This is a genomic window from Yinghuangia aomiensis, assembly GCF_039542225.1.
Lineage (GTDB): Bacteria > Actinomycetota > Actinomycetes > Streptomycetales > Streptomycetaceae > Yinghuangia > Yinghuangia aomiensis.
This window is the reverse complement of record NZ_BAABHS010000005.1, coordinates 286,181-340,968: the sequence shown is the minus strand read 5'-3', so window position 1 is coordinate 340,968 and position 54,788 is coordinate 286,181. Positions and strand designations below refer to the sequence as shown.

Annotated in this window: 56 protein-coding genes and 1 pseudogene (2 of these 57 running past the window's edge); 24 read left to right on the top strand and 33 right to left on the bottom strand. The window is 71.7% G+C overall.

Going from position 1 to position 54,788, the window contains the following annotated elements; translation table 11 throughout:
- Nucleotides 1-172, bottom strand: partial view of a PadR family transcriptional regulator gene (locus ABEA93_RS09440; RefSeq protein ID WP_345674911.1) — the 5' portion only. 365 nt of this gene lie to the left of the window's left edge; 172 of the gene's 537 nt are visible here — the first part of the coding sequence; its start codon is at nt 170-172; the stop codon falls past the left edge of the window.
- A 141-nt stretch (nt 173-313) separates the two neighbouring features.
- Between ABEA93_RS09440 and ABEA93_RS09435 the strand changes: the two genes are divergently transcribed.
- The 4 genes from ABEA93_RS09435 to ABEA93_RS09420 all read left to right on the top strand — a co-directional run bounded on the left by ABEA93_RS09435 (nt 314) and on the right by ABEA93_RS09420 (nt 4,338).
- Nucleotides 314-859 (top strand): VOC family protein, encoded by a 546-nt coding sequence (locus ABEA93_RS09435; RefSeq protein ID WP_345674910.1) that lies wholly within the window; start codon nt 314-316, stop codon nt 857-859.
- 51 nt (nt 860-910) lie between these two features.
- Entirely contained in the window at nt 911-1,858 is a 948-nt protein-coding gene (locus ABEA93_RS09430) for a zinc-dependent alcohol dehydrogenase (protein ID WP_345674909.1), read from the top strand.
- Nucleotides 1,859-1,942: 84 nt separating this feature from the next.
- Nucleotides 1,943-3,187, top strand: coding sequence for a metal-dependent hydrolase family protein (locus ABEA93_RS09425; RefSeq protein ID WP_345674908.1), 1,245 nt, complete (start codon nt 1,943-1,945; stop codon nt 3,185-3,187).
- 380 nt (nt 3,188-3,567) lie between these two features.
- Nucleotides 3,568-4,338: an SDR family NAD(P)-dependent oxidoreductase gene (locus ABEA93_RS09420; RefSeq protein WP_345674907.1), complete on the top strand. Its 771-nt coding sequence runs from the start codon at nt 3,568-3,570 to the stop codon at nt 4,336-4,338.
- Between the two features lie 178 nt (nt 4,339-4,516).
- Here ABEA93_RS09420 and ABEA93_RS09415 read toward each other — a convergent pair.
- Nucleotides 4,517-4,792: pseudogene (locus ABEA93_RS09415) on the bottom strand (aldehyde dehydrogenase family protein); the annotation flags it as partial.
- Here ABEA93_RS09415 and ABEA93_RS09410 point away from each other — a divergent pair.
- Entirely contained in the window at nt 4,791-5,039 is a 249-nt protein-coding gene (locus ABEA93_RS09410; protein WP_345674905.1) for a hypothetical protein, read from the top strand. The pseudogene ABEA93_RS09415 and the gene ABEA93_RS09410 overlap by 2 nt on opposite strands.
- A 53-nt stretch (nt 5,040-5,092) precedes the next feature.
- Here the strand turns inward: ABEA93_RS09410 and ABEA93_RS09405 are convergent, their stop codons facing one another.
- From ABEA93_RS09405 to ABEA93_RS09395, 3 genes are read right to left on the bottom strand one after another with little or no spacing between them, the layout of a single operon-like run.
- Complete coding sequence (locus ABEA93_RS09405; protein WP_345674904.1) at nt 5,093-6,031, bottom strand: metallophosphoesterase family protein; 939 nt, start codon at nt 6,029-6,031, stop codon at nt 5,093-5,095.
- Entirely contained in the window at nt 6,028-6,717 is a 690-nt protein-coding gene (locus ABEA93_RS09400; RefSeq protein WP_345674903.1) for an HAD family hydrolase, read from the bottom strand. Before ABEA93_RS09400 ends, ABEA93_RS09405 begins: the two co-directional genes overlap by 4 nt.
- A gap of 8 nt (nt 6,718-6,725) precedes the next feature.
- Entirely contained in the window at nt 6,726-7,601 is an 876-nt protein-coding gene (locus ABEA93_RS09395) for a MurR/RpiR family transcriptional regulator (RefSeq protein WP_345674902.1), read from the bottom strand.
- A 59-nt stretch (nt 7,602-7,660) separates the two neighbouring features.
- Between ABEA93_RS09395 and ABEA93_RS09390 the strand changes: the two genes are divergently transcribed.
- Complete coding sequence (locus tag ABEA93_RS09390) at nt 7,661-8,530, top strand: MgtC/SapB family protein (protein WP_345674901.1); 870 nt, start codon at nt 7,661-7,663, stop codon at nt 8,528-8,530.
- 45 nt (nt 8,531-8,575) lie between these two features.
- Here ABEA93_RS09390 and ABEA93_RS09385 read toward each other — a convergent pair whose 3' ends face one another.
- Genes ABEA93_RS09385 through ABEA93_RS09365 form a run of 5 tightly spaced genes read right to left on the bottom strand, consistent with a single transcriptional unit; the run spans nt 8,576 to nt 13,940 of the window.
- Nucleotides 8,576-9,532: an ABC transporter ATP-binding protein gene (locus ABEA93_RS09385; RefSeq protein ID WP_345674900.1), complete on the bottom strand. Its 957-nt coding sequence runs from the start codon at nt 9,530-9,532 to the stop codon at nt 8,576-8,578.
- Nucleotides 9,529-10,560, bottom strand: a complete 1,032-nt coding sequence (locus ABEA93_RS09380; protein WP_345674899.1) for an ABC transporter ATP-binding protein — start codon at nt 10,558-10,560, stop codon at nt 9,529-9,531. Before ABEA93_RS09380 ends, ABEA93_RS09385 begins: the two co-directional genes overlap by 4 nt.
- Nucleotides 10,557-11,435, bottom strand: a complete 879-nt coding sequence (locus tag ABEA93_RS09375; RefSeq protein WP_345674898.1) for an ABC transporter permease — start codon at nt 11,433-11,435, stop codon at nt 10,557-10,559. Before ABEA93_RS09375 ends, ABEA93_RS09380 begins: the two co-directional genes overlap by 4 nt.
- The gene (locus tag ABEA93_RS09370; protein ID WP_345674897.1) at nt 11,422-12,390 is read right to left on the bottom strand and encodes an ABC transporter permease; all 969 of its coding nucleotides are present in this window, start codon (nt 12,388-12,390) and stop codon (nt 11,422-11,424) included. Before ABEA93_RS09370 ends, ABEA93_RS09375 begins: the two co-directional genes overlap by 14 nt.
- The gene (locus ABEA93_RS09365) at nt 12,387-13,940 is read right to left on the bottom strand and encodes an ABC transporter substrate-binding protein (protein WP_345674896.1); all 1,554 of its coding nucleotides are present in this window, start codon (nt 13,938-13,940) and stop codon (nt 12,387-12,389) included. Before ABEA93_RS09365 ends, ABEA93_RS09370 begins: the two co-directional genes overlap by 4 nt.
- Before the next feature lie 233 nt (nt 13,941-14,173).
- Between ABEA93_RS09365 and ABEA93_RS09360 the strand changes: the two genes are divergently transcribed.
- Nucleotides 14,174-14,776, top strand: coding sequence for a TetR family transcriptional regulator (locus tag ABEA93_RS09360; RefSeq protein ID WP_345674895.1), 603 nt, complete (start codon nt 14,174-14,176; stop codon nt 14,774-14,776).
- 138 nt (nt 14,777-14,914) lie between these two features.
- Complete coding sequence (locus ABEA93_RS09355; RefSeq protein WP_345674894.1) at nt 14,915-15,679, top strand: tyrosine-protein phosphatase; 765 nt, start codon at nt 14,915-14,917, stop codon at nt 15,677-15,679.
- A 178-nt stretch (nt 15,680-15,857) separates the two neighbouring features.
- Here the strand turns inward: ABEA93_RS09355 and ABEA93_RS09350 are convergent, their stop codons facing one another.
- Nucleotides 15,858-16,313, bottom strand: a complete 456-nt coding sequence (locus ABEA93_RS09350) for a MarR family transcriptional regulator (RefSeq protein WP_345674893.1) — start codon at nt 16,311-16,313, stop codon at nt 15,858-15,860.
- A 115-nt stretch (nt 16,314-16,428) separates the two neighbouring features.
- Between ABEA93_RS09350 and ABEA93_RS09345 the strand changes: the two genes are divergently transcribed.
- Both ABEA93_RS09345 and ABEA93_RS09340 read left to right on the top strand, forming a co-directional pair.
- Nucleotides 16,429-17,295 (top strand): alpha/beta fold hydrolase, encoded by an 867-nt coding sequence (locus ABEA93_RS09345; RefSeq protein ID WP_345674892.1) that lies wholly within the window; start codon nt 16,429-16,431, stop codon nt 17,293-17,295.
- Between the two features lie 337 nt (nt 17,296-17,632).
- A complete protein-coding gene (locus tag ABEA93_RS09340; RefSeq protein ID WP_345674891.1) occupies nt 17,633-18,091 on the top strand; it encodes a CYTH domain-containing protein in 459 nt (152 codons plus the stop codon).
- Between the two features lie 23 nt (nt 18,092-18,114).
- Here the strand turns inward: ABEA93_RS09340 and ABEA93_RS09335 are convergent, their stop codons facing one another.
- Genes ABEA93_RS09335 through ABEA93_RS09320 form a run of 4 tightly spaced genes read right to left on the bottom strand, consistent with a single transcriptional unit; the run spans nt 18,115 to nt 23,246 of the window.
- Nucleotides 18,115-18,954: an ABC transporter ATP-binding protein gene (locus tag ABEA93_RS09335; RefSeq protein ID WP_345674890.1), complete on the bottom strand. Its 840-nt coding sequence runs from the start codon at nt 18,952-18,954 to the stop codon at nt 18,115-18,117.
- Nucleotides 18,951-20,747: an ATP-binding cassette domain-containing protein gene (locus ABEA93_RS09330; protein WP_345674889.1), complete on the bottom strand. Its 1,797-nt coding sequence runs from the start codon at nt 20,745-20,747 to the stop codon at nt 18,951-18,953. Before ABEA93_RS09330 ends, ABEA93_RS09335 begins: the two co-directional genes overlap by 4 nt.
- Nucleotides 20,744-21,691: an ABC transporter permease gene (locus ABEA93_RS09325; RefSeq protein WP_345674888.1), complete on the bottom strand. Its 948-nt coding sequence runs from the start codon at nt 21,689-21,691 to the stop codon at nt 20,744-20,746. Before ABEA93_RS09325 ends, ABEA93_RS09330 begins: the two co-directional genes overlap by 4 nt.
- Before the next feature lie 31 nt (nt 21,692-21,722).
- On the bottom strand, nt 21,723-23,246 hold the full coding sequence (locus ABEA93_RS09320; protein ID WP_345674887.1) for an ABC transporter substrate-binding protein: 1,524 nt from the start codon (nt 23,244-23,246) through the stop codon (nt 21,723-21,725).
- A gap of 497 nt (nt 23,247-23,743) precedes the next feature.
- Here ABEA93_RS09320 and ABEA93_RS09315 point away from each other — a divergent pair, with 497 nt between their 5' ends.
- From ABEA93_RS09315 to ABEA93_RS09285, 7 genes are all read left to right on the top strand, one after another.
- Entirely contained in the window at nt 23,744-24,970 is a 1,227-nt protein-coding gene (locus ABEA93_RS09315; protein ID WP_345674886.1) for a family 1 glycosylhydrolase, read from the top strand.
- 186 nt (nt 24,971-25,156) lie between these two features.
- Entirely contained in the window at nt 25,157-25,810 is a 654-nt protein-coding gene (locus ABEA93_RS09310) for a TetR/AcrR family transcriptional regulator C-terminal domain-containing protein (RefSeq protein ID WP_345674885.1), read from the top strand.
- Between the two features lie 173 nt (nt 25,811-25,983).
- On the top strand, nt 25,984-26,595 hold the full coding sequence (locus ABEA93_RS09305) for an RNA polymerase sigma factor (protein WP_345674884.1): 612 nt from the start codon (nt 25,984-25,986) through the stop codon (nt 26,593-26,595).
- Nucleotides 26,586-27,266: a hypothetical protein gene (locus tag ABEA93_RS09300; protein ID WP_345674883.1), complete on the top strand. Its 681-nt coding sequence runs from the start codon at nt 26,586-26,588 to the stop codon at nt 27,264-27,266. Before ABEA93_RS09305 ends, ABEA93_RS09300 begins: the two co-directional genes overlap by 10 nt.
- Entirely contained in the window at nt 27,263-27,676 is a 414-nt protein-coding gene (locus tag ABEA93_RS09295) for a hypothetical protein (protein WP_345674882.1), read from the top strand. Before ABEA93_RS09300 ends, ABEA93_RS09295 begins: the two co-directional genes overlap by 4 nt.
- A 150-nt stretch (nt 27,677-27,826) precedes the next feature.
- Complete coding sequence (locus ABEA93_RS09290) at nt 27,827-28,333, top strand: Asp23/Gls24 family envelope stress response protein (protein WP_345674881.1); 507 nt, start codon at nt 27,827-27,829, stop codon at nt 28,331-28,333.
- Between the two features lie 302 nt (nt 28,334-28,635).
- Entirely contained in the window at nt 28,636-28,938 is a 303-nt protein-coding gene (locus ABEA93_RS09285) for a chaplin (protein WP_345674880.1), read from the top strand.
- Between the two features lie 125 nt (nt 28,939-29,063).
- On the opposite strand, the gene ABEA93_RS09280 is transcribed toward ABEA93_RS09285, so the two are convergent.
- From ABEA93_RS09280 to ABEA93_RS09270, 3 genes are all read right to left on the bottom strand, one after another.
- Nucleotides 29,064-30,872, bottom strand: coding sequence for a hypothetical protein (locus tag ABEA93_RS09280; RefSeq protein WP_345674879.1), 1,809 nt, complete (start codon nt 30,870-30,872; stop codon nt 29,064-29,066).
- A gap of 357 nt (nt 30,873-31,229) precedes the next feature.
- Nucleotides 31,230-32,312, bottom strand: coding sequence for a helix-turn-helix domain-containing protein (locus ABEA93_RS09275; protein ID WP_345674878.1), 1,083 nt, complete (start codon nt 32,310-32,312; stop codon nt 31,230-31,232).
- A 130-nt stretch (nt 32,313-32,442) separates the two neighbouring features.
- On the bottom strand, nt 32,443-32,910 hold the full coding sequence (locus tag ABEA93_RS09270) for a MarR family winged helix-turn-helix transcriptional regulator (protein ID WP_345674877.1): 468 nt from the start codon (nt 32,908-32,910) through the stop codon (nt 32,443-32,445).
- A 30-nt stretch (nt 32,911-32,940) separates the two neighbouring features.
- Here ABEA93_RS09270 and ABEA93_RS09265 point away from each other — a divergent pair, with 30 nt between their 5' ends.
- The gene (locus ABEA93_RS09265; protein WP_345674876.1) at nt 32,941-34,035 is read left to right on the top strand and encodes a GNAT family N-acetyltransferase; all 1,095 of its coding nucleotides are present in this window, start codon (nt 32,941-32,943) and stop codon (nt 34,033-34,035) included.
- Between the two features lie 165 nt (nt 34,036-34,200).
- Here ABEA93_RS09265 and ABEA93_RS09260 read toward each other — a convergent pair whose 3' ends face one another.
- The 4 genes from ABEA93_RS09260 to ABEA93_RS09245 are packed head-to-tail and all read right to left on the bottom strand — an operon-like array spanning nt 34,201 to nt 37,521.
- Entirely contained in the window at nt 34,201-34,872 is a 672-nt protein-coding gene (locus ABEA93_RS09260) for a response regulator (protein ID WP_345674875.1), read from the bottom strand.
- Nucleotides 34,869-36,062 carry a sensor histidine kinase gene (locus tag ABEA93_RS09255; RefSeq protein WP_345674874.1) on the bottom strand — a complete coding sequence of 398 codons (1,194 nt, stop codon included), beginning with the start codon at nt 36,060-36,062 and terminating at the stop codon, nt 34,869-34,871. The genes ABEA93_RS09260 and ABEA93_RS09255 overlap by 4 nt, the downstream gene beginning before the upstream one ends.
- On the bottom strand, nt 36,059-36,778 hold the full coding sequence (locus ABEA93_RS09250) for an ABC transporter permease (RefSeq protein WP_345674873.1): 720 nt from the start codon (nt 36,776-36,778) through the stop codon (nt 36,059-36,061). The genes ABEA93_RS09255 and ABEA93_RS09250 overlap by 4 nt, the downstream gene beginning before the upstream one ends.
- The gene (locus tag ABEA93_RS09245) at nt 36,775-37,521 is read right to left on the bottom strand and encodes an ABC transporter ATP-binding protein (protein ID WP_345674872.1); all 747 of its coding nucleotides are present in this window, start codon (nt 37,519-37,521) and stop codon (nt 36,775-36,777) included. Before ABEA93_RS09245 ends, ABEA93_RS09250 begins: the two co-directional genes overlap by 4 nt.
- A gap of 468 nt (nt 37,522-37,989) precedes the next feature.
- On the opposite strand from ABEA93_RS09245, the gene ABEA93_RS09240 reads away from it, so the two are divergent.
- Complete coding sequence (locus ABEA93_RS09240; RefSeq protein WP_345674871.1) at nt 37,990-38,265, top strand: DUF6510 family protein; 276 nt, start codon at nt 37,990-37,992, stop codon at nt 38,263-38,265.
- A gap of 38 nt (nt 38,266-38,303) precedes the next feature.
- On the opposite strand, the gene ABEA93_RS09235 is transcribed toward ABEA93_RS09240, so the two are convergent.
- The 3 genes from ABEA93_RS09235 to ABEA93_RS09225 form a co-directional block, all read right to left on the bottom strand.
- Complete coding sequence (locus ABEA93_RS09235; protein WP_345674946.1) at nt 38,304-39,032, bottom strand: ferredoxin reductase; 729 nt, start codon at nt 39,030-39,032, stop codon at nt 38,304-38,306.
- Nucleotides 39,029-39,628, bottom strand: a complete 600-nt coding sequence (locus ABEA93_RS09230; protein ID WP_345674870.1) for a sulfite oxidase-like oxidoreductase — start codon at nt 39,626-39,628, stop codon at nt 39,029-39,031. Before ABEA93_RS09230 ends, ABEA93_RS09235 begins: the two co-directional genes overlap by 4 nt.
- Nucleotides 39,629-39,782: 154 nt before the next feature.
- Complete coding sequence (locus ABEA93_RS09225) at nt 39,783-40,271, bottom strand: hypothetical protein (protein ID WP_345674869.1); 489 nt, start codon at nt 40,269-40,271, stop codon at nt 39,783-39,785.
- Nucleotides 40,272-40,614: 343 nt separating this feature from the next.
- Between ABEA93_RS09225 and ABEA93_RS09220 the strand changes: the two genes are divergently transcribed.
- From ABEA93_RS09220 to ABEA93_RS09205, 4 genes are all read left to right on the top strand, one after another.
- A complete protein-coding gene (locus tag ABEA93_RS09220) occupies nt 40,615-40,968 on the top strand; it encodes a hypothetical protein (protein WP_345674868.1) in 354 nt (117 codons plus the stop codon).
- Between the two features lie 43 nt (nt 40,969-41,011).
- Complete coding sequence (locus ABEA93_RS09215; RefSeq protein WP_345674867.1) at nt 41,012-41,344, top strand: DUF6355 family natural product biosynthesis protein; 333 nt, start codon at nt 41,012-41,014, stop codon at nt 41,342-41,344.
- Nucleotides 41,345-41,453: 109 nt separating this feature from the next.
- Complete coding sequence (locus ABEA93_RS09210) at nt 41,454-41,918, top strand: phospholipase A2 (RefSeq protein WP_345674866.1); 465 nt, start codon at nt 41,454-41,456, stop codon at nt 41,916-41,918.
- 140 nt (nt 41,919-42,058) lie between these two features.
- A complete protein-coding gene (locus ABEA93_RS09205) occupies nt 42,059-44,899 on the top strand; it encodes an AfsR/SARP family transcriptional regulator (protein ID WP_345674865.1) in 2,841 nt (946 codons plus the stop codon).
- Nucleotides 44,900-45,022: 123 nt separating this feature from the next.
- Here ABEA93_RS09205 and ABEA93_RS09200 read toward each other — a convergent pair whose 3' ends face one another.
- The 8 genes from ABEA93_RS09200 to ABEA93_RS09165 form a co-directional block, all read right to left on the bottom strand.
- The gene (locus ABEA93_RS09200) at nt 45,023-45,682 is read right to left on the bottom strand and encodes a response regulator (RefSeq protein WP_345674864.1); all 660 of its coding nucleotides are present in this window, start codon (nt 45,680-45,682) and stop codon (nt 45,023-45,025) included.
- A 1-nt stretch (nt 45,683) separates the two neighbouring features.
- On the bottom strand, nt 45,684-46,910 hold the full coding sequence (locus tag ABEA93_RS09195; protein ID WP_425584880.1) for a sensor histidine kinase: 1,227 nt from the start codon (nt 46,908-46,910) through the stop codon (nt 45,684-45,686).
- A gap of 5 nt (nt 46,911-46,915) precedes the next feature.
- Complete coding sequence (locus ABEA93_RS09190; RefSeq protein ID WP_345674863.1) at nt 46,916-49,168, bottom strand: MMPL family transporter; 2,253 nt, start codon at nt 49,166-49,168, stop codon at nt 46,916-46,918.
- A 336-nt stretch (nt 49,169-49,504) separates the two neighbouring features.
- The gene (locus ABEA93_RS09185) at nt 49,505-49,939 is read right to left on the bottom strand and encodes a hypothetical protein (RefSeq protein ID WP_345674862.1); all 435 of its coding nucleotides are present in this window, start codon (nt 49,937-49,939) and stop codon (nt 49,505-49,507) included.
- Complete coding sequence (locus ABEA93_RS09180) at nt 49,929-50,618, bottom strand: RHS repeat-associated core domain-containing protein (RefSeq protein WP_345674861.1); 690 nt, start codon at nt 50,616-50,618, stop codon at nt 49,929-49,931. The genes ABEA93_RS09185 and ABEA93_RS09180 overlap by 11 nt, the downstream gene beginning before the upstream one ends.
- Nucleotides 50,619-51,016: 398 nt before the next feature.
- Nucleotides 51,017-51,529: a hypothetical protein gene (locus tag ABEA93_RS09175; protein ID WP_345674860.1), complete on the bottom strand. Its 513-nt coding sequence runs from the start codon at nt 51,527-51,529 to the stop codon at nt 51,017-51,019.
- Nucleotides 51,526-52,128, bottom strand: coding sequence for a thioredoxin family protein (locus tag ABEA93_RS09170; protein ID WP_345674859.1), 603 nt, complete (start codon nt 52,126-52,128; stop codon nt 51,526-51,528). Before ABEA93_RS09170 ends, ABEA93_RS09175 begins: the two co-directional genes overlap by 4 nt.
- Before the next feature lie 464 nt (nt 52,129-52,592).
- The gene (locus tag ABEA93_RS09165; RefSeq protein ID WP_345674858.1) at nt 52,593-53,141 is read right to left on the bottom strand and encodes a MarR family winged helix-turn-helix transcriptional regulator; all 549 of its coding nucleotides are present in this window, start codon (nt 53,139-53,141) and stop codon (nt 52,593-52,595) included.
- A 153-nt stretch (nt 53,142-53,294) separates the two neighbouring features.
- On the opposite strand from ABEA93_RS09165, the gene ABEA93_RS09160 reads away from it, so the two are divergent.
- Nucleotides 53,295-54,788 carry the 5' portion of an N-acyl-D-amino-acid deacylase family protein gene (locus ABEA93_RS09160; protein ID WP_345674857.1) on the top strand. The gene runs 201 nt beyond the window's last position, so only the first 1,494 of its 1,695 coding nucleotides appear in the window; the start codon lies at nt 53,295-53,297; its stop codon lies off the right edge, out of view.

The following is a 54,788-nucleotide window of genomic DNA, read 5'->3' as shown; positions in this document are numbered from 1 at the left end:
GGAGGTTCTTCAGCTGCGGGTAGAGCTGGGCGTAACTCACACCCCAGAACGCGTCCGCGATCTGCTCGGTCGTCTGCTTGATGTCATAGCCGGTGCGCGGCTTGCCGGCGACGAAGCCCAGCACGGTCCATGCGGTGGCGGTGAGCCGCGGCGGCTCGGCGGGCTTCGGCATCAGGTCTTGCCCCTTCGACGTATCTTGCATATATGTATGGAAGATATATGAGACGCGGGTCGTCGGCCACCGTGCATGCGCGGGCCGACGCCGGGGTGAGGCGCCCACGCGATCTCCCATCCTCGAAACCTTGGAGGACGTGTGGCCCCCTCGCTCGGCACCGTCGACCAGCTCGGCTACGTCGTGACCGATCTGCCGGCCGCGATGCGGCACTGGACGGAGAACCTCGGCGTCGGGCCGTTCTTCCACTTTGCCGAGGCACCGATTGTGAACACCTACTACCTGGGTGAACGCACCGCGGCGAGGATCGGCGTCGCGATGGCCTTCTCGGGGGACTTGCAGATCGAGCTGATCCAGCAGCTCAACCCCGAGGCGCCCAGCGCGTACGCGGACTTCTTGCGGCAGCACGGGGAAGGCCTGCATCACCTGGGGCACTTCGTCGAGGACGGCGAGGCCGAGTACGACGCGCATGTGCGGCGGTTCGCGGATGCCGGAGTCGTGCCGTATTACAACGGCGATTCAGGAGGCCCCGGCACGCGGTTCGCGTACTTTCCGACCGAGGCGCACGGCGGCACCGTCGCCGAGGTGATCGAAACCGCCTTGTACCGCGACTTCTTCGCGATGATGCGGGACGCCGCCCGGGACTGGGACGGCAGTGGTCCGGTGCGCGCGATCGACGGAATCTGAGCCCGGGCGACGTCGACACACCCGCGCGACCACACGAGGAAAGGTCCAGCAATGCGCGCAGTACGCAACACCGACTCGGGCGTCCGGGTGCTTCATGTCCCCGAACCGGAGACGCTCGCCGACACGGCCGGCAAGGTCGTCGTCGACGTGGTCTCCACCGCAATCTGCGGCAGCGACCTGCACATGGTCGCCGCCGGCATGCAAGGAGCGACGCTCGGCCATGAGTTCGCCGGTACCCTCGCCGACGGCACCGCGGTCGCGGTCCGTCCGCAGGCCCCGTGCGGCGCGTGCGACCTGTGCGCGGCGGGGCACCGCCAGCTGTGCCGGACCGGTGGCGAGCGCATGTACGGCGTGAACCTCGACGGCGGCATGGCCGACCGCGTTCTGGTCGATTCCGCGATGGTCTTCCCGCTGCCGGACGGCGTCGACGTGCGCGACGCGGCGGTGGTCGAGCCGTTGGCCGTCGCGCTGCACGGTGTCAATCGGGTCGGGCCGGTCACGGGACGGCGGGTCCTGGTCGTCGGCGGCGGCCCGATCGGGTTGTGCGCGGTCGCCTGCGCCCGCCACGCGGGCGCGGACGTGACCTTGGCCGAGCCCCAGCGCAACCGCGCCGAAGCCGGCGAGGCGCTGGGCGCACGGGTCGGGGCGAGCGGCGAGTACGACGTCGTCATCGACGCGGCAGGCGTGCAGTCCTCATTCGACCTCGCCGTCGAACACACCTGCCCCGGTGGCACGTTGGGCCTCCTCGGCTCCTTCTGGACACCGGTGTCGATGAACGTCCTGGTGCAGATGAAGGAGATCGGCATCGTTCCCGCATTCACCTACGGACACCACCACGGAGTCGAGGAGTTCGCCGCAGCCGCCGAGATCCTGCGCGATGTTCCAGGCCTGGTGCAGGCGTTGGTCACCCACCGGGTCGGACTCGACGACGCGGCCGAAGCGTTCGCCCGCGCCGCGGATCCGTCCGCCGGGGCCATCAAGATCGTGCTGATGCCGTGATGCCGTGATGCCGTGATGCCGTGATGCCGTGATGCGGCAACCCTGTCCTGTCATGTCCGCGACACCGAAAACCGAGGATGCACCATGAGTCGACTTCTCCTGACCCGCGCGACCGTGCTGGACGGAATCCACGGCCCGGCGTCCGGACACACCGTCGTGGTCGAGGACGGCCGTATCACCCACGTCGGCCCCGACACCGAAGCGCCGCAGGGGGCCGACGGCGACCGCGTGGTCGACCTGGCCGGCCGCACGCTCATGCCGGGCATGTGGACCTGCCACTTCCATGCCACGTACCACGAGCTCGGGGCCAAGCCGAACGTTCCGTACGGCAACGACTTTCCGCCCTCCTACCAGGCACTCGTCGCAGCGAAGAACCTGCACACCGCCCTGGAGCACGGCTACACCGGCGTAGTCAGCGCCGGCGGCTCGAACGAGGTCGAACCCGGGATCAAGCGGGCCATCGAGGACGGCCTGGTCCCCGGCCCTCGCTTCCGGCCCTCCGGCCGCGAACTGTCCACGACCGGACACGCCAACGACGCCGTGCCGTGGCACTGGCACATGCCCGCCCCCGGCGCGGTCCGCGTGTGCGACGGTGCCGACGGCTTCCGCTTGGGCGTACGCGAGCAGATCAAGCGCGGCGCCGAGGTCGTCAAACTGTTCGTCACCGGCGGCCACGGCACACCGGGCCCGAAGGACAGCGTCGAGATGACCCGCGATGAACTCGCCGCGGCCATCGACACCGCCCACGCCCGAGGCGCGTTGATCCGCGGCCACTTGGTCAACAAGCCGGCCATCATGCTGGCGCTGGAACTCGGGATCGACATCGTGGACCACTGCGACGCGATGGACGACGAGGTCATCGAGGCCCTCGTCGAGACCGGTGCCTTCGTCGTGCCATCCCTGCACTTCCCCAAGCACTTCCTGGAACTCATGGGCGACGGGCTCGGGTTCAACGCCGACGCGATCCGCGCCGACCTCGCGCACATGTACGAGACCATCCCCAAGGCCCAGGCAGCCGGAGTGCGCTTCGTCCTGGGTGACGACTACGGTGCCGTCGGCTTCCCCCACGGCCTCTACGGACGCGAACTGCGCCTCTACACCGAGCACGCCGGCATCACCCCGCTGGAGATCATCGGCTGGGCCACCCGCAACGGCGCCGACCTCGCCCGCCGCGGCGCCGACCTCGGCACGATCGAGAGCGGCAAGATCGCCGACATGATCGTCGTCGACGGGGACCCGCTGGCCGACATCGGGCTCCTGGCCGACCACAAGCCGACGGCCGTGCTCAAGGGCGGCACCGTGGTGGCGGGCGTGCTGCCGCACAGCTGAATCCGGCTCGGACACAGCGGCAAGTGGACGGCGAAGCGGTGGTCGGCCGCACCGAAGCGGACCTCACGAAGTTCCGCCGCACCCGATTCGGTCCCGTGTTCCGGCGGGCTCGGCTCGGGAAGCCGGCGACTCCGCGGGCCGGGTTCGCGCGGCGCCTCCGGATCCGGCCGGATCCGATGACGGCGCGGGGGAGTGCGGGGTCGACGAGGAACAACGACAGCCGGGGACTCATACGGCGGACCTGTACCGGTGCGCCGGCCCACCCGGGTGGGTCAGCGGTCGTGTGCGGCGCGGGTGCCGGGGGCAGTCGCCGAGGAGCAGGGCCGACGGTGCCTCCCGGGCGCCGGACGGCCGCATCGGTACCCGAATGGAGCACAGCCATGAGCACCAGCCCGGCCGCGGACGGCGAGTTCGCGGGGAAGACCGCGTTTGTCACGGGTGGCGCGTCCGGGATCGGCCTGGCCATCGCCCGCGGGCTCGCCGCCGCGGGCGCGTCCGTCGTCGTCGCCGACTACCACGAGGACGCCGCCGCGCAGGCCGTGCAGGAGATCATCGCGGCCGGCGGGGTGGCCCGCAGCGGACGCGTCGACGTCACCGACGCGGAGTCGGTGCGTGCCGCGGTCGATGCCGCCGTCGAGGCGTTCGGTGCGCTGCATCTCGCGGTCAACAACGCCGGGATCGGCGGCCCGTCCGCCCCGACGGGCGAATACCCGGTTCCGGAGTGGGACCGGGTCATCGCCACGAACCTGTCCGGGGTGTTCCACGGCCTGCGCTACGAGATCCCCCGGCTCCTGGACGCCGGGGGCGGTGCGATCGTCAACGTCTCGTCGATCCTCGGCACGAACGGCTTCGCCGGGTCGCCGGCGTACGTCGCGGCCAAGCACGGCGTGGTCGGCCTCACCAAGACGGCCGCGGTGGAATACGCCGCGCAGGGCGTCCGGGTGAACGCCGTCGGACCCGGCTTCATCGAGACACCGCTCCTGGCCGACATGGACGCCGAAGCGCACGCGGGTCTGGTCGCCCTCCACCCGGTCGGCCGCCTCGGTACCGCGCAGGAAGTCGCCGACCTCGTCCTCTTCCTCCTCTCCGACAAGGCCGCGTTCATCCACGGCAGTTACCACTTGGTCGACGGGGCGTACAGCGCGCGGTAGGGCCCGGGCTGCGGCGGCGCGTGCGACCGCGGTCGACACCGGCGAGTCGGTCGGCCTGGTTGCCGGGTCCGCGAGCGGATGCGCCGCGACGGGGGCTTCGGCGGATCCGCGGGTCAACGCGTCGCGGATACGAACGCGTCTGGGCGAATCCGGACCGGCACGGCGGCGGAACGCACCGTCAACGGCTCATCGTGCGGACCAGCTTCTTGTTGACGAATTCCTCGATCCTGAGGCGGCCCGGCTCCCGGCCGAAGCCCGAGCGCTTGATCCCGCCGAACGGCAGTTCGGCGCCGTCGGCTTGGACGCCGTTCACGAAGACCATGCCGGCCTCGATCCGGTCCGCCACCCGCCGGGCTTGCTCGGGGTCGGTGGTGAAGACGTAGGAACCCAGGCCGTACGGTGTGTCGTTCGCGATCCGGACGGCTTCGTCCTCGTCGGCCGCGGAGAAGACCATGCCGCCCGAGGGCACCCGGGTCGGATTCGACGTCCTGGACCTGTGCTACGGCGGCAAGACCCTGATCGCGTCCAACTACGGAGGCTGCGTCCCGGCCCGCGACTTCCCCCGGTACGCGGCGCTGTACCTGGCCGGGCGCCTCCCGGTGGACCGCCTGATCACCGAGCGGATCAAGCTCGACGAGGTCAACGCCGCCTTCGGGCGGATGCGCGGCGGCGAGGGCGCCCGCGACGTCGTCCTCCTCTGAACCGTCCCGCCCGGGAATGCCCGGGCGGGACGTCTCCCTGCCGCCGCGGCCGGCTAGGCGAGGGGGCGGCCGTGGTGGTCGCGGAGGCCTTCGAGGGTGACGTTGGCGATGCGGGGGCCGTCGGCTTCCATGGTGACGAGGGTGATGTGGTCGAAGTTGCCTTCGTCGCCTTCGGGTTTGACCCACAGGCCGCCGGTGGGGCCCAGGCGGATGTGGTCGCGGCCGCCGATGACGGCGTTCTTGTAGTTGTGGACGTGTCCGGCGAACATCGTGTACGGCCGGTCGCCGAGGGCGGCGCGGATGCGGTGGATGGCCGGGTGGCCTTCGCCCTGCCAGATCGGCTGGTGCATGAGGACGAACGTCCAACGGGCGTCGGCGTTCTCGCCGATGACGTTCTCGGCCCAGGCGATCTGTTCCTCGGAGACGCGGGCCATGGTCTGGTCGCCCTCCCAGTCGATCGACTTCTCGATGACGCGGCGCAGGCCCTCGGGGTCGCGCTCGGCGTAGGCGTGCATCTTGGCGAGTGCGTCGAGAGCTTGGGGCGACTGCTCGATCGGCGGGTCCTGGGTGTCGAGGACGAGGAAGAGGATGTCCTTGTAGCGGAAATGGTGGTGGAGCCGGCCGTACCTGGCGAGCCAGTGGCGGCGGCCGAGGTCGTCGAACACGTCGTGGTTGCCGGGCACCAGGAAGAGCGGCATCTCCAAGGGCTCGACGATTCGGTCGAGTTCGGCCCACGCTTGGGTGAGGACGTCCTCGTCGTCGGTGTAGCCCTCGATGAGGTCGCCGAGTTGCACGGCGAACGCCGGGCGGAGCAGGTTCAGGGCGGCGATGCCGCGTTCGAAGATGCCGGGTCGGGCGATGCCGGTGCGGTCGGAGATGAGCGCGAAGGTGAACTGCCCGGGGTCGTCGCCTATGCCGAGGTGCGTCCACGGTCCGGTGGCGGGTGCGTTGCCACCGTCCGATGCGTCTCCGACGGTCAGGTGAGGATTCATGCGGGTCCTCCGGTGGGTGCGGGTTCGGTGGTGTTGCGCAGGTAGGCGAGGACGCCGGGGAGTTCGTCGAGGCGGTCGACGACCGCGTCGGGCCGGACCGCGGCCAGGGCGTCTGCGGGGCGGTATCCGCCGGTGATGGCGACGGCGAGGTAGCCGGCGGTGTGGGCGCTGCGGATGTCGTACTCGGTGTCGCCTATGTAGCAGGCGCGGGACCGCGTGGACCGCTGCTCGCGCAGCGCCGTGGTCTTGTCCCGGCATCCGGCGATGACGACGTCGAACCGGTCGTGCAGGCCGGTCGTGTGCAGGTCGGCTTCGACGGCCTGCGCGCCTGCGGCGGAGATCACGCCGAGGCGGGCTCCGTGCGCGCGCAGGATGTCGAGTGTGGGGTGGGCGTGCGGACGCAGCGGTGCCGGTTCGGCGGCGAGGGCGCGGTTCCAGCGTTGTTCGGCCGCGTCGGTGTCGTCCGCTCCCAGCCCGTGGAGGAAGGCCCGCATCGGGAGCACCCAGCGGGAGCGGAATTCCTCGTCGGTGAGGGCGGGCAGGCCGCGGTCGGCGAGGACGGCGTTGGTGGCGCGGACGGCGCGGTCGGTGTCGGCGACCAACGTGCCGTTCCAGTCGAACAGCACGAGCGTGTCGGTGAGATCGAAGTGCGGCGGCGGCGCCGGATGGTGCCCGGTGGGCGGCATGAGGGTCCTCAGTAGCGGTGTTCGGTCAGGAGGTCTTCGGTCGCGGCGAGTGCGTCGCGGGCAGGTCCGTGGCGGAGCGCGACGGTGACATAGAGGGCGTCGAGCAGGGCGAGGTGCACCAGGCGGCTGCTCATCGCCTCGACGCGGTACGTCGTCTCGCTGCTGCCCGCGACCAGGACCAGGTCCGCGGTGTCCGCGATCGGCGCGCCGGCGAAGCTGGTCAGCACCGCGGTGGTCGCCCCGGCGGTGCGCGCGGTGCGCAGCGCGGCGATGGTCTCGCGGGTGGCGCCCGTGTGGCTGACGGCGAAGCACACGTCGCCCGGCCGCAGCGTGCGGGCGGTGACGTGCTGGAGATGGGTGTCACCGGGGAAGACGGCGTCGAGGCCGAGCGTGGTCAGCCGGTACGCGGCGTCGGCGGCCAGGGGCGCGGACGTGCCTACCGCGGCGAACAGGATCCGGCGCGCCTCCAGCAGGGCGTCCGCCGCGGCTGCGACCGCGGCCGGGTCGACGGCGTGGGCCGCGTCGTCGAGGGCGCGCGCCGAGCCGGAGAGCACCTTGCGGGCGATCTGCCCCGCGTCGTCGCCCGGCGCGACGTCGTCGGCCAAGCGCCGGTGGGTTGGCGCGGTCTCCCGGGCGAGGGCGAGTTTGAGGTCGTGGAAGCCCCGCAGCCCCAGCTTCTGGCAGAACCGGGTGACTGTCCCCACCGACGTGTGCGACGCGGTGGCGAGGTCGCTCACGGACATCTGCACCACTTCGGCCGGCGCGTCGGCGACCGCTCGGGCGACCCGCTGCTCGGCGGGGGACAGACCGGACGTCCGGCGTGCCAGCTCGCGCAGCGGCGGCGCGTCTGCGACGGCCCGAACACTTGTGGAGTGATCTTCCATGCCGACATGAATATCTGGAATATTCCTCCAGGGCAAGAGTCGAGCGAGGGCGGGTGCGCATGAGCGGGACGATCACCGCGGTGTCCGGGATATCCGGGCCGAGCCTGGCGGCGGGCTTCCAGCGCGGCGCCGGGTGGGCGCAGTTGGGGGAAATCCTGTTGGCGTTCGTGCTGTCCAGCGCGATCGGCGTCGAGCGTGAGATCCGCAACAAGAGCGCCGGACTGCGCACCCACGCACTGGTCGGCGTCGGAACCGCACTGTTCGTCGAGGTCTCCAAGTACGGCTTCGCCGACGTCATGCCGCCCGGCGCGGCCGGCTACGACCCGTCGCGCATCGCCGCGCAGATCGTCTCCGGCATCGGCTTCCTCGGCGGCGGCCTGATCTTCGTCCGCCGCGACAGCGTCAGCGGCCTGACCACCGCGGCCGTCGTCTGGGTCACCTGCGCCGTCGGCATGGCCTGCGCCGCCGGACTGCCGGTGCTCGCGCTCGGCGTGACCGCCCTGCACTTCGTCGTCGTGTTCGGCTACACCCCGCTCATCCTGCGTTTCGGCAGGGCCGAGCGGCAGGTGGCCGAACTACGCCTGACCTACCTGCCTGCCCACGCGGTCCTGCCCCGGACGCTGGTCGCTGCCGTCGCCCACGGATTCCGCGTCACCGACGTGACCGTCCACCACCGCGACCACGACCCCGCCGCGGCGGCCGCGCCCAACCCCGTCGACCGCATCCGCGGACGCGTCACCCACGTCGTCCTCCACCTGGAACCGGATCCCCGGCGGCGGGCGGAACGGCGCACCACGGCGCGCACGGGACGGGCCGCCGAGCCGCAAGCACTGATCGCCGAACTCGCCGAACTCGACGGCATCCTGGCGGTCGGTGGAGGCTCCGCCGCCGCACCCGACGCACAGGAATCCCCGCACGCGGCGGCTTAGGACACGTTCTGGAACCCGGCGCCGGTGCCGACGCGCCGTGCGGCTTCAGGCGAGCGCCAACGGGTGGTGGCAGGCGACGGTGCGGTCCGCCGATACCGGTTTCGCCGCGGGCTGTTCGTCGGCGCAGCGCTCGGTGGCCAGTGGGCAGCGCGTGCGGAAGCGGCAGCCGGATGGCGGGTCGAGCGGCGACGGCGGGTCGGCGGCGGCCGGCCGGGTATCGCCCAACGCCCGCCCCGGCTCGGGTACTGCGGCCAGCAGCGCCGCCGTGTACGGGTGCGCGGGCGCCGCGAGGACCTCCTCCGTCGGACCTTCCTCGCACAGCCGACCGAGGTACAGCACGGCGAGGTCGTCGCCGACCGCGCGGACCGCGCCCAGGTCGTGGGAGATGAACAGTCCGGCGAGGCCCAGCTCGTCGGTGAGCGTGCGCAGCAGGTTCAGGACGGTTGCCTGCGCCGACACGTCGAGTGCGGAGACGGCCTCGTCGGCGATCAGCACCTGCGGATCGGCGGCCAAGGCGCGTGCGATCGCGACGCGCTGGGCTTGGCCGCCGGACAGCTGCGCGGGCTTGCGGTCGGCGAACTGCCGCGCGGGCAGGCCGACCGCGTCGAGGAGTTCGGCGACCCGTGCGTCCCGGTCGGGTGCCGCCGCGGTGCGGGAGTGCGCGTCGAGGGGTTCGGCGACGATGTCGCGGACGCGCCGGCGCGGGTTGAGCGACGAGACGGGGTCTTGGAAGACCATCTGGATCCGCGGCCGCAAGCGGCGCAGCTCGCGCGCGGACAGCTCGGCGAGGTCGGTGCCGTCCAGGGACACGGTTCCGGCGGTGGGCGGCGGCAGGTGGAGGATCGCCCTGGCGATGCTGCTCTTTCCCGAACCCGACTCCCCGACCAGGGCGAGTGTCCGTCCCGGGTGCAGGCTGAGACTGACGTCGGTGACCGCGTGGAGCGGACCGGAACGGGTGCGGTGGACGACCGAGATGCCTTCGGCGCGCAGGATGGCGGTCACGGTGCCTCCAGGTGCACGGCTTCGGACGCGGTCGCGGCCGGCGCGGGCCGTCCGACGGGGTGGTGGCAGTCGGCGCTGTGTCCGTCGTCGGTCTCGACGCGCGGCGGCGCGGCGGTCGTGCACAGCGACGACGCCCGCTCGCAGCGCGGCGCGAACGGGCAGCCCGCGATGGCTCGGGTGAGGTCGGGCGCCGAGCCGGGGATGGCGGGCAGCGTGCGGCGCAGCGGACCGGTGACCCGGGGGATGGAGCGCAGCAGGGCCGCGGTGTAGGGGTGCCGGGGGTGTTCGGTGACGGTCTCGGTGGGCCCGGTCTCGACGATGCGGCCGGCGTACATGACGGCGATGCGGCGCGCCCGGCCGTACAGCAGGCCGATGTCGTGGGTGATCAGCAGGGTGGCGAGGCCGCGGCCGACCCGGTGCCGGTCGAGCAGGTCGAGGACGGTGCGCTGGACGGTGACGTCGAGGGCGGTGGTGGGTTCGTCGGCGAGCAGCAGGGCGGGGTCGCCGGCCAGGGCGGCGGCGATGCCCACGCGCTGGCGCAGGCCGCCGGAAAGCTCGTGCGGGTACACCCGGGCGCGCCGGGCCGGGTCGGGGATGTCGACGGAGGCCAGCAACTCGGCGGCGGTGCGCAGTCGTTCGCGCCGGGAGAGGCGGCGCCGGTTGGTGATCGACTCGGTGACCTGGTCGGCGATCCGGACCACGGGGTTGAGTGACGTCATCGGGTCCTGGTGGACCATCGCGATTCCGGTGCCGAGGAGTTCGGCGCGACGAGCGGGTGCGGCGGCGAGCAGGTCCTCGCCGTTCAGCCGGATCTCGCCGGTGGCGGCGATCCGGGTGGTGCGCGAGGCGACGCCGAGGACGGTGCGGGCGAGTACGGACTTGCCCGAGCCGGACTCGCCGACCACACCGAGGCATTCGCCGGCCGCGATGCCGAGGCTGACGCCGTGCAGGACGGGCAGGGTCCGGCCGTCGGGCGTGTGCAGGACGGCGTCCAGCGAGCGGATGTCGAGGACGGGGGCGGGGGTCATCCGCGCGCTCCCTTCGCGGCGGCGGGGCCACCCGGGCGCAGATGCTCCCCGAGGTGGTTGAGGGCGAGGACGGTCAGGCAGAGCGCCGTGGCCGGTGCGAGCGAGATCCACGGCGCGCTGCCGAGTGCGGTGCGGCCTTCGGCGATGATGCCGCCCCAGGACGGCTCCGGCGGGCGCAGCCCGAATCCGAGGAAGCTGAGCGATCCCTCGGCGACGATGGCGACGGTGGTCGCGGTGAAGGCGAACGTGAGCGCGACCGGGGCGACATGCGGGACGACCTCGCGGCGCAGGATGCGCAGCGGGGCGGTGCCGATCATCCGGGCCGCCTGGACGAAGCCGCGCTCGGTGAGCGAGAGGACGACGGCACGGACCACCCGGGTGAAGTGCGGGACGGTGAACAGCCCGATCAACGTGCCGATCACCGTGAGGCTCGGGCCGCGCAGCGAGACCGTGATCATCACCAGGAGCAGGCTGGGCACGGACATCAGCAGGTCGGTCGTGAAACCGATCGCCTTGTCGACGGGGCCGCGGAACCATCCGGCGGCGAGGCCCAGCATGCCGCCGCCGAGCAGGCCGACCAGGATGGTCAGGGCGGCGACGGCGAAAGAGGCGCGGGCGCCCGCGACGGTGCGCTGCAGGACGTCCCGACCGGTGCCGTCGGTGCCCAGCCAGTGCCCGGCGCCCGGTGCGGCCGAGGGGTGGGCGAAGTCGCCGTGCAGCGGGTCGAATCCGGGCAGCAGGGGCAGCAGCAGGGCGGCCAGGGCGACCACGGCCAGCCAGGCCGCGGCGGCGAGCACGCCGACCGGAGGCCGGCGCCGGACGGTACGGATCCCGAAGGCCCGGACGGTCACGGCGGCAGGTTCAGCGGTGCTCATGGGCGATCCTCGGGTCGAGCGTGCGGTAGAGCAGGTCGACCGCGAAGGTGGCCGCGACCACGCCGGCGGCGCTGACGACCAGCACGGCCTGGACGACCGGGAAGTCCCGGCCGACGATGGCGGCGGAGACCAGGCTGCCGACGCCGGGGACCGCGAACAGCGACTCGACCAGCACCGAGCCGCCCAGCGAGGTCCCGATGCCGATCCCGACCAGCGTCACCAACGGCAGGCCGGCCGGCCGCAGGGCGCGGCGCAGCAGCAGCCGGGAGGTGCCCATGCCGCGGCCGCGGGCGGCGGCGATGTACGGCTGGTCGAGCGTGTCGATCAGCTGCCCGCGCAGGGTGCGGGTGAACACGGCGGCCTCGGGGAGGCCGAGGGTAAGCGCGGGCAGCACCAGGTAGCGCAGGTTCTCGGCCGGGTCCTCGGTGAACGGGGTCCAGCCGGTGGCGGGCAGGATGCGCAGGTGGACGGCGGCCACCCAGATCAGCAGCAGGCCGAGGGCGAAACCGGGGACGGCGAGCCAGCCGAACGTGACGACGGTGGCGATCTTGTCGAAGGACCCGCCGGGGCGCCAGGCGGAGAGCAGGGCGACGGGCACGGCGATGCCGAGCGCCACCAGCTGGGCGGCCAGGAAGAGTTCGAGAGTGACCGGGACGCGGTCGGCGAGTTCGGTGGTGACCGCGGCGCCGGTGGACAGCGAGTGGCCGAGGTCGCCGTGCAGGGCGTCGCCGATCCACTGCCAGGTGGCGGCGAACACGTTGCGGTCCAGGCCGAGCTGGGCGTCGTAGGCGGAGATCTGCTCGGGGGTGGCGGTCGGGCCGAGGGCGGCGATGGCGGGGGAGCCGGGCATCAGGTGGGGCAGGCCGAGCGCGGCGACGGTGACCAGCAGCAGGACGGCGGCGGCGCGGCCGGTCCGTCCGGCGTGCCGCAGGACGGTCCGGCTGCCGGGGGTCATCGCTTCACCCAGAGGGTGGCGGGGGAGACGCTGAGAACGGTGCGCTTGGACAGGTCGGGCAGGCCGCCGACGTCGGCGGTGGCGAGGAAGCCGACGGTGTTCTCGGTGAGGAAGGCCATGGGAGCTTCGCCGACGATCCGCTGGGCGGCCTGCCGGTACTCGGCCGACCGCTTCGCGAGATCGGTCGACGCGCGGCCCGCGGCGATCGCCTTCGAGGCGTCCGGGTCCGACCAATTCATGAAGTTGTAGGCCGAGTTCGGTACGTAGAGGCTGTTGAGCGCGGCATCTGTGTCGCCGAAGATGCTCGTGACGAAGTCCATCACCTGGAAGTTGCGCTGGAACAGGGCGGTGCCGAGGCTGGTGGCGTCGAGCGGCTTGATGGTCGTCTTGATCCCGGCCTCGCCCAGCATCTGCTGGAGCACGGTGGCACGCTGCAGGGACTCGGGGCGGCTGTCGGTGAGGTAGTCGAAGGCGAGGTCGGGGTGGCCCGCCTCGGCGAGCAGCGCGCGGGCCTTGGCCGCGTCGTGGGCCGGGTACGCGGCGGCGGCGCTGCGGTACTGGGAGCGGGAGTTGATCGGTCCGTCCGAGACGGCGCCTTGGCCGAGGAAGACGACCTTCTCCAGAGCCTCACGGTCGATCGCGTACTGCACCGCCTGGCGGACCCGCACGTCGTCGAACGGCGCCGACTTGGTGTTGAAGAGGACGGTGCTGGTGCTGCCGGGCCCGGTGGCGGTGCGTACCCCGTCGGCGGCGGCCTGCTTGAGCTGGCCGGGCGTCTCGGTCCAGATCAGGTCGGTGTCGCCGGCGCGCAGGGACTGGTAGCGGCTGTCGGCGTCGGGGAGCACCCGGTAGACGATCTTGTCGGCGTGGCCCTTGGCGCCCCAGTACGCGGGGTTGCGGGTGACGGTGACCGAGACTCCGGGCTGCACGCTCTCCACGGTGTACGGGCCGGATCCGACGGCGGGGGAACTCCCGTTCGGTGCCTCGGAGATGTAGCCGAGGGAGCGGGTGAACAGGTTCGGGAACGCGGCGTCCGGCGCCTTGAGGGTGAACGTGACGGTGGTCGGGCCGGTGACCGCGGTGCCGCCGATGGCGGCCGCGTCGCCGGCGCAGGGGCACTTGCTCTCCGGCTTGGCGAGCCGGGCGACGTGGGCCGCGACGGCCTGCGCGTCCAGCGGCTTGCCGTCGCTGAAAGCCACGCCCTCGCGCAGGTCGAGGGTCCAGACCGTGGCGTCCGCGTTCGGGGTGAAGGACTTGGCGAGGTAGGGCTGGACGGTGCCGTTGTCGCCGTTGACCATCAGCGGGTCGTAGAGGGCGTTGGCGAGGACCATCAGCGGCATCGACGTCAGGGTGGAGTCCGCCGGGTCGAGCTTGGCGAACGGCCGGTCCAGGCCGATCTTGAGCGTGCCGCCGTCCACGGCCGGCCCGTCGCCCGCCGCGCCGGCGCCCCCTGCGCCGCCGCCGGACACCGGGGCATCGGACGCGGAGCAGGCGGTGAGGGTGACCGCGGCCACGAGGGCCGCCGCTGCCAGGAGTTGGTGCCGCTTCATGGTTCCTCGGATCGTGAGGGCGGGGGCGGCGAGAGGTTCGGCCGCTTCGGGCGCCCACTATTCCGGAAGTGGCAGTAATGACAAAAGGCAGTTGTGTAAACTTTCGATGACGGAACCGGGAAGAGCCGGTGCCCGCCTTGAGTGAGCCTGGGCGGACGTGATTCGGTACGGACAGCCGCGCCCCTCGGGGGACCGGGGCCACGCTCGACTCACCGATCCGAAACGGGAGAACCATGCAGGGGGCGGACACCGAGGCCGTGCAGGGCATGCGCGACCGCAAGAAGGCGCGTACCCGCGACAGCATCCGCAGCGTGGCGCTCGACCTCTTCGAGGAGCAGGGCTACGAGCGCACCACGGTGAATCAGATCTGCCGCGTCGTCGACATCGCCCACCGCACGTTCTTCCGCTACTACCCGGTCAAGGAGGCGTTGCTGTTCGACGGGGACTTCGGCCAGGCCCTCGTCGAGGCGTTCGCCGCCGCCCCCGCGGAACTCCCGCTCTGGGCGGCGCTCGACCACGCCATGACCTCCACCGGAGGACGGCTGGAGGAGCCCGCCGAGCACGCCGAGCGCCGCCGCCGGCTGCGCCGGGACCTGATCCAGGTGCGGAGTTCCGTGCACGACTACGCCGTGGTCGCGATCGACGGGTTCGCCGAACGCGCCGCCGCCGTCGCGGCCGAGCGGCTCGGCGTCGACCCGGCCGTCGACCTGCGGCCGATCGCCTTCGGCGCGCTGCTGCGCGGTCTGGTGCAAAGCCACTTCCTGAGCGCCGCCGAGACCCGGACGGTGGCCGACTGGGGCAAGGCGTACCGGGACGTGCTCGACACCGCGGGCTGACCCGAGCCGGCACCGCGACCCCGCCGGGCGATGCGGCCGGCCCGGCCCGCCCTTCTTCGCTCCCTCCGCCTCTCCTTCCTTTCCTTTCGTCGCGCGCAGCCCGCGGCGCAGCTTCGCCACGCCCTGAAAGGCCCTCGCATGCCCCTGGTCAACTTCCGCGACTCCGCCGTACTCGCCGATCCCGCGGGCCGATGGATCCGCCGCGGCGTCCTGTTCCGCTCCGCACAGCCCTTCCCCGCCGCCGACGCCGCCGTCGTCGCCCGGCTGCGCGAGCACGGCATCGCCACCATCGCCGACCTCCGGGGCGCGCGCGAGAGCGAGCCCGCGGACTGGGCAGCCGCGGAACTTGCCGGTGTCGATGTCGTCGCCGCCCGGATCGAGCCCGACGGCAACGCCCTTGACGGGGCATTGCGCGCCATCGCCACTGACGCGGACCTCGGTGCGTTCTACCTGCTGATGGCCGAGTCCACGACGCGGGGCCTCGCCGTCGCCGTCGAGGCGGCGGCCCGGCCGGGCGGCGTTCTCGTCCACTGCGCGGCCGGCAAGGACCGCACCGGGCTGCTCACCGCGCTCCTTCTGGACCTCCTCGGGGTGCCCGCCGACGGGATCGTGGCCGACTATGCCCGCACCAACGACGCGATCCAGGCGATCCGGGCGGGCCTCGCCGACCGCAATCGCGCCGCCCTCAACGAGATCGGGGCCGACGGATTCACCGTCCCGGCGCCGCTCTTGGAGGCTCCCGCCGACGCGATGAGCGCCTTCCTCGAACGGCTTCACGCCCGGTACGGCGGCGCCGCCGCCTTTCTGGCCGCCGCCGGGGTCGCCGCCGAGACCCTGGACGCCTTCCGTGCCAAGGCCGCCGCCCGTGCCGGGGCCGTCGAGGTGACGGCGTGCCGACCCTGACGGCGTGCTGACCCGGCTGCACCAGGGCGGCGGGCGGGTCCGGGCAAAAGGAGCGGTTCGCCGACGGGCGCCGGGTGCGTCTGGCCGTGGGAGCCTTCCGGCGCGGGGCGGGCGTGGTGACCACCGACGACACCGTCGCCGGAACGGAGTTCCCGCACCCCGCGCCGGCGTGCCGTCTTCAGGCGCGAGCGATGTCGTCCCGGACGGCCCGCGGTGCGAGGTGGCGGGCCAGGACGTCGAGCGCGGCGGTGACTTCGGCGACCGCTTCCGGGTCGTCGCCGACGGCGGCGGCGAGGGTGGGGGCGATGTCGGCGGTCCGGACGGCGGCCACCCGGTCCGATACGGCCGCGGCGTGCCGGACCCGGGTCCGGCGGCGGTCCCGCGGGTCCGGCCCGGCCTCGACGGCTCCGACGTCCTTCAGCCGGGCGATCGCCGTGGAGACCTGGCTCTGCGGGAGCCCGGTGCGCGCGACGATCTCCGTGACGGTGGTGTCCTCGTGCGCGGCGACGTCGCTCGCGACGATCAGCGCGAGCCGGGCGCTGCCGTCGAGACGGCCGTCGGGAGGGGCGGGGATCGCGTCCTCGCCGATCTTCATGAGGGTGCGTCCGAGGAGGAACAGTCCGACGGGATCCATGCCGGCACACTACATCCAATTGAATGCATCTAATTGAATGCATCGAATTGGATGGGTTATGGTGGCGGCACAGCGCGGGCCGACCGGGTGCCGCGCCGCCGGAAGGAGCACCGCCATGAAGGCCGCCGCCGAGCCGAGCCCCGCCACCGACACCGCAACCACGGGGGCCCTCGCCGTCGACGGCGCCGTGCTGCACTACCAATTGCGCGGCTCGGGACCGTTGTTGCTCATCGCGCAGAGCGGCGAGGGCGACGCGGACCGGAGCAACGACATGGCCGCGCACCTGGCCGACTCCTACACGGTCCTGACGTACGACCGCCGCGGCCTTTCGCGCAGCCGCCCGGCCGACCCCACCGTCGGAGCGTCGCTGGCACGGCACGCGGACGACGCACACCGACTCCTCACGGCGGTCACGGACCGGCCCGCCCTGATGCTCGGCTGCAGCCTGGGCGCCTCGATCGGGCTGCACCTGGCGGTCGCGCACCCCGAGCAGATCGCGGTCCTGATCGCCCACGAGCCGGTGACGCCGCGCCTGCTGCCCGCCGCGGAACGCGCCCGGCACGAGCACGAACTCGCCGAACTGCAGGACATCTACCGGCACGGCGGTCTGGCCGCGGCTTTCCCCGCCATCGCCCGCGTCCTCGGGATCGACCCGAAAAGCCGGGACGTCGAGCCCGACCTGACACCGCAGCCGCTCGACGCCGGTCGCCGGGCGAACTTCGCGTACTTCATCGAGCACGACTTCACCGCCGTCGTCCACGACACCCTCGACGTGGCGGCCCTCGCCCGCACCTCGACCCGGGTGATCCCGGCAGTCGGCGCCGCCACCCCCCACACCGTGTTCGACCACCAATGCGCCACGGCACTCGCCGCCCTCACCCGGACCACGACCGTGACCCTCCCCGGCGGGCACAACGGCAACACGACCCACCCTCGCGCCTACGCCGCGCGCCTGCGGGCACTGCTGGCCGACGCCGCGTAGCCGGCGGTCCGCGGGGGCGGCGTCGTCACGGTGACGCGCGCCGGGGTTCCCGCGGCGGAGGCTCCCGTCGCGGGTTCCGGTCCGGTCGATCGCCTTGCCCGGTGCAGACCGCGGTGGCGGCGAATCCGGGCGGCCGATGCCCCCGGCGGGCGCTGTCGGATCGCGGGTGTGGCGCGAACTCCCCGAAGGTGCTGGGGCGGTGTGCGTCCGAGCCGTCGGCGGTGACTCGTGTGCCGCCGGTGCGCCGGTCTGTCCCGCACCCGCCGGGCGGGGCCGTCCGCGGGGCGGTTGGGCCATGATGGGCTGCGGGGGCGCTACCGAGGGAAGGCGGCGGCACATGGGCACCGAAATCGAGCGCAAATTCCTCGTCGACGGCGACTGCCGGTTGCCGTCGGAAGGCCGGCCGGTCGTGCAGGGCTACATCGCGCCGGGCGACCCCGAGGTGCGGGTGCGCAGCGTGGGCGGCACGCACACCATCTGCGTGAAGACCGGATCGGGACTGGTCCGGGGCGAGACCGAAGTGGCGATCTCCGCGGAGCAGTTCGCCGCCCTGTGGCCCACGACCGCGGGTGCGCGGGTCGAGAAGACACGGTTCACCGTCGACGTCGGCGGGGGCGAGGCCGTCGTCGACGTCTACGCCGGCGCGCTGGCGGGCCTTCGGACGGTCGAGGTGGAGTTCGCGTCGGTCGAGGCCGCCGACGGCTTCGCGCCACCGGCGTGGTTCGGGCGCGAAGTGACCGGCGTCGAGGGCTATGGCAACCGCCACCTCGCGCGGTACGGAATCCCGACGGAGTAGGCGCTCCGGAGTCCGTGCACTGTTCATCCGTTGCCCGTGCCGGGCGGGGCAGGGCGGCGGCGCATGCGTCGTTCGCGCTGTGCCGCGACGTCGGCCACGGGCGCGGACAGCCACAGATCACGGGTGTACGGGTGCTCCGGGTTGCCGGTCACGGCCGCCGCGTCGCCGGTCTCCACGATCTCGCCGTGCCGCAGCACGGCGACACGGTGACTCATGAGCCGTACGACGGACAAGTCGTGCGAGACGAACAGGTAGGAAACCTGGGTCTGCTGCTGGATCTCCAGGAGAAGGTCCAGGACGCTGCGCTGGGTGGTCAGGTCGAGTGCCGACACCGGCTCGTCGCACACCACCAGCCGCGGACGCAGGGCGAGGGCACGGGCGATGGCGACACGCTGGCGCTGACCGCCCGAGAACTCGCGGGGCAGGCGCCCGGCGGCGTCGGCGGGCAGGTGCACGCGGTCGAGCAGGGACACCACCCGGGCGCGGGCCTCGGCGGTGCCGACACCGTGCCCGAGCAGCGGTTCGCCCAAGGTGTCGCCGATCGTGCGCGACGGGTTCAGGGACGTGTAGGGGTCTTGGAAGATCACTTGGAGGTCGCGGCCGAGCGCGCGGCGCCGCTTGCGGTCGGCGTCGTCGATCCGTTCGCCGTCGAAGGTGACGGTGCCCGAGGCGATCGGTGCCAGTCCGAGGACGGCCCGGCCCAGGGTGGTTTTGCCGGACCCGGATTCCCCGACCAGCCCGAGCGTTTCGCCGCGGCGGATGGAGAGGGAGACGCCCTTGAGGACTTCCTTGCCCGGTGCGCGCCATCCCTTGCCCCGGTAGGCCACGCGCAGGTCCGCGATGTCGAGGAGACGGTCGGTCATGCGGTGCTCCTTGCCGGATCCGGCCGCCAGGGGGCACGGGCCGGGACGTCGTCGAGGACGGCGTTCAGCAACTTCCGGGTGTACGGGGCGGTCGGCGTGTGCAGAACCCGGGCGGTGTCGCCGACTTCGACGATGCGGCCGGTCTGCATCACCGCAACGCGGTCGCACAGGTCCGCGACCACGCCGAGGTTGTGCGTGACGAGCAGCACTCCGAGTCGGCGTTCGTCGCGCAACCGGCGCAGCAGGTCCAGGATTTCGGCTTGCACGCGGACGTCCAGCGCGGTGGTCGGCTCGTCCGCGATCAGCAACTTGGGGTCGCACGAGATCGCGCCGGCGATGAGGACACGCTGTGCCATGCCGCCGGAGATCTCATGCGGATAGGAGTCGAACACCCGCTTGGGGTCGCGGATCTCGACCTCGCGCAGCAAGGCGAGAGCGCGTGTCGCGGCCTCTTTGCGGGACAGGCCCAGGACCACGCGCAGGGGTTCGGTCAGTTGGCTCCCGACGGTGAACGCGGGGTCGAGATTGCTCATCGGTTCCTGCGGCACATACGCAAGGGTCTTGCCGCGAAGAGCCCGGTAATCGCGCTCCGCGGCATGTGTGAGTTCGCGTCCTTCGACGAGGATGCTCCCGCGGGCGATCCGCCCCGCGGCCGGGAGCAGCCCCAGCACGGCGAACGCCGTCTGTGTCTTGCCGGAGCCGGATTCGCCGACCAGGCCCACGATTTCGCCGGGGGCGACGTCGAGGTCGACGCGGTGCACGACCCGGCGTTCGGTCCCGTCGGGAGTCGCGTAGGCGACGGCGAGGTCCCGCACGGACAGCAGCGCGGCGCGCTGCCCCGGTACCGCCGGGCTCGCGTCTTTCCGTTCCCGCGCGGGTTCCGGCGCCGGGGCGCGGCGCGTTCGGGCGGCGCGGGCGGGTGTCCCGCGGTCTTCCAAGGCGTCGCGCATCGCCGCGGCCAAGAGGACCAGCGCGGCGTTGGTGAGGCCGAGGGCGAGGCCGGGCCACAGCAGCAGCATGGGGGCGCGTTCGATACTCTTGAACGCTTCGTTGAGCATCGCTCCCCAGGTGGGGGTGTCGCCGCTGCCGACGCCGAGGAACTCCAGTCCGGCTTGCAGTCCGATGGCGATGCCGGCGACGAGGGCGACGGTGATGACGACCGGTCCGCGCACCACGATGAGCACGTGGCGGGTGACGATCCGGGTGTCGGAAAGGCCGGAGACTCGGGCGGCGTCGACGTACAGTTCGCCGCGCACCGTGGTGACGATGCCGCGGACCAGGCGGAAGAAGGCCGGGGCGACGAGCACGCCGAGCACGATCATCAGCGCCCACACGGTCGGGCCGATGACGGCGCGCGACGCGAGGAGGACGATCATCGCGGGCAGGGCCATCACCAGGTTCGCGCACCAGTCGGCGACGGCATCGAACCAGCCGCCGCGGTAGCCGGCCCACAGTCCGGCCGGCACGCCGAGTGCGAGGCCGATGCCGAGGGTGACGAGTGCGCCGAGCAGCGTCTCGCGGCCGCCGTACAGAAGCCGCGAGAGGATGTCGCGGCCTGCCGAGTCGGTGCCGAGCCAGTGTGCGCCGCTCGGGTCGGCGAAAGCGTCCTTGAGGCTCGCCGCGGCTGGGTCGCCGGGGGCCAGCAGCGGTGCCGCGAACGACGCGAGCACGACGACGGCCAGGAACGCCGCGGCAGTGGCGCCGAGCGGGTTGCGCATCAGGCGTCCGGCCAAGCCGCGTGCGGCGGTCGGCGGGGTGTCCGCCGCGGTGGTGAGCGCGGGTGCGTCGGTCATGCGGCGGCCCTCGCCTTCGGGTTGAGCCAGCCGATCGCGAGGTCGACGAGCAGGTTGATCAGGACGACACCGATGACGCTGACCATGACCACGGCCATGATCGCGGGAACGTCGCCGCGCGCCGTGTAGGTGACGGCCATACTGCCGATGCCGGGCAGGGCGAAGATCTGCTCGACCAAGACGGTGCCGCCGATGAGGCCGACGAACTGCATGCCGAGCACCGACAGCGCGGGTGCGGAGGCGTTGCGCAGCACGTGTTCGAGGACGACGCGGTGCGGCGGGAGGCCGCGGGCGCGCAGCGTGCGGACGTAGTCCTGGCGCAGTACGTCCGCGACCGCGCCGCGGACTTGTTGGGAGACGCCCGCGACCGCGCCGGTGGACAGGGCGATCACCGGAAGGGTGATCGTGGACAGCCAGCCGCCGGGCGATTCGGCGAAGGGGGTGTAGCCGATGGCCGGGAACCACTTGAGCTGGACCGCGAAGATCTGCACGAGCAGGAGGGTCAGCAGGAACCCGGGGACGGAGTATCCGAGGACGCCGAGGAATTGGATGCCCTTGTCGACGATGCCGCCTTGCCGCAGTCCGGCCCAGGTGCCCGCGAGGAACGAGACCACGCCGCTGACCAGAGTGACGCCGACCATGAGGCTCAGGGTGACCGGAAGCCGGGTGGAGACGGTCTGGTTGATGTCCTCACCTGTGTACCAGGACGTCCCCAGGTCGCCGCGCAGGGCATGGCCGAGCCAGTCGAAGTACTGGGCGGGCATGGGGCGGTCCAGGCCGAGTTGGGCGTTCTTCGCATCGATCTGGTCGGGGCGGGCGCCCATGCCCAGGACCTGCTGTCCGACGTCGATGTCCTGGACCGACAGGAGCAGGTAGGCGAGGAACGAGATCACGAAGAGGAGGAACAGCCCGGAGAGGACTCTTCGTACGGTGAAAAGGAGCATGGCTGTCGGCTTTCGGCGCCCGGAGGAACGGTCACTTGGCGGGGGTGTAGTTGTAGATCGAGGGGACGGCCATGCCGTCCTGGGGAACGACGTTCACGGTCCCGTCGGTGACGTGCAGGTAGGTCACGCGGTAGAAGGGCAGGAACCACGCCTGCTCGACGAGGTGTTGATTGAGTGCCTGGGCTTCGGCCTTCTCCTGGTCGCCGGTGTCCGTCTTCATCTTGGCCATCAGGTCCTGGATGGTCGGGTCGGTGTTGCCGAACATGTTGAACGGGCCCGGCGCGACCCAGTCGTTCGCGACCGCCCAGTCGTTCGAGTACTGGCCGAGGTTCATGACGAGCCCCGAGTACTGGCGGCCGGTGAAGACCTTCTGGGCGAACTGGGTGGGGTCGAATTGGTCCCAGACCAAGGTGACGCCGATGGCCTTGAAATCGGTCTGGAGGGAAGCGGCGAGGGCGTCGTTGACCATGCCGACGGGGCGCGGCAGCTTGAGGGTGAAGCCTTTGCCGAACCCGGCCTGGTCGAGGAGGGCCTTGGCCTTGGCCGGGTCATAGGTGTAGTAGGCGTCGAGTTCCTTCTTGTATCCGGGCGCCTGCGTGCCGAATACCTGGCTGGTGACCTCGCCCTTGCTGCGTTGCAGTGACCTGAGCATCGTCTGCCGGTCGACGGCGTAGTTGAGCGCCTGGCGCACGCGCACGTCCTTCAGCGCCGGGGTGAGGACGCCGTCGCGGTCGAGGAGCATCAGGCAGGAGAAGTCGAAGTTCTGTGGCGTGGACTTGGTCGTGAAGCCGGATTCCACGGCGAGCTGCTGGTCGGCGTCGAGCAGGACGGCCGCGTCGAGTTGGCCGGACTTGAGACCGTTGACGATGGCGGTCTCGTTGTCGAAGTAGTTGTACGTCACCGTCTTGTAGGGGAGCTTCGTGCCCCAGTACTGGTCGTTGCGCTCGTAGACCCACTTGGTGCCGGTGACCGTCTTCGCGGTGTTCAGCTTGTACGGCCCGGTGCCGTCCGGGGTCGCCTTCAGGCTCTCGGGCTGCGCGAACTTGGCCGGGTTGGCCATGAGGCCGGCCGAGTCGCTGAGGTAGTAGAGCATGGCCGGGTTGGGCTGCTTGAGCTTGAGGTCGACATGCGCGGGGTCGACCACGTCGACGGCCTCGAGGTCGGTGAGCCAGCGGGTGTTGGAGCCGGGCGTGTTCTTGAAGCGTTCGAGGTTGGCTTTGACGGCTTCGGCGTTGAACGGCGTGCCGTCACCGAAGGCCACGCCTTGGCGGAGGGTCAGGCTGAGCTTGGTACGCGTCGGGTCGAGATCCCACGCGGTGGCGAGCATGGGGCTGTAGCTGCCGTCCGGTTCACGCTTGATCAGCGTGTCGTACACCGCCTGGTAGTACGGCAGCGCGCTGCCGATGGCGTTCACCGGGTCGAAGCCCTGCGGCGCCGTCCGCGAACCGATGGTCAGGCTGTCGGTGCCGCCGCCCGTGGTGCCGGCGCACCCGGTCAGCAGAAGCGCACTGGCGGCAATCGAGGCGCCGATTCTCGGCAAGGGCTGCGTGCGCATGGATCTCTCCAAACGAAAGGGGATGGGGATCGCCGGTCCCGGACCTCGGGCGCGACCAAACGCCCTGCGGTGGCGCGGCGAGGCTTTCTCCCGCGGCCGGGACGTGCCGACATCTTTTTTCACGCACGTGAATTCGGCAAGGGCGGAAGCCTGCGATTGTCGACACGTGACCGAAAAGTGATTTTCCGTCGGGTGTAAAAAATCCTTCATCCTGGCGGTCCGCCCTCGGTCGGCCAGGCATGAGCCCGGGTCGGCCGCGGATGCGGAGGTGGCCTCGGGGTGCGCTCGGTCCTATTTTTCTCGACCGTGAGAAAGTCATTGACGGTGTGTTCGGCGGGCGTCTACGGTCGGGGGCCGGAGCCACCCCGAAGCCCGCGGAGGCGGAGGCAGGCGCCGATGTGGCGCCGCGGACCGGTTCCCGCGCCTCGATCGGAAGGTCCACGGAGGTCGATCCGTGCTGTCGACAGCGCGGCGCCGCACACATCGAAGGAGTCCTCATGGCCGTCCCCGCGCACCGTCCGCAGACACCGGACGGGTTCGACTGGCCCGCCGGCTTCCTGTTCGGCGCATCGACCTCCCCGCACCAGGTCGAAGGCAACAACGTGTCGAGCGATTGGTGGGTGCGCGAGCACAGCGAGAATCCGGGTCCGATTCCCATCACCGAACCGAGCGGCGACGCGGTGGACCACTTCCACCGCTGGCCCGAAGACATGGACCTGCTCCGCGATCTCGGCTTCAACGCCTACCGGTTCGGCATCGAGTGGGCTCGCATCGAGCCGGAACCCGGAAACATCTCGCGTGCCATGCTGGAGCACTACCGAGGCATGATCCGCGGCGCCGTCGAGCGCGGTCTCACCCCCGTGGTGACCCTGCACCACTTCACCTCGCCCTACTGGTTCGACGCACGCGGCGGATGGCTCGCGCCGGACGCCGCCGACGTGTTCGCGAACTACGCGACCGTCGCTGCGGAGATCCTCGGCGAGGGCGTCGAGTATGTCGCCACGATCAACGAGCCGAACATGATCACGCTGGTCAACGGGCTCATGGCGCCCGACGGCGACACCCCGGACGTCCCCACCATGGCCGCGCTGGTGCCGCATCAGCCGAGCACCGACGCCCTGATCCGGGCGCACAAAGCCGCGGTCAAGGCCGTCAAGGCCGTGCACCCGCACCTCAAACTCGGCTGGACGATCGCCAACCAGGTCTTCCAGGCCGAGCCCGGTGCCGAGGCGGAGGCGGAGGCCTACGCCTGGCCCCGCGAGAACGTGTTCCTCGACGCCTCCCGGGACGACGACTGGGTGGGCGTGCAGTCCTACTCCCGCACACGCCTCGGCAAGGACGGGCCGATTCCGCACGCCGAGGACACTCCCCGGACCTTGGTCGGTCTGGAGTACTACCCTCCGGCCCTCGGCGAGGCCGTCCGGCAGACCGCGGCGGCGGTCGGGCCGGACGTGGCGATCCTGGTCACCGAGAACGGCATCGCTGCCGACGACGACACCCAGCGCATCGCTTACACCGCCGGCGCCCTCGAAGGCTTGGCCGCCGCAAGCGCCGACGGGATAGACGTCCGTGCCTACCTGCACTGGTCGGCCCTGGACAACTACGAATGGGGCTCGTACCACTTCACCTTCGGCCTCATCCATGTCGACCGGACGACATTCGTGCGCACACCCAAGCCGTCGGCATACTGGCTCGGCAGCATCGCCCGCGAACTGAAAAGCTGATCAGCGGCCTTGACCGGGCCTCGGCCCCGGCCACGACGAACGCCAGGCTGAACGCGAACGGGGCTTCGGGGACAAGCCGTTTCGCTTCGGCGGCGTAGGGGCCGTCGCCGGAAACGCCGACCGCGCCGCTTTTCTTACTGCCGTAAAATGTCAGTCGTCCGGGTCGGTACGACAAGGGAAGCAGTCTTGGACGGCAGCAAGCGCGGTCGGGGTAGGCCTGCTCGTATCGACCGGGAGCGGATCGTCCAGGTCGCCCTCGCCTTGCAGGAGGATGGGCGGCCGCTCAGCATGCAGGCCGTCGCCGACCGCCTCGGCGTCCAGCGCCCCGCGCTCTACCACCACGTCGCCGATCGCGATGCCCTCGTGGCCCTCGTCGCCGCCGCACGCATCGAGGAGGCCATGGACGAGTCCTGGATGCCCGCGGACGGCGCGGACTGGCGCACTTGGCTGGAAGCGTTCGCACGCGCCTCTCGCGCGTCGTTGTCGGAGCTGACCGAGCCCGCCGAGTACCAACTGTTCGTCGGCTCCGTGGGCCGACGCCAACTCGACCAGGTCGAAAAGCTGTTCGCGGTCCTGCTGCGCGACGGCTTCGCCGCCCGCACCGCAGGACTTGCCGTCACCCTCGTCGGGGAACTCGTCCACGCCAACGTCCGGTCGGTCCTGGTCCTGCGCCAGTACGACGCCGAACCCCACCGCGCCTCCATCGCCTCCGTCGTCGCCCAAGACTCCGAAGCCTTCCCGGCGCTCCGTGCCGTGGTCGCGGAAGGCTACGACGCCGACGTCCAGTTCGACTTCGACCTCGAAGCCGTACTCACCGCTCTCGAACACATGCGTCGGTGACGGTTGCCCGCGGGCGTGCCGTCTCCGGCGCATCCGCCCGGGCGTCGAGGCGTCCGCCGGTCGGCTGTGGTGCACGGCAGCGCCCGGGGACGCCGTCGGCGCAGCGGCCGTCTCGGCGGAGTCGGGTGGCTGTTGCCCTAGGCTGCAAGTCCGCGTTCGGAACCGGGAGACGGATGCACGGCAACGCCCATGACGACCCTGCGCCGGGTGAAGTCCCCGTGGAGGGCGGCCAGGCCGGGGAGCAGGCGACGCCGGAAGGGCTTTTGGTCACGCGTGCGGTGGAGGGTGACGACGCCGCGTTCGAGGTGCTGGTGCGTGGCCATGCGCCTCAGCTGCTTGCCTTGGCTTCCCGGCTGCTGGGTAGTGCGGCCGAGGCGGAGGACGCGGTTCAGGACGCGCTGGTCACGGCGTGGCGGCGGCTGCCCGAGTTCCGTCGCGAGGCGGCGTTCGGGACGTGGTTGTTCCGGATCACCACCAACCGCTGCCTGAACATCCTGCGTGCGCGGCCCGCGACCCGTCCTCTCGACGCGGCCCCGGAACCGCCCATGGCCGACCCCGCGCTCGACCCGCCGCGCGCCGCCGAGTCCGCGGCGTCCGCGAGGGCGCTGAACGTGGCACTTGCCGCCCTCACCGCGGATCAGCGTGCATGCTGGGTACTGCGGGAGCTGCACGGAATGTCGTACGAGGAGATCGCCGATGTCGTCGGCATAGCGGAACCGGCGGTACGCGGCCGTCTGTTCCGCGCCCGCCGCGGCCTGATGGAGGCGATGCAGCCATGGCGCTAGAACCGCACCCGGCACCGGGTGACGACGACGAAGTCCTGCCGTGCGGGGCATCGCTTGCCGAGCTGTGGGACACCGGCCGGCCTCCCGCGGGCCACGGAACATGCCCGGACTGCCGCGACGCCGTGTCCGGCATGGAGGCATTGCACGTGGTGGTCGCCGATGCCATGGCGCCCGGCCGCCCCGACGAGGCACGGCAGGCGGACTTCGCCGCCCGGGTCATGGACGTCGTCCGCACCGAACTGCGCCCCGGCCCCCTGGTACCGCTCGGCATCGCGGAGACCGGTTCCGGCGGGGAAGGACAGCCTGGGGATGAGCCCGGGACACCCGAGGAGTCCGACGACTGGATCACCGAGGCTGCCGCGGCGCGCGTGCTGCGGGCCGCCGCGGAACGCGAACCGGGTGTGTGGGCGGGGAGCTGCCGGATCCGTCCGCTGGGCGGGTCCGACCGCGCGCATCCGGCACAGCGCCTGCCGCGTGAACCGCTGTGGGTCCGCATCGAGATCGCCGTGGCGTCCGTACCGTCCCTGACCGATACCGCCGAGCGTGTGCGACTGCGCGTCCTGGAGACCGCCGACCGCCACCTGGGCATGGACGTGGCGGCGGTCGATGTGGCGGTCGTGGAACTGCGTGACGAACCGCCGTCCGCCCCGCCCCGGAGGATACTGCGATGACCCTGCGCTATACCCCTGCGCCGACCACCCCTGGGCCGGCTCGCAGGCTGGCCTTGGCCGCCGCCGAGGCGGCGCGCCGTGTACCGGGAGTTGCCTACCTCAGCCCCGGTGTCCGCGGCGGCGACGTGCGGCGTGCGCGGCGCGTTCCGGATCAGGCGGCGGGCGTCACCGTCACCACCCGCGAGGGCGGCTGGCACGTCCGCATCCACCTCGCCGTGTACGAGGGGCACCACGTGGCGTCCGTCGCAGGTGCGGTGCGCGCGGCTGTCGTCGGCGCCCTGCGGTCCGCGATGCCGACGTGGCCGGACGGGAGCGGGCAGGAGCCGCGCGTGGGGCCGCCTGCAGGTGCTCGTGCGGAGTTGGTGGCGGTCGGTGTCGTGGTGACCGCGGTGCTCGCGGCGCCGCGCTGACGTCGGGGCACGCCTGTTCCCGCTGCGCCGATCGGGTGGAGCGGAAAAGAAGTTCGCGATGGTGCGTGAGGAATCCGCGGCCGGCGTGTCCAAGGGGTACTGGACATCACCGGACCGGGCCGTCGCCGGCCCGCGACAAGGAGGACGACTGTGAGCACCGCGACGAAGACCGACACCGCCGCTTCGACCCCGTCCGCGCGCCGCGCCGAGGACCGGAGCCCGGCCGTCGCCGCGCAGCCGGGGCAGGAGGTCGCCGTGCCGGCGTTCGCCGTCCCGGCAGACCGCGGCCGTACGTCCATCGCCGACCCGGTGGTCGGGAAGATCGCCGGGATGGCCGCCCGAGAGGTGCCCGGCGTGTACGCGTTCGGCGGCAGCCTCACCCGGGCGCTCGGCGCCGTCCGCGACCGGGTCCCGGGCGGGCGTCCCAGCGTCACCCGCGGCGTCAAGGTCGAGGTCGGCGAGAAGCAGACCGCGATCGACCTGGAGATCGTCGTCGAGTACGGCGTGGCGATCGGCGAACTCGCCTACGAAGTGCGCGAGAACGTCGTCTCCGCCATCGAGCGGATGACCTCGCTGGAGGTCGTCGAGGTCAACATCGCCGTCACCGACATCCACATTCCCGGCGACGAAGACTCCGCGGGCACGCGCGTCGAGTGATGGCGCCGCATGCTGCCGACGCGGCGGGGGGCTCGCGCATCCTGATCGTCGTTCAGGGCCGGTCGTGCCGGCGAACCGGACGCCGACTGCACCGCGCTCGCGTCGTCCACTTCGCCAGGGGCGGGCATTCGTTGCCGGCCGTGGCGCGGATTGCCCCGGCGTGCGCTGTTCCGTCGTACGGATGGCGATGTGCCGGGCGTCCGGGTGACGTGTCGGCGTCGGCGGTGACCGGGGCGCTCCCGTCGTCGTTTCCTCCGGGAGGGCGCCGAACGGCGCCGCCCCGACGGGAAATGGGAGATGCCATGAAGGTCATCAAGAAGGCGGCGGTCGTCGCCGGTGGAGTTGCCGCCCTGGTTCTGGCCGGCTCCGGTGCCGCGTTCGCGGGTGCCGACGCGAACGGTGCGGCGGTCGGCTCGCCGGGCGTGCTGTCCGGCAACGTCGTCCAGATCCCGGTCCACGTTCCGGTCAACGTCTGCGGCAACACCGTCAACGTCATCGGCCTGCTGAACCCGGCCGTCGGCAACGTCTGCGCCAACGTCGACGGCGGGCACCACGGCATGCCCGAGATGATGCCGGAGATGGGCTCGGGCCACCACGGCGGCTGACGGCCGCAGAGGGTGACGGCGGCACGCGGCCGACGCCGGGGTTCCTCGTCCCGGCGCCGGCCGCGTGCCGTGTCGCGAGATCGTCGGCGCGACCAAGTCGCCGCGGCCGATCCTCCGACGTGGGGTCAGTGGCCGCGGGAGAGTTGGATGAGCGAGCCGTCCGCGGCGCCGCTCACCACGATCGAGCCGTCGGGACGTGCGACGACGTCGGACGTGTAGGTGAATCCGGGGATCAGCGTGATCCCGGTGAGCTTGGTGGGCAGCCCGGTCGCGAGCGTGGTCCGGCTCTTGGTTCCGGGGACGATGCGGATCAGGCTGCCGGGCAAGTCGGCGTTCTCCCGGGCGGCGCCCGCGGCGTCCACGACGAGGAGCCGGCCCTGGTCGTCGAGGGTGACGCCTTCGGGTTTGGCCAGGCCGTCGGCGACCGTGCGGAGGAGTCCGCCTTGGGCGGGGACCGCGACCACGCGTCCGGCGCCGGCCTCCGCGATGTAGACCTGCTGCGTGCCCGGGTCGTAGGCGAGACCGGCCGGGGAGGTGAGTCCGGTGGCGATCACGGTCTTCGTCCCGGTGGCCAGGTCGATCCGGTAGACGGTGCCCAGGACTTCGTCGGTCAGCAGCAGCGTGCCGGCCGGGCCCTGCCGGACGTGCCAGGGGATGGCGAACCCGCTCGCGACGACGCTTTGGGCGCCGGTGGCCAGGTCGCGCTTCATCAGGCGGCCGGGGCGCGACGAGTCGAGCCAGTCGGTGTAGTAGACCGTGTCGCCGATCCGCACGGCGCCGGGGGTGACGCCTTGGTTCCCGTCGACGAGGAACTGCGACAGCGTGGTCACTTGGCCGCGGGAGTTCACCGACGCGAGTGAGGTGCCGCCTGCGACGAGGAGCGAACCGTCGGCGTTCAGGCTCAACGAGGTCGGGGTGGCCAGAGCCCCGGCGGGGAAGACCTGCGTCAGGCCGCACGTGCGGGGGTTCACCCGCTGGACGCCGCCCTGTACGAAGTTCGAGACGTAGATCGCGCCGTCGTGCGGATCGATCACCAGGTTGTCGAAGGCGGCGCCGGTTCCGGTGGCGAGCAGCGTCTTCTCGCCGGAAGTCCGGTCCACGCGCCAGACGTTGCCCCGGCCCGGGAGGTTCTCGACGACGACGAGCGGTTCGGCCGGGTCGAGGCTCTTGGGCGTCACCTTCACGGCCGACACCATGCCGGAGAACACGGCGGGAAGCCGGGTGACGGAAGCGGGGTCGCCCGGGTCCACGACCGCGATCCGCCCGGCGTAGTACTCGGGAACGTAGGCCAGGCCGTCGGACGCCATGCCGAAGCCCTCGGGCACGTGGAGCCGGTCGGTTATCCGGACCGGGGCCGCGGTGCCCTGCGGGTCGACCTGCCAGAGTCCGCCCGGATGCGCGGGGTCGAACGCCAGGTCGCTGACGAACAGCCGCCCGTCGGGCGCGAAGGCGATGCCGTTCGGCCCGGTGATCCCGTCCGTCACGTCGGCGGCGACGGTGGTCCGCCCGCTTCCGTCGGGTGCCATGCGGACGACGGACTTCTTCAGGGCGTTGGTGATGTAGAGGTTCCCGTCGGGGCCCACGGCCACATCGTCCGGGGACTGCAGGGACTCGCCCACGGGGTCGGTGTCGTCGGCGATGCGCACCGCGGCACCGGTGGCGAGGTCGATGCGGGTGATGCGGTTCACCAGGGCTTGGGCCACGTACAGGTGCCCCTGGCCGTCGAGCGCCATTCCGTTGACCGAGGGCAGCGGATTGGGCCGCACCAAGTAGCGGGCGCTGTAGCTGCTGTCCGTCGCCGTCGCCTGGGCGGTCTCGGGTGCTGCGGCGCCGGGCGTCGCCGCGAGCAGCGGAGTCGCGGCGGCGAGAAGCAGCACGACGGACCGCGGGCTCGCCGACCGGCCGTGCGGGCCCGACCTGCTCCTTCGGATCATCCTGGACACCTCCATGTCCTCGTGGCGCACACCGGCGGCAGCTGCGTGTCGGGCGTGCGGATCAACCGAGAGATTCGGCCTGGGCGGCGGCCACCGGCCTGCATCACGCGCCGCGGCGCCCGGTTGCCGGGCACCTCGTGGCAGGCACCAAGACGATGGCAGGCGCTACTCGCGGGCTACCGGCGATCTGCGCACGCCGGACCGGCCTTTCACGCACGGTTTCTGGCAGGAGCCAAACCGGGGACCGAACCACGTGATGCCGAGGAGGCGGCGGCCGCACGGGAGGGCCGGCTGCGTGCGAGGGACAGCCGGGCCCGCGACGCGCCGGTGCCCGGACGCCGAGGAAGTCCGCGAGGTTTACTCGGCTGTTCCCGCAAGGGTCTCCCGGCGGTACTCGCCCGGGGTGGTGCCGTACCGGCGCCGGAAGCCGCGGGTGAGGACGCCGGGGTCGGTGAAACCGACGGACCACGCGACCGAGGTGACGGAATGGTGCCGTTGCCGGGGGTCGGCGAGCCTGCGCCGGGCTTCGTCGAGGCGGGTGTCGCGGATGAATCCGGCGGGGGAGCTGCCGCCGTCGCGGAAGACGAGGTCGACGTAGCGGGTCGAGACGCCGAATGCGGCGGCGAGCGCTCGCGGGGACAGGCCCGGGTCGGCCAGGTGGATGCGGACGAACTCCCGCATGCGTACCAGTTGGGCGCGCCGGGACAGCTGCGCGCCGGAGCCCCACGTGCCGGTTTCCGGGGCGGTGCGGAGCGTGGACACCAGCAGCTCGTACACGGTGTGCCCGAGGTCGGCAAGGGTGTCGGGCGGGCGCCCGTGCGGTCCGCGGACGAGTTCGGTGACGACCGCGTTGAGCACCCGCAGCGTCGGGTCCTCGGCCGGGATGATGCGGCCGAGCGCGGGTGCGGAACCCACGTCCCGCCGGACCGCGGCGCGTGGCACATGTATGGACAGGTAGTGGGCGAAGGCGTCGGCGGTGAGCGCGTAGGGCTGGGTCGAGTCGACCAGCACGGCGTCGCCTTGGCGCAGCCGGTTGTGGTGTGTGCCGACGGCGGCCTGGCTGGGCCGCACGGCGAGCAGGAGGAGATAGAAGTCGACCGGGTTTCGCCGGATGAGGCGTGGAGTGCGGGCGACGCGCACCGGGTCGGAGGCGACATCGCTGATGCTGACGGCGCCGAAGTGGTGGATGTCCACCCAGCCGGTGTAGCTGCTGGGGGCGGCCGGGCGGAGTGGGGTGGCGTCCAACTGGAAGATCGCGTCGCGCAGGACGTCGCGCCACGTTTCGACGTCGGGCGCGGAGCCGGCCCGGTGGGCGGGGCCGGGGCGTGCCGCGGACCGGCGGCGGCCGTCCGGACCGATGCGGTGGCGTGGGGCGGTCCGGGGGCCGGAGTGCGCAAGCGACCCTCGTTGTGGAGTGTCGTTGCCACGGGGACGTGTCACGCGGCCAACCTTCCGTCTGACGGGGCGCATTGGGGGATCGTCCGCCTGGCGGCGGTGCCCCATCGTAGGACCGCGTGCCGAATGCGTCCGGCGGGGATGTCTTCCGGGCGGCCGGCGGTGGGCGCACGTCCTACCGGGGTGCTTCCAGCTTCCGGGCGATGTCCTCCAGCGCGGCGAGGTCCTCGGGGGTGAGTCGGTCGACGAAGTGGCGCCGTACGGACGCGACATGGGCAGGGGCCGCGCTCGTCAACGTGTCCATGCCCTGTTCGGTGAGAACCAGGAGGCAGCCTCTGCCGTCGTCGGGATCGGGCGCGCGCCGCAGCAGGCCGCGTGTTTCCATGCGGGTGGCGTGTCGCGAGAGGCGGCTCCGCGACCAGCCCATCTTGGCGGCCTGTTCGTGCAGGGTGCTGGTGTGCTGGGGCCTCTCCGACAGCGTGCTGAGCACCTCGTAGTCGGGTTCGGAGAGGCCGGCGTCGGCCAAGTCGCGCGTGGTTCCTGTCCGGACGGCGATCACCAGACGGCGGAAGGCCCGCCATGCCCGGTCCTCATTCGCGTTCAGCCATTCCACCGGTTCGGCCGCCGAAGATCTCATTGACATGTAAACAACATAGCGCCTACTTTCGTTTCCATGTCAACGAAACCCGTGCGCATCCTCGTGCTGATATGCAGCAACCGCCCGGGCGCCTTGGGGCCGGCGGTGGGCGAGTGGGTGGTCGAGACGATCACCCCTCGCGCGACGGAACTCGCCGTCGAACTCGTGCCGACGGCCCTCGGCGACCTCGATCTGCCGTTCCTCGACGAAGAGCAGCATCCGGCGTCGGGGATCTACCGGCACGCGCACACACGGCGGTGGAGCGCGATCGTGGACGCGGCGGACGGCTTCATCGTCGTGACGCCGGAATACAACTACGGGATGCCCGCGACGCTGAAGAACGCGTTGGACTACCTCAGCCGCGAGTGGGCGTGGAAGCCGATCGGCTTCGTCAGCTACGGCAACACCTCCGCGGGCACCCGGTCCGTCCAGCACGCCAAGCAAGTGGTGACCACGCTGCGTCTGGTGCCGCTGGGCGCCGCAGTCGCGATCCGTATCGGCGAGGCGACGGACAACGGGAGAATCCGTCCGAACCCCGCTCTCGAGCGGGCGGCCGTCGGCGTCCTGGACGAACTCGTGCGCGTTGCCCAGGCTTTGCGGCCGATGCGCGAGCGAGCGGGATCCGGCGTGGTGCCAGGCCCGTTGCCGGGATCGTATGTGCGGCGGCTGACTCCGGACGACGCCCCGGAGGTCACCGTCCTTCAGCGATGCTGCTGGGTGGACGAGGCGTTCGCCAACGACACCTTGGACGTGCCCGCCCTGCACGAGTCTCCGGAGCAGGTACGCGACTGGCTGGCGGCCTGGTACACCCTGGGGCTGTGGCTGGACGGTCGGCTCCTCGGCATGGTCCGGGCCCGGCGCCTCGAAACCGACTGGCACATCGGACGACTCGGTGTGGTCCCCGATCTCCGGGGTCAACGCGTAGGCCAATGGCTGCTCCGTGCGGCCGAAGCCGCGGCCGAGCCGGGCTGCCGTCGCATGGTGCTGTTCACCGGCGCGGCCAGCGGATACAACATCGGTCTCTACCAGAGCGAGGGATACGAGCGCGCATCGACGGCCGACACCGACGGGGTCGTCGGTCTCGTCAAAGAGCTGAATCCCGCGGAGTCCACGCCGGGCGGCGGCCCGTGACCGCGGCTGCGGGGGATGGTGCGGTCACCGGCCCGTCCGATGGCGCCCGCCTTCGAACACCGGCGCGCAGAGGAGGCGGTCGGCGTCGTCGGCACGGGACGGTCGGGTGACCAGGGGAGTTCGGTCCCGGTTCTCCGCCCAACCCGATCGGCCGGCAGGCCCGCGTCAGCCCGCTTCGCCCGCGACGATCAGGCCGTGTTCGTAGGCGAAGACCACCGCTTGGGCCCGGTCGCGCAGGGCGAGTTTGGCGAACATGCTGCCCACGTGGCTCTTGACGGTCGCCTCGGTGACGACCAGGCGGGCGGCGATCTCGGTGTTGGACAGGCCGCGCGCGACCAGGAGCAGGGTCTCGTGTTCGCGCGGGGTCAGTTCGGCCGCGAGGGGACTGGGTGCGGGGCGGGGTTCGGCGCGGGCGGCGAAGTTCTCGACGAGGCGGCGCGTGATCGACGGCGAGAGCAGGGCCTCGCCGTCGTGGACCACGTGGACGGCCTCGACGAGATGCGCGCGGGACGCGTCCTTGAGGAGGAACCCGGCGGCGCCGGCCCGCAGCGCGCCGAAGACGTACTCGTCGAGGTCGAATGTCGTCAGGACCAGGACGCGCGGCGGCGGCGTGATTCCCGCCGCGTGCAGGCGCCGGGTGGCCTCGATGCCGTCGACGTGCGGCATGCGGATGTCCATGAGGACCACGTCGGGCCGCAGTTCGCGGGCCAGCGCGACGGCCTCCGCGCCGTCCGCGGCCTCGCCGACGACGGTGAAAGCGTCCTGGGTCTGGAGGAACAGCCGCAGGCCGGTGCGGATCAGCTCCTGGTCGTCCACGATGAGCAGGCGGATCGTCATGCCGCGTCCCCCAGGGGCAGGCGGGCCGCGACCCGGAACCCGCCGTCGGCCTCGGGCCGGGCTTCCAGTACGCCGCCGAGGACGGCGACGCGTTCGCGCATCCCGACGAGGCCGTGCCCGGCCGTGGTCGCCGGACCGGGCGGAGGAGCTGACGGAGGACCGGCTGGAGGACCGGGCGGCGCGGAGTGGTGCGGTCCGTCGTCGTTGACGACCGAGACGTCCAGGTGCGTGCGGCCGAACCCGAGGGTCACCGCGACGCGGGTGGGGCGGGCGTGCTTGAGCACGTTGGTCAGCGCCTCCTCGACGATGCGGTAGACGGACAGCTCCACGCCGCCGTCCAGCGGCCGGGCGGGGCCGCTGACCTCCAGATGCGCGGGCAGCCCGGCGGCGTCGTACGAGGCGACGAGCGCGGCGAGTTGGTCCAGCGACGGCTGCGGGTGCAGGGCCGCGTGCCGCTCATCGGGCTCGCGCAGGAGCAGGAGCATGCGCCGGAGCTCGGCCAGGCTCTGCTCGGCGCTGGTCTCCACCCGGGCCAGGGTGTCGTCGGCGACGTCGGGCGCGGTGCGCAGGACGTCGCGGGCCCCGCGTACGCCCAGCAGCATCACGGTGACGGAATGGGCGACGATGTCGTGCAGCTCGCGGGCGATCGCGGTGCGCTCCTGCTGCGCCGCGATCAGGGACAGCTGGGTGCGCTCGCGTTCGAGGTGGTCGGCGCGTTCCTCCAGGGCGAGGGTGTACCGGCGCCGGGTCTGGGCGTACGCGCCGAGGCCCCACGCGCCCACGGCGACGGGGACGGCGGAGATGCTCGACGCCGTCAGGAACACCGCCGTCGGCGCGAGGGCGAGGAGCGAGGCGCGGCGTTCACGGAGTTCGGCGACGGTGAACAGGGCGACCAACGGCGGCGCGCCGCCGGGGTAGTGGCCGGCCACCGTGAGCACTGCGGCGGTCGTGCAGGTGAAGGCGAGGACGGCCTCGGGTGCGTACCGCCGGGTGAGCAGGGCGATGCCGGCCGCGAGCGCGAGCAGCGTGGGGACGGCGGCGACCGGCGAGGCGTCCTCGAACATCAGCCCCAGTTCCACCCCGGTCGCCACCGCGGCGACAGCGGCGTCGAACACCTGCGTGCGGTGCGCCGGGAACCACCGGCGCACCGCACGCAGGGAGCCGGGCAGGGCACGGGACGAGGCGTTCACGCCAGGTCCCGCCGGCGTTCGCTCGCGACGGACACGATCGCCAGGGCGACCGCCCACGCGGCCACGACCAGGGCGGCGGTCCCGACGGACAGCGTGGTGTTGTGCGTCGACCGCGTCAGGATCGCGGCGGCACCGAACGGCGAAAGGTCGGCCGCTGATTCGGCGACACCGGCGATCAGCGGGAGCACCGCGAAGTTCACGACGAGCAAGACGACCACCCCCACCACCGGGACGCGCACCATCGCGCCGATGGCGGCCCCCATGATCGCAGACAGCACGAACGCCGCCAGGTTGCCCGCCGCGACCGAAGCGATTTGCGCGGACGTGAGGCCGGGCCCCGGATCGTCGCGCAGCAGCGGCACGGCGACCGCGGTCGACGCGGCGACGGACAGGACCCCGATGACCAGCGCGGTCAGGGCGTACGCGGCGATCCGGGAGAGCAGCACCGTGCCGCGGTCGCGGCCGGACACCAACGCGGCCGGTGCCGCGGTGCGGTGGCGGTACTCGCCCGCGGCGCCGACCAGCCCCCACAGCATCAGCAGGACCGGCAGCCCGGCGAACGCCTCCTGCTTCTCCGCGACCTCGTCCAGATCGCCCGACGCCGCCGCGACGACCACGGCGTTGAGCACGCCGAACGCGACGACACCGAGCAGGAAGGCGTACCCGGACCGGGTGGTCGCGGTCTTGAGCAGTTCTCCCTTGAGCAGGCGGCTCATGCGCTGCGCCCTTCGGTCAGGTCGTGGAACACGTCGTCCAGGGACGCGGTCGACGAGGTGAGTTCCTCGACGGTTCCGGCCCGGAGCAGGCGCCCTTGGTCGATGATCACGACGTCGTCGACGATCCGGGCGGCCTCGCTCAGGAGGTGGCTGGACAGCAGGGTCGTGGCCCCGCGCTGCGCCCGTTCCCGGATGAGCGTGCGCAGGCGGCGGATCGCCTGCGGGTCCAGGCCGTTCACCGGCTCGTCCAGGACGAGGACGTCGGGGTCGCCCAGCAACGCGGCGGCCAGTCCGAGCCGTTGGCGCATGCCCAGCGAGTACGTGCCGACCCGCCGTTTGGCGGCGTCCTCCAGACCGACCAGTTCCAGCACCTCGCCGACGCGGGCCCGGGGCAGGCCGGCGAGCACGGCGAGCGCCCCCAAGTGGGCGCGTGCGGTACGCCCCGGGTGCGCGCCGCACGGTTCGATGTGCACGCCCAACACCCGGGGGTCGGACACCGTCGCACGGCCCCGGACCAGAACGCGCCCGGCGGTCGGGCGCACCAGCCCGGCGACCGCCTTCAGCACCGTGGTCTTGCCCGCGCCGTTGGGCCCGAAGAAGCCGGTGACCGCGCCGGACCGCACGGTGAACGACAGCCGGTCGACGACGGTGGTCCGGCCGTAGCGCTTGGTCAGCCCCTCGACCGTGACCGCCGCCGGATCGGGGCCGGCGGCCGCGGCCGGATGTGATCGCGAAGAGTTCATGCCGGAAGCCTGCAGCCCGTACGTCTCCCGGTCTTCAGCCCGAGGTCCGAAGCACGCTTCCCACCACGGTCGGAATCACCCGGGGCGCCGACGGTCGTCCGGCAGCTGCCGGACCGGTGCGCAGGTCAGTGCGTCGCAGCTGGTTGCGCCCTGGTTGTGCCCTAGTTGCGCCTGGAACGCCCCCAGGTCGAAGTAGGCGCGTGGATGCCGCGCCGGGCGTGTCGGCAGGGGCGGTTCGTCTGCCGCAGGCCGGTGCCGGGGCGGTGCATCTTCGCCGATGCCATGGTGGGCTTCTCGGCACCGCGCCCTGCGGCCAATCGGCGTAGGCCCCGCAACACGCCGCGAGGCGTCCCGCTCGGAGGCTGCCGCGGCTGTCACCCTTTCCTACGAAGATGCCCGTCGGCGGTGCAGGTTTGTCCACTGTGGCTCGTCCGGCGGAGCGCCGGAACCGCCGACGACGGGAGAACGATGGCCACGCTGTCTTTCCACGATGGCAACGCCCTGGCGGGCCCGCTGTCCGCCATCTTCGCCGCCGACATCACCATGGCCGTGCGTCGCTGCCCCGGTTGCGGCACCGAGGCGACCGTCGCCGAACTGCACGTCTACGACGCGGGGCTAGCCGCCGTCGCGCGCTGCCCGCACTGTCACGACGTGGCTCTCCGCGTCGCCCGGCACGGCCGGACACTGTGGCTGGACTTCGGGAGCGGCGGCGCCCTGCGCTTCCGGCTGGACGGCGAGTCCTGAAGTCCGCCTGACCGCAGCCTGCGCCCACGGCGGACGCCTCAGCCGAAACGCTCGGTGCGGATGCGGGCCTGGTCGTGGCCCAGGCCGACCAGCAGGTTCGCGGCATGCTCGACGAAGGCGGTGGGCCCGCACACGTAACACCACGGCCGGTCGCCGGGCCGCCAACCCGCCGCGTCCAGGTCGGATGCCCCCAGACGGCCGGCCGGCCGGGGGAACCCCTCCGGAGGCCGGCGCGTGTACACGTACGCAACCCTCGCTCCCGTCTGATCCGCTTCCATCCTGTCCAGGTCGGGCGCGAACCACCGCTGGGCCGGGTCCCGCAGCGAATAGACCAGGCGGAACGGTGCCGGGCCGGAGGCCTCTTCGCGGGCCCTGAGCATCGCCATCAGCGGTGCCACACCCGACCCTCCCGCGACCAGCATCACCGGGTCGCGCCACTGGGGACGCCACACGAACCAGCCGCCCAGCGGCCCGCGCACCTGCACGTCCGCGCCGACCGGGAGCGCTTCCGCCAGGTACGGCGACACCTCACCGTCGGGCACCGGCTGCACCGAGATCTGCACGGCGCTTTCTCCGTCGGCCGGAGCCGACAGCGAGTAGCTGCGCACCGCTTGGTAGCCGTCGTCCGCGGTGAGCCGTACATCCACGTGCTGTCCCGCAAGGTGCCCCGGCCACGAGGGCACGGCGAACACCAACGTGCGCGCACTTGCGGTCTCAGGGAACCGGTCGACCAATCGGGCACGCAACCACGCTCCGGTCACGGTCAGTCTCCCCAATACCTCTGCTCGCGCCACGGGTCCCCGTAGTCGTGGTAGCCCAAGGCTTCCCAGAAGCCTTGCTGGTCGTGCTCCATGAGCCGCACGCCCGACACCCACTTCGCCGACTTCCAGAAGTACAGGTGCGGGATGAGCATCCGTGCGGGGCCGCCGTGTTCCGCGGTCAGAGGGCGGCCGTCGTATTCGTGGACGACCCACGCCTTCCCGCCGGTGATGTCCGCCAGCGGAACGTTCGTCGTGTACCCGCCGACCGACTCGACCATCGCGTAGCCGGCGTCCGTGTCCGCGCCGTGCAGCAGCACGTCCAACGACACCCCGCGCCACGCCGTGTCGAACTTCGACCAGCGGGTGACGCAGTGGATGTCCTTGCGCACGTCCTCTTGGGGAAGGCGCTGGTACTCGTCCCAAGTCCACTGCCGCCGGTCACCATGGGCGTCGGTGACCGTGAAGCGCCAACGCTGCAGATCGATGACCGGCGTCGGCCCTGCCGACAGCACGGGGAACCCGTCCGCGACAAACTGCCCTGGGGGAAGCCGAGGGTCGTCGCTGCGATGAAACCGTTTGAAGCCCGGCGACAGCCCACTCACCAAGTACTCCGCTCCGTCGGCAACCTGGTCGCCACCATGGCAGGTTCAGCGGGACATGCCCGACTTCTGCGGCCCGTGTTCCCGCTGCGCGGCCGATCACCACTCGAACGCCGCAACTTGCCGCCGCCGTAGGGACTCCTGACCGGGGACGGCGCTACGACCGCCCGCCGGTGTCGAGGCTGTGTTCTTTGAGGAATGCGCCCGCGTGCGCTGCTGCTTCTTCTGCGGTCGGGTAGCGCGTTCCATCGGCGGCCGTGCCGGATGCCCCGTCGGCGCCCGTGGCTGTCCAGCCCCAGTCGCCGGAGGACGACCGCGCGAGTTCGGCGGTACCCCCGAAGAGGGCGAACTTTCGCACGCCCGCTGCCCCGGGTGCCCGGCGGCCCGCGGCGTCGGGCCACTTCTTGCGGGCGCCCTGCCGGGTGATGCCCCAGACGGCTCCCAGTTGCTCGTAGCTTGCGCCGTAGGAGCCGGCGGTTGCTGCCGCGTGCGCTGTCAGCCGCTTGATTTCGACATCCACCACCTTCCACGCGGCCAGTACGGACAGCGTCACGTCGACGGGATCCGCCTCCCACGCACGCTCCGAAGGAAGCCCGGTCTCCCGGGAGCGGATAGCCGAGACCAGGGGATTCAGCGCGTCGTACAAGGCTTTGTGAAGGTCTGCCTGCTCTTCCGGAGTGATCCGAGAAGCCATCATGCGACAACCATAGTTTCCGTAACTGTGTATGTAAACCAAAGTTACCGTCGTCGCGTCGAAGGTGGTGGCAGGGCCCGTCGAGGGCGTGCGGGTGCCGCCGGCGCCCGCGTGACCGGGAAGTGACCGCCGTGAGAGCGACCGGCGGAAGAGTCGTCCTCGCGCCGGCGGGGTTGGTCAGGAATCGGCCTCGTTCGGGCGTGATCCGAGCACGCGCTCGCCGGGAGTCCGGCGGCCTCGAGCGCGCGTCCAACGACGAGTGACCTCGTGGCACTCGCAATGAACGGAGTCACCTGTGAACCGACGACACTCCCGGCGCCTGCCTGCGGCGTTCACGCTTGTTTCGGCCCTCCTCCTCGGCCTGGGGTCCGGGATTCCCGCGGAAGCCGCGCCGGCCGAGGACGACGCGCCCGCGGCCTGCCTCGTCATCACGGCCCAGGGGGAGGAGTTGCCGACGAGCTTCAACCGGTGGGCCGACGTCCGCAACGACTGCGGCCGTCAAATCGACCGGGTCACCGTCCAACTCGACTACCACGTCGACCCGTCGTGCCAGCCCCTCGCTCCGGGCGCCGCGACCAGGTTCCACTGGATCGCGACTCTCCAGGAGAACATCCTGGCGAACTACGCCTACGAGTGCCCGGGGCCGTGACAAGCACGTCCATTCCGTCACCACCAGGAACGGGGAATCGTTCATGCGTCCAGGCACCCTTCGCCTTGTCGTGCCCGTGGTCGCCGCGTTCGCGGCTCTCGCCGGCTCCGCGGCACCCGGCCAAGCGTCACCGGGCCAACCGGGTTCTCCCGCAGTCGACTCCGGGGCCAGGTCCTGGCCGTGCGGCTTCTCGCACCACCGGGGTGTCCCCCAGTACGGCGACTGGTATTTCAACTGCACCAAAGAGAAGACGGTCCGCATCACCATCAAATGGGTCGACGGACATGTGAGCTGGATGTGCGTCGAGCCGGACACGGCGGAGCGCCTCGGCGATCTCGACACCGTCCAGGACGCCTGGATCAGCGCTTTGTGCTGACCCCGACCGGCGGCCGCCGCCACGGGACGGTTTGACGGCGGCCGCCGGTTCCGACAACACCCTCGCGCTTCGCGCGTGGCACCCTCCGCCCTCCGGGAGAAGAACACCCATGACCAGTACGACAGTTCGGCGTGCCCTGGCGGCGGCCGCCACCGCCCTGGCGATCTCGCTCGGCGCCTCGGCGCCGATGCCCGCCGCCGCAGCGCCTGCCGGACTTCTGGAAGACGCCGACCGGATCATGAATCTGGGCTACCGGGACTTCATGAACCACCCGCGCGTAGCGCCGTTCGACTGGAGCACCGACGGCTGCAGCGGACCCGTGCTTCCGCCGGCGAAGCAGATGTTCCACGACGCCTGTGTCCAACACGACTTCGGCTACGGAAACTACGGGCCCCGAGGCGGATTGAAGCTCGACACATCCGAGGGGCGCAGGGCGCGGATCGACGAGCGCTTCTGGCATGAGATGCGCAACATCTGCAATGACCGGTATCCGGGGCTTCTCAACCCCGGTTGCCTCCTCAGCGCCGAGACGATCTACCGCGGGGTCCGGGAGTGGGGTGGGGATTACTGGTGAGCCTGCCGTCCACGCGGCCGGGTGGCCCGGCACGGGATGCGGCGGCGCCTGACTCGGCACGCATCGCGCCGATGCGCACCACCCCCGGATGTGGCTACATAGTGTGATGCAACCGTCACTTGCTGTTCTATGATCCGGTCGTGGGCGCACAGTACACGTTCAAAATCCTGGGCCGATTCACCGTGGCGCGCGACGGTGCGGAGGTCCCGCTCGGTGCGGCGAAGCTGCGGATCCTGCTGGCCGCGCTGCTGGTCGAGGCAGGGAGGGTCGTCCCGGTCGACGTCCTCGTCGACAGGTTGTGGGGCGATCGCCCGCCGGCGGGCGCGCGCAACGCCGTCCAGAACTATGTCCTGCGGGTGCGCCGTTCCCTCGGCGCCGCCGTGGTGCGAACCGACTGCCACGGGTACATCGTCGACGTCGCCGCGGACGGACTGGACGCACACCGCTTCGCATCGCTGGTCGAAATGGGCAAGAACGCGCTGTCCCGCGCGGAACCGGAGCAGGCGGCAGCCCGGTTCCGCGAGGGGCTGGCGCTGTGGTGCGGCGAGCCGTTGGCGGACCTGCCCTCCGAACGGTTTCGCGATGTCGTCGCCGCACTCCGCGAACAACGGCTTGCTGCACAGGAGTTGTGGGCCGAATCGGTTCTGCGGTGCGGACAAGCGTCCGTCGCGTTGGCGGAACTGACCCGCCTGACCGAGCACCATCCGCTGCATGAACGGTTCTGGGCACAGCGGATGCTCGCTTTGTACCAATGCGGCCGGCAGGGGGAGGCCTTGGCGTGCTACCGCGCCGCGGCCGGCCTGCTCGCCGAGGAGTTGGGTGTCGATCCGGGTACGGAACTGCAGCTGATGCACCAACGCGTGCTGACGGGGGCACCCGAGATCGCGCCGGTCCACGTGCCGTCGCGAGTCCGCGGAAATCTGCCTGCCGAGACGACGTCCTTCGTCGGGCGGGGAAGGGAACTCGTCGAGATCACCGCACTGGTGGATCGGTCGCGGCTGGTCACTCTGACGGGGATGGGCGGTGTCGGCAAGACCCGGTTGGCGCTGCGCACCGCCCACGGATGCGCTCCGGGATTCGCGCACGGAGCGTGGCTGGTGGATCTGGCCGCGGTCACCGAACCGGAACTGGTGGATCGGGCCGTCGTGGGGTCACTGGGGCTGCACGACCAGTCCATGCGCCCCGCGGCGGACTTGCTGGCCGACCATCTTGCGGACCGGGACGTACTCCTGGTCCTGGACAACTGCGAACACCTCGTGGACGAAGTCGCCGCGCTCGTGCTGCGGCTGCTGAGGGCGGCACCCGCCTTGCGTGTGCTTGCCACCAGCCGTGAGCGGCTCGGCGTCCCGGGCGAGTACGTCTTCGGCGTTCCCTGCCTGGCACTCGAACAGGGCGTCGACGGCACCGCCTCCGAAGCGGTCCGGCTCCTGGTGGAACGCTCGGCCGGCTGCGGCGCGGTGCTGGCCGGGGAGCGCCACGGCCGAGCCGCGGTCGAGCTGTGCCGTCGCCTGGACGGCATTCCCCTGGCCATCGAATTGGCCGCGGTGCGGCTCGGCACGCTCACGGTGGAAGAGACGCTGGAACGCCTGGAGGACAGCCTGGACCTGCTCACGGCACCCCGGGGGCCGACCCCGCACCGGTACGGGCAGACCCTGAGCGCGGTCATGGACTGGAGCCACGGCCTGTGCACATCGGGCGAACGGCTGCTGTGGGCAAGGCTGTCGGTCTTCGCCGGAACCTTCGACCTGCCCGCGGCCGAGTCCGTGTGCTCGGATGCGGGCTTGTCGTCCGACGAGGTCTTGGCGCTGCTCACGGGGCTGGTCCACAAGTCGGTGGTGATGTGCGACCGGTCGGGTCGCTCGACGCGCTACCGGCTGTTGGAGACCATCCGGCAGTACGGAAGGGAACGCCTGCGGGCGGGCGGGGACGTCACCGTCCTGCGGGTGCGCCACAGCGACCATTACCGGGCCGTGGCCGCCCAGGCCGCCACGGAGTGGTGTGGTCCGGACGAAGCCGCGTGGCTGGCACGGCTCCGCGAGGAGCTGCCCAACGTGCGCGCCGCTCTGGACTTCTGCCGGACGAACGCCGAACGAGCCCCCGTCGGTGCGGAGATCGCGGCGAACCTGATGCGTACCCGCGCATGGTTCCACTCGGGAACCCTCGGCGAGGCACGGCATTGGATGGACAGTCTGGCGACCCGGCTCGACCCGGCTGCCTGCGGGCCGATTGTTCCCATCACCGCCATGAAGGTGTTCATCGCGACCATCCAAGGCGACCACCCGGCCGCCGCCGCACTCCTCGACGAGGCCCGGTCGCTGTCGGCGTGTGCCGACGCGCCCCCGTTGGCGTACGTCGAGGGAGTCTTTGCGCTGCTCGTCCGCAGCGACCCGGCCTCCATCGGCCGACTCGCACGGGTGCGCGACGACTTCCGTGCGCTGGGACAGCACGGCGACGCCCACATGGCGACGATGTTCTGGACGATGGCCGCCGCCTTTCTCGGGCCGGCGGACACCGCAGTCCGGGCGTGCGAGACGTACGTGGCCGAAGCCGAGGCATCCGGTGCGGAGTGGGGGCGCACCTGGGCCCAGTGGTGCGTCGGTCTCACCGAGCTTCGGCATCGCGACCCGGCCCGGGCGCTCATGCCGCTGCGCGACGCCTTGCTGCGGCAGCGGGCCCTGGACGACAACTGGGGACCGGCGTGGGGTGTGGAGACACTGGCGTGGGTGCTGGCGGCGCTTGAGCGTCCGGCGCACAGCGCCGAACTGCTCGGTGCAGCAGCTCGTTTGCGCCGCGCGACGGGGGTGGCGCTGGAGGGGCTGCGCCCCTTCCACGACCTCCATGCGGATGCCAAGCACCTGGTGCGTCAGCGCCTCGGACCGCGGGTGTTCGACGAGGCGTGGCAACGCGGGGCAGCGGGCGACGACGCGGTGGCAGTCGCCGTCGAGATCGCGCACGAGACGCATGGGCGCGGCTTCCGCTGACCTGGCGCGCGCCGATGCCCGAGCACGCGGTTGCGCCCGCGCCGGAGGCGCGCGTCCAAGCGCACGGGGTGCGCGCTGCCGAGGCCGAGGGCAGGCTCGTGGCTCCGCGGGGGTCTCCGGATGTCACGTCCGCGCCCCGCGTCCCGGTCTGGTCAGTAGGCCCTGTTCGAGGGCGACGACCACCGCGTGCGTGCGGTCGCGGACGTCGAGTTTGGCGAAGATGCGCAGCAGGTGCGTCTTCACCGTCGCTTCTCCGATGACGAGCCGCTTGCCGATGTCGGCGTTGGAGAGGCCGTCGGCCACGGCGTTCAGCACGTCGGCCTCGCGGGCGGTCAACACCACGGGGGCGGGCTGCCGCATGCGGGCGACCAGCCGCTCCGCGACCCGGGGCGCGAGGACGGTCTCGCCGCGGGCGGCCGCACGGATGGCTTCGGTGAGTTGCTCCCGCGTGGTGTCCTTGAGGAGGTAGCCGACGGCGCCGGCCTCGACCGCGCGTTCGATCTCGGCGTCGGTGTCGTACGTGGTCAGGATGAGTACGCGGGTGCGGGCCCGGCTCGCGACGATTTCCGCGGTGGCGGCGACCCCGTCGAGCACCGGCATGCGCAGGTCGATCAGGGCGACGTCGGGCTCCAGTTGCCGGACCAGTTCGACGGCCGCGCGGCCGTCGTCCGCCTCTCCGACGATGTCGATGTGGTCGGCTTCCGATGCCAGCAGCGCGATGACGCCGGCGCGCATGAGCGTGTGGTCGTCGACGACGATGACGCGGATTTTCTCCTGAGCCATGTCACACCTGTCCGTTCGTGGGGATCATCGCCAGGATGCGGGTGCCGTAGCCGACCGAGCTGGTCACGGTCAGCTCGCCGCCCAGTTCGTCGAGGCGCTTGCACATGCCGTCGAGACCGAAGCCGCGGGCTTGCCCGGGGACGAAGCCGCGGCCGTCGTCGGTGATTTCCAGTTCGACGCCGTCCGGGTGCGGGGCCAGGACGACACCGACCGTGGTCGCGTCGGCATGCTTGCGGACGTTGGCCAGCGACTCCTGGGTGCAGCGCAGCAGCGCGATCCGGGCGTGCCGGTCGCAGGCGACGTCCGCCAAGTCCGCATCGACGGTCAGACCGGTGTCCTCGGCGAACCGGTCCAGGGTCCGACGCAGCGCCGGGGCGAGGGAGCCGGGCACCACGCCTGTCTGCGGGGCGGAGCCGACCAGCACGCGGGCCTCGGCCAGGCTCTCGCGCGCGGTGCGCTCGATCGAGAGCAGCTGCCGGACTGCGGTGCTCTCTTGCGGGGAGTTCGGGGATTCAAGGGATTCCGGGGATTTCGGGGATGCCGTGGATTCGAGGCCGGAACGGGCGGCCTCGGCCAGGACGACGATCGAGGCGAACGACTGCGCGAGGGTGTCGTGGATCTCCCGTGCGAGCCGTTCGCGTTCCTCCGCCGCGCCTTGGCGCTGGTGTGCCTCGGCCAGCCGCCGCTGGGTCTGCTCCAGTTCGGCGGCGAGGCGGCGGGCACGCTCGTTGCTCAGCCCGAGCACCTGGTCCAGCCACAGGCCGAGCAGCGTGCCCGCGGCGTAGGCGACAACGGTGACGACGTTGTTGCCGGTCATCAGGTCCGGGCTCCACCCCTGATCGACGGTGCCGCCGAGCACGGTGGTCGCGGCGCCGGCGCCGCTGAAGGCGATCGCCGGCGTGGGGCCGCCGGCGTGGATCCACAGAATCGGCAGCGACACCACATACAGCGCCGCCCCGCCGTGCAGGTAGGCCAGCGGCCCCATGCCGAGGACGAGCACCCACAGGAACGTGCGCGGGCGCACCGCGCGGTTCTCGGGGAAGAGCACGAGAACCGCGTGGCAGGCACCGAGCACGGCCGGCAGCGCGAACGACCAGTACTTCGCCGCCCCGGAGTCGCCTTTCGCGGCGATCCAGAGAGGTGCCATGCCGAAGAGGAACCACAGGGCGGTGCTCCATCGGCGGAGCATGCCGGTGCGGTGGCCGTCGAGCTGCGGTCGCGCGTTCACGCCGGTCAGCCTACGTTTTCGAGGTGCGGCGCCGACGGAGTGGTGGTCGTGCGTGCCCGGGCCTGGGCGGGAGAAGGCCACCAGACGCGGTCGCCGAGCAGCAGCATCAGCGCGGGCAGGATCATGATGCGGATGACGAACGCGTCCAGCAGTACGGCCGCCGCCAGCACGAAGCCGAACTGCTTCATCTCGATCAGGTGCAGGCCGATGAAGCTGGCGAAGACGGTGACCATCACGAAGGCCGCGCTGGTCACGACCCCGGCCGAACTGCCGATGCCGTCGATCACCGCCTGGCGGGTCGGCACCCCGCGCCGGACCGCTTCCTGGATCCGGCTGATCACGAAGACCTGGTAGTCCATCGACAGGCCGAAGAGGATCACGAGCAGGAACAGGGGTACCCGCGAACCGATCGAACCGATCGAGTCGAAGCCCAGCAGGCCCTCGGCCCAGCTGCCCTGGAAGACGAACACGAGCAGGCCGAGCGAAGCGGCCGCCGACAGCAGGTTCAGGGCGATGCCGAGCAGGCCGAGGACGACCGAGCGGAACGCCCACACGGTGATGGCGAACGTGACCAGCAGCAGGGCCCCGATGACCAGCGGAAGCTGCCGCTTCTGGTGGTCGGGATAGTCGGCGTAGCGGGCGACGTCTCCGGTGACCGCGATGTCGACGCCCGGCAGCTTTCCGACGGTGGCCGGGACGTATTCGTCGCGGACCCGGTCGAGGGAGTCCCGCGCCTCGTCGGAGCTGACGTAGTACGGAACCCGCAGCTCCAGCAGGCTGATCCGGCCGTTCGCCGAGGTCCGCAGCTCGGGCGTGCCGGCCAGGTGCGGGTCGGACTCGGCGCGCTTGGCGAGGCCTTCCAGGGCGTCGGCGACCTCGCCGGCGCGGCCGGCGTCGGCCCGTACGACGACTTGGTGCATGGACTTCAGCTCCGGGAACGCGGCGTTCTGCCGGTCCCACACCTGCATCGCGCGCAGGTCGCGGGAGTACGTCTCCCGTCCGATGTCGGTCAGCTTCAGGCCCGCGAGCGGGGCCGCGAGAGCGAGCATGGCGCCGACCGCGACGACCAGCACGACAGCCGGACGCCGACTCGTGGCCCGCAGTACGGCGTTGGTGAACCGCCCGGCTCCGGCTTTGGCCCCGGTCCCGGCCTTCGGCTCCTTCGGCTCCTTCGGCGGCACCGCGTCGCCGCGCTCGGCCGCGCGCTTGGCAGCGCGCTCGGCCTTGCGGGCCGCTCGACGGTCGGCCCGGTCCCCGAGTTTGACCAGCAGCGCGGGCAGGACGGTCAGCGAGCTGATGACCGCGACCACGGTGACCACGATCGCGCCGGTGGCGATCGACGAGAAAATGACGTCGTCGGCAAGGAAGAGGGTCGCGCTGGAGACGGCGACCGCAAGCCCGGAGACCACGACGGCGCGTCCCGAGGTGGCGGCGGCGAGCTCGACGAGCGCCTGCGAGGTGAGCCGTCCGCCGGCGCGTGCCCGTTCCTCTCGCTCGCGCTTGAGGTAGAACAAGGTGTAGTCGACGCCTACGGCCAGACCGATCAGCAGGATGACGTTGGTGCCGACCCCCGCGTCCGGGAAGACGTGCGAAGCGAGATTCGACAGACCGATTGCCGCGGCGATGGAGGACAGTGCCAGCAGCAGCGGCACGGCGGCCATCGCCACGGACCGGAAGACGATCAGCAGCGTGAGCAGCGTGACCGGCAGCGCGATCATCTCGGTACGCGCCAGGTCGTCCCCCCGCTGCCCCTGCACGTCTTTGCTGAGCGAGGGACTGCCGGTCTCCTCGACACGCAGCGCGGGATGGTCCTTCTGCACCTGAGCGGTCTGCTCCAGCAGCGGGTCCACGTGTTTCTTGCCCTCGAGTTCGGGGCCGTTCATGGTCACGTCGACGCGCACCGCCGAACCGTCGGCCGAGCGCACCGGCGGCGCCACGAACAGCACCTCGGGCAGCTTCGCCATGCGCTCGCCGACGCTCCGGGCCGCGGCGTCCGCAGCCGCGGCGTCCAGCGCCCCGGTGCCGGGCTTGGCGGTGATCAGGACCCGCTCGACCGGCCTTTGCTGAAGGCCGCCCTCGGCAGCGAGGGCCTCGCCCCGACCCGCCTCGCCCACCCGGTAGTCCTCGGTGGTCGCCGCATGGCCGCCGACGACGATGCCCGCGCCAAGGCACACGACGACGAACAGGAACCATCCGGCGATCGCGCGCCAGGGGTGGCCGGCACTCCACCGGGCCATGCGTACAGGGAAATTCCTCATGGCATCGATGCTGGCCGCGGGGGCGTTCCCGCCGACACCCTCGGCCGGTTGAACCTGTTGTCCACCGACTGGTGGACGGGGGTGCCGGGGCCCGGGCGCCTTCGATCCGAGAGAGAGGGATCCCCAAGCTTCCGGGAGACGCGTGGACTTCGTCGGCTGCGGCTTTCCGGCAGCATCGACCGGCGCCCGTGCTCGGCCTCGGCCGAGGCGGGGCGAGCACGCCCGCCTCGGCCGGCGCCGTTCGGGGCTTCTTCCCTGACAGTCAGAGCAGTTCGGATTCGCGTGGATCGGCGCGCGTGCGCAGCCTGGCAGGGGAGGAGCCCTTCGGGGGCGCCGTCACGGTCGGTGGCCGAGATCTCGACGGTCAATGGCTGCCCGCAGCAGAGATTCGGTCTCCGCTGCGTGGCGCACATCCCAGTATTTGACATCCTGCCATCGCGCATGGTCATAGGCGTCATGGATCTGCCATGGCGCGGAAAGCCAGCGCAAGGTATTCCAATTGGATCTGATCTGAGTGCGCAGTGGCGTGTAGTCGTCCGCCTCGGCAGGCGTTGCCGCGGCGACCAGGGGCAAGGCGTGTCGGAGGGAGCCCGCGAGCTGCTTCAGGGCAAACTGGATGCTGCGGGCCATCTGGCGCTCGTCGCTGCCCCTTGGCGCGCGAGCGGACTGGGCGATTCGCTCGGAGACGAACGAAACGATGGCGTCCACGTCGCCCAGGGTGATCTCCTCGCCGTAGCGCAACGGCGAACGGGGCGAACCTTCATCGGGCATCGCCGTCTCCTCGGTGCCTCAGATGCTTCAGGTGCCTCGACAGGGTGGCCCTGTCATGGGTGGGTACGTACGGCGAGAGGCCGAGCGGGTCGCTGAAGGCGAGCGGGTTGTCGACGTAGGCGTGGGGGTTTGGGGCGGCGGCGAGGCCGAGGGGATCAGGACTGAGGAATACACCGAGTTCGGGGTCGTAGTTGCGATGCAGACTGTGGGCGAACGGGTCGTCGCCGGTGGTGGTCTGGCCGGCGAAAACGTGCGCGCCGCCTGGTGCTCCAGCGCCGATGTCTGTGCCCCACAGCGTGCGTTGGGCCCGCCACAGTGTGGTGCCGTCGCGCTCGACAAGTGCGGTTACGGGGCCGACCCGATCGGTGACGGCGACGGTGAACGCCGCGGATTCGCCCTCGTCGACGGCGGGTCCGACGTGTTGGCTGAGGATGTTCCAGGTGCCCGGGAGATGATCCCAGGTGGTTGACCCGCCCGTGGCGTCGATCATGCCGACTTTGCGGAGGCCGTCCCAGTCGCACCGACGTGTTGCCGCTGCCGCCTCGCCGTCGATGCCGGGGCCGGTGACGGCTTGTTCGGTGCGGCGGGCCAGCGGGTCGTAGCGGTACGAGCGGCTGCTGCCGTGGTCGCGCTCACCCCGTCGGGGAGCCGGCTGCGCGACGAACTCGAGCCGCTGCACCGGGAAATGCGCGAGGCGATCGCCCGCGTCATGGCCCAGGCCCGGGGCGTGGACGGCGTTCTGCGGGTGGACTTCCTGGGGCCGGGGCGGGCGAGCTGACCCCGGTGCTCATGAATTCGTTCCGGTCCCGGCATCCCGGCTGCGAGATCGGATGCGCGAGATCCTGGGACTCCCATGTGCCACGCTTTACGCCCGGCGGGAAGGCCGTTCCCCGCGGGATGGACGTGGCCACCTTCCAGGAACTCCTGGCGCTGATCGCCGCCGGACAGGGCATCTCGCCCGTGGCCGCCTCGGTCCAGCGGTACACGCGGTGACCGCCAACGGCGGGTACGCGCGCTACTGACAACGGGCGGCCCCGGCAGTCCGGATGAGGAGATCACCCTGGTCCGGGCCGACGGTCAGTCGAGGTCCAGGCGGATCGCCTTGTTCGTGACCGGCATGAGACAGCGGGACTCGCTGCACGCGCCGTAGCTGACCACCACGTCCATGGGCCCGGAGCCGTTCAGGTGCACCGGCAGCCGGAAGGTCACCGCGCCGTCCGGGTACACCGGGATCTCCGTCGGGAGGCCGGCCGGGCGGATCAGCCGGGTCGGCTGATCCGCGGTCGGCGGCCCGTCGGCTGTGCCGGCGCCGCGGACGCCGATCCGGGTCGGGATACCCAGGCCGTCCACTCCTTCGTCGGGCAGGTCGATGCTGTACACGTGGAATCCGGGCTGGTCCGGGCGGAACGTGGCGCGCAGTTCGGCCTCGTTTGCGGACGTGCGGTGCAACTCGACCGTGACGGTGACCCCGCCGGCCGCGGCACGTGAGGCGGGGTCGGGTACGTGCGCCTGGCCGCAGCCGGTCAGGACCAGCACGGCCGTTCCGACCGCGCCGGCGGCGGACGCGACACGGCTACGGGGGATGCTCATCGGGGCTTCGGGGCCCAGCGTGTCAGGAACGCGGCGACCTGCGTCGCGTTCAGGTCTCGCGCGTTGGCGAACGAGCCGTCGGAGGTCGCGGTGACCACGCTGCCGTCCGGCTTCAGGATGGCCAGGGCCGGGATGCCGCTGGTCTCCAGCCCGATGTACCGGCTCGCCAGCTTGATGTTGCGGTCGAAGCGGCCGACGTCGACGGCCAGCAGAACGTAGTTCTTCTGCAATACCGGGGCGACCTGCGGTGATTCGAAGAGCGTGTGCAGGGAGCGGCAGTCCGGGCACCAGTCGGCACCGAAGTCGATGAGCACGTAACGGCCATCGGCGGCAGCGATCGCGAGTGCCGCCCGAATATCGGCGCCGGCGTCGCGGGTGGGGTCGTACCGGTCCGGGAGGGACGCCGCGTTGCCTGCTGCCGGGGAGTCGGCGGCGGCGGTGCTCGCGGTCCTGGTCGCCGCTGCCGTAGGTTCGGCGGCGGCCGCGACAGCCGGAGTACGTTGCGCGACAGGTGCCGCTCCCGCGTCCGAACCATCGTTCGAGCCGCACCCCGTGGCCAGCACCAAGGCCGCCCCCGCGCACCCGAGCGTATAGCGCATACCGCGCATCGAATCCCCTCCCGAAAAAACGATTGGCCGGAGGAGATTAGCGGCAGGTCGGCACCGTCGCTCAACTGCCCGTCCATTTGCACGCCGGCTTCGGATCGCCCGCAAGCCCCGTCGTGGGTCCGGCGCGTCCGCCTTCTGCACCGTCGGTCAATCCGGTCACCGGAAACCGGTTGTCAGGACGAGCTATGAGGCCTTGACGCGGGCGTACGCGGGGCCGCGATCGGAAGCTGTCGGAGGAGGCGCGGCCCCTCCACGTGCCGGTGCCGCGCGTGCGCTTCATCGGCTGACGGCAAGCAATACCGTGCAGCGCCCTGCTCTGGTGTCCACGGAGAGCGGATCGGCGGTCCCGTCCGTGCCTTCACCGGCAGCCCCGGAGATCGTGGCGGGCCCATCCGATGTCCGTCGCATGGCGGTGGACCGCGGAGCCTGCGCCGCGCAGTGCGGTGCCCTCGGCCCTACGGTGCGTCGCCCGAGCCCGCCCGGCGGCTCAAGGTCGCCTCCATGGCCTGGGTCACGTATTCCAGCAGGTCGGCGAGGTCGGTGCGCTGGTCGCCGGTGAGTCCGCTGAGGACCTCCTGCATGAGGGCGTAGCGGTCGCGCTGGATCCGTCGGCTGATGCGGCGGCCCGCCGCGGTCGCCTGGACGACGACGTAGCGGCGGTCGTTCTCGTCCGGGCGCCGCTCGGCGAGGCCGAGTCTGAGCAGGCGGTCGGTGGTGCGGCTGGTGGCGCCCCGGTCGATGTCGAGCGCCTCGGCGAACTCGTGCATGCGCCACTCCGGCCGTGACGCGAGGGTCTCCAGTGCGTCGACCTGGGTGGGGGTCAGCTCCTTGCCGCCCGCGCGGTACAGCGCGCGCGTCAGTTCCACGTGCGCCGGGCTGCGGGAGAACTGCTGGATGGCCCGGATCACCCGGTCGCCGGGGTCCTCGCCGCCGGGGCCGTCGGCGGCGGGCGCGGCGGAGGTGGGGGGAGTGTCCGACATGCTGCGGGCACGGCGATCGACCATGGAAGAACGGTACCGGTTGGTCGGTGATCCGCTGGTCGGCGCGGTCCGCTCACCCCTATGGAATGCCCACGGCAACTCTTGCCTTAGGCATCTATTGCGGCTACGTTGCGGCGCAGGCGCCCCCTGAAACCGCAACGACCAGGAGACCCAGGCATGAGCACCAACGACATCGCCGTGCGCGGTGGGACGGTCGTCGACGGCACCGGCGGACCCCCGCGCCGCGCCGACATCGGCATCCGCGACGGACGCGTCACCGAGGTCGCCGACACCGTGACGGGCCGGCACGAGATCGACGCCGCCGGGCGTCTGGTCGTGCCGGGCTTCCTCGACATCCACACCCACTACGACCCGCAGGTGCTGTGGGACGGCCTGCTGACCCCGTCGTCCTGGCACGGCGTCACCGGGGTCGTGGCCGGCAACTGCGGCTACAGCCTCGCCCCTGCCCGCCCGCAGGACCGCCGGTCGCTGCTGGGCACGCTGGAGATGGTCGAGGACATGCGCGGCCCGACCCTCGCGGCCGGCGTGACCTGGGACTTCGAGACGTACCCCGAGTACCTGGCGGCCGTGCGGCGGCGCGGCACGGCGATCCACTTCGGCGGGTTCGTCGGACACACCGCGGTCCGCACCTACGTCATGGGCGAGGAGGCCTACGAACGCCCCGCCACCGACGACGAACTCGTCCGGATGCGCCGCGTCGTCGCGGACTCGCTGCGCGGGGGCGCCCTCGGGTTCTCCAGCGACCGCGCCGGCTTCCACCTCGGCGACGGCGGCCGCCTGGTCCCGTCCATGGTCGCGACGCAGGAGGAGGTCGAAGCGCTCGCGTCCGTCACCGCCGAGGTCGGCCTCGGCGTCGTCCACATCGCGACCGGGGAGAACTACCGCTGGGTGTACGACTTCCAGCGCCGCCTCGGCCGCCCGCTGACCTGGACGTCCATCCTCACCTACCCGGAAGGCACCGCCTCCCGGGCCCCCTACCAGGACAAGCTCGCCGACCACCTGCGAGGCCGCCGCGACGGCGCGGACGTCTGGGCGCAGGTCACCTGCCGCCCCATCACCCAGGAATTCACCGTCGCCGAACCGACGTCCTTCTACGCGCTGCCCGCGTTCGCCGACCTCGTCGCCGTCCCGGTCGACCGCCGCCACGACGTCTTCCGGGACCACGCCTGGCGGGCCCGCGCCTGGGCGGAGTTCGAGAGCGGCACCTGGCTCAACCCGCGGTGGCAGACCATCACCGTCTCGTCCTCGCCGTCCCGCCCCGACCTGGTCGGCGCACCCGTCGCGGCGATCGCCGCCGAGCGCGGCACCACGCCCTTCGACGTCATCTGCGACCTCGCCCTCGACGACGACCTCGCGAGCCGCTTCACCGTCACCTTCGCCAACGACGACAAGGACGGCGTGACCGAGCTCGTCCGCAGCGAGGGCTGCATCATGGGCCTGTCCGACGCAGGCGCGCACGTCGGCCAGATCTGCGACGCCGTCATGCCCACCGACTTCCTCGCCAACTGGGTGCGCGACCGGGACGTCATGCCGGTCGAACGCGGCGTCCACAAGCTCACCGGCGAGATCGCCGACGTCCTCGGCCTCGACCGCGGACGGCTGCGCCCCGGCGGCCACGCCGACCTCGTCGTGCTCGACTACGCCGCCTTG

Excerpts from the sequence above, each read along its gene's own strand:
- ABEA93_RS09295 (WP_345674882.1), top strand. The coding sequence starts at position 27,263 with ATGACCCTGCGCTATACCCCTGCGCCGACCACCCCTGGGCCGGCTCGC.
- ABEA93_RS09390 (WP_345674901.1), top strand. The coding sequence starts at position 7,661 with ATGAGCGGGACGATCACCGCGGTGTCCGGGATATCCGGGCCGAGCCTG.
- ABEA93_RS09430 (WP_345674909.1), top strand. The coding sequence starts at position 911 with ATGCGCGCAGTACGCAACACCGACTCGGGCGTCCGGGTGCTTCATGTC.
- ABEA93_RS09165 (WP_345674858.1), bottom strand. The coding sequence starts at position 53,141 with ATGGTCGATCGCCGTGCCCGCAGCATGTCGGACACTCCCCCCACCTCC.
- ABEA93_RS09210 (WP_345674866.1), top strand. The coding sequence starts at position 41,454 with ATGACCAGTACGACAGTTCGGCGTGCCCTGGCGGCGGCCGCCACCGCC.
- ABEA93_RS09190 (WP_345674863.1), bottom strand. The coding sequence starts at position 49,168 with ATGAGGAATTTCCCTGTACGCATGGCCCGGTGGAGTGCCGGCCACCCC.
- ABEA93_RS09285 (WP_345674880.1), top strand. The coding sequence starts at position 28,636 with ATGAAGGTCATCAAGAAGGCGGCGGTCGTCGCCGGTGGAGTTGCCGCC.
- ABEA93_RS09420 (WP_345674907.1), top strand. The coding sequence starts at position 3,568 with ATGAGCACCAGCCCGGCCGCGGACGGCGAGTTCGCGGGGAAGACCGCG.
- ABEA93_RS09335 (WP_345674890.1), bottom strand. The coding sequence starts at position 18,954 with ATGACCGACCGTCTCCTCGACATCGCGGACCTGCGCGTGGCCTACCGG.
- ABEA93_RS09175 (WP_345674860.1), bottom strand. The coding sequence starts at position 51,529 with ATGAGCATCCCCCGTAGCCGTGTCGCGTCCGCCGCCGGCGCGGTCGGA.
- ABEA93_RS09240 (WP_345674871.1), top strand. The coding sequence starts at position 37,990 with ATGGCCACGCTGTCTTTCCACGATGGCAACGCCCTGGCGGGCCCGCTG.
- ABEA93_RS09315 (WP_345674886.1), top strand. The coding sequence starts at position 23,744 with ATGGCCGTCCCCGCGCACCGTCCGCAGACACCGGACGGGTTCGACTGG.
- ABEA93_RS09350 (WP_345674893.1), bottom strand. The coding sequence starts at position 16,313 with ATGGATCCCGTCGGACTGTTCCTCCTCGGACGCACCCTCATGAAGATC.
- ABEA93_RS09305 (WP_345674884.1), top strand. The coding sequence starts at position 25,984 with ATGCACGGCAACGCCCATGACGACCCTGCGCCGGGTGAAGTCCCCGTG.
- ABEA93_RS09280 (WP_345674879.1), bottom strand. The coding sequence starts at position 30,872 with ATGATCCGAAGGAGCAGGTCGGGCCCGCACGGCCGGTCGGCGAGCCCG.
- ABEA93_RS09340 (WP_345674891.1), top strand. The coding sequence starts at position 17,633 with ATGGGCACCGAAATCGAGCGCAAATTCCTCGTCGACGGCGACTGCCGG.
- ABEA93_RS09245 (WP_345674872.1), bottom strand. The coding sequence starts at position 37,521 with ATGAACTCTTCGCGATCACATCCGGCCGCGGCCGCCGGCCCCGATCCG.
- ABEA93_RS09270 (WP_345674877.1), bottom strand. The coding sequence starts at position 32,910 with ATGTCAATGAGATCTTCGGCGGCCGAACCGGTGGAATGGCTGAACGCG.
- ABEA93_RS09185 (WP_345674862.1), bottom strand. The coding sequence starts at position 49,939 with ATGCCCGATGAAGGTTCGCCCCGTTCGCCGTTGCGCTACGGCGAGGAG.
- ABEA93_RS09405 (WP_345674904.1), bottom strand. The coding sequence starts at position 6,031 with ATGAATCCTCACCTGACCGTCGGAGACGCATCGGACGGTGGCAACGCA.
- ABEA93_RS09395 (WP_345674902.1), bottom strand. The coding sequence starts at position 7,601 with ATGGAAGATCACTCCACAAGTGTTCGGGCCGTCGCAGACGCGCCGCCG.
- ABEA93_RS09355 (WP_345674894.1), top strand. The coding sequence starts at position 14,915 with ATGCCCCTGGTCAACTTCCGCGACTCCGCCGTACTCGCCGATCCCGCG.
- ABEA93_RS09325 (WP_345674888.1), bottom strand. The coding sequence starts at position 21,691 with ATGCTCCTTTTCACCGTACGAAGAGTCCTCTCCGGGCTGTTCCTCCTC.
- ABEA93_RS09425 (WP_345674908.1), top strand. The coding sequence starts at position 1,943 with ATGAGTCGACTTCTCCTGACCCGCGCGACCGTGCTGGACGGAATCCAC.
- ABEA93_RS09330 (WP_345674889.1), bottom strand. The coding sequence starts at position 20,747 with ATGACCGACGCACCCGCGCTCACCACCGCGGCGGACACCCCGCCGACC.
- ABEA93_RS09265 (WP_345674876.1), top strand. The coding sequence starts at position 32,941 with ATGTCAACGAAACCCGTGCGCATCCTCGTGCTGATATGCAGCAACCGC.
- ABEA93_RS09375 (WP_345674898.1), bottom strand. The coding sequence starts at position 11,435 with ATGAGCACCGCTGAACCTGCCGCCGTGACCGTCCGGGCCTTCGGGATC.
- ABEA93_RS09260 (WP_345674875.1), bottom strand. The coding sequence starts at position 34,872 with ATGACGATCCGCCTGCTCATCGTGGACGACCAGGAGCTGATCCGCACC.
- ABEA93_RS09365 (WP_345674896.1), bottom strand. The coding sequence starts at position 13,940 with ATGAAGCGGCACCAACTCCTGGCAGCGGCGGCCCTCGTGGCCGCGGTC.
- ABEA93_RS09250 (WP_345674873.1), bottom strand. The coding sequence starts at position 36,778 with ATGAGCCGCCTGCTCAAGGGAGAACTGCTCAAGACCGCGACCACCCGG.
- ABEA93_RS09170 (WP_345674859.1), bottom strand. The coding sequence starts at position 52,128 with ATGCGCTATACGCTCGGGTGCGCGGGGGCGGCCTTGGTGCTGGCCACG.
- ABEA93_RS09215 (WP_345674867.1), top strand. The coding sequence starts at position 41,012 with ATGCGTCCAGGCACCCTTCGCCTTGTCGTGCCCGTGGTCGCCGCGTTC.
- ABEA93_RS09300 (WP_345674883.1), top strand. The coding sequence starts at position 26,586 with ATGGCGCTAGAACCGCACCCGGCACCGGGTGACGACGACGAAGTCCTG.
- ABEA93_RS09360 (WP_345674895.1), top strand. The coding sequence starts at position 14,174 with ATGCAGGGGGCGGACACCGAGGCCGTGCAGGGCATGCGCGACCGCAAG.
- ABEA93_RS09345 (WP_345674892.1), top strand. The coding sequence starts at position 16,429 with ATGAAGGCCGCCGCCGAGCCGAGCCCCGCCACCGACACCGCAACCACG.
- ABEA93_RS09400 (WP_345674903.1), bottom strand. The coding sequence starts at position 6,717 with ATGCCGCCCACCGGGCACCATCCGGCGCCGCCGCCGCACTTCGATCTC.
- ABEA93_RS09410 (WP_345674905.1), top strand. The coding sequence starts at position 4,791 with ATGCCGCCCGAGGGCACCCGGGTCGGATTCGACGTCCTGGACCTGTGC.
- ABEA93_RS09320 (WP_345674887.1), bottom strand. The coding sequence starts at position 23,246 with ATGCGCACGCAGCCCTTGCCGAGAATCGGCGCCTCGATTGCCGCCAGT.
- ABEA93_RS09200 (WP_345674864.1), bottom strand. The coding sequence starts at position 45,682 with ATGGCTCAGGAGAAAATCCGCGTCATCGTCGTCGACGACCACACGCTC.
- ABEA93_RS09380 (WP_345674899.1), bottom strand. The coding sequence starts at position 10,560 with ATGACCCCCGCCCCCGTCCTCGACATCCGCTCGCTGGACGCCGTCCTG.
- ABEA93_RS09370 (WP_345674897.1), bottom strand. The coding sequence starts at position 12,390 with ATGACCCCCGGCAGCCGGACCGTCCTGCGGCACGCCGGACGGACCGGC.